This window comes from Jongsikchunia kroppenstedtii DSM 45133, assembly GCF_000380485.1.
GTDB lineage: Bacteria > Actinomycetota > Actinomycetes > Mycobacteriales > Mycobacteriaceae > Jongsikchunia > Jongsikchunia kroppenstedtii.
Map to the genome: position 1 here is coordinate 1 of NZ_AQYG01000051.1, position 57,671 is coordinate 57,671.

Annotated in this window: 51 protein-coding genes, 1 tRNA gene and 1 rRNA gene (1 of these 53 running past the window's edge); 10 read left to right on the top strand and 43 right to left on the bottom strand. The window is 67.3% G+C overall.

Annotation, left to right across the window (positions count from 1 at the left end; all coding sequences use genetic code 11):
- The 3 genes from G341_RS0117945 to G341_RS0117955 all read right to left on the bottom strand — a co-directional run.
- A 16S ribosomal RNA gene (locus G341_RS0117945) occupies positions 1–225 on the bottom strand; the annotation flags it as partial.
- An 862-nt stretch (positions 226–1,087) separates the two neighbouring features.
- Positions 1,088–2,341 carry a UDP-N-acetylglucosamine 1-carboxyvinyltransferase gene (gene murA, locus G341_RS0117950; protein ID WP_018180552.1) on the bottom strand — a complete coding sequence of 418 codons (1,254 nt, stop codon included), beginning with the start codon at positions 2,339–2,341 and terminating at the stop codon, positions 1,088–1,090.
- 48 nt (positions 2,342–2,389) lie between these two features.
- Entirely contained in the window at positions 2,390–2,875 is a 486-nt protein-coding gene (locus G341_RS0117955; RefSeq protein WP_018180553.1) for an SRPBCC family protein, read from the bottom strand.
- A gap of 26 nt (positions 2,876–2,901) precedes the next feature.
- Between G341_RS0117955 and G341_RS0117960 the strand changes: the two genes are divergently transcribed.
- Positions 2,902–3,486 carry a cob(I)yrinic acid a,c-diamide adenosyltransferase gene (locus G341_RS0117960; RefSeq protein WP_018180554.1) on the top strand — a complete coding sequence of 195 codons (585 nt, stop codon included), beginning with the start codon at positions 2,902–2,904 and terminating at the stop codon, positions 3,484–3,486.
- Positions 3,487–3,612: 126 nt separating this feature from the next.
- Here the strand turns inward: G341_RS0117960 and G341_RS0117965 are convergent, their stop codons facing one another.
- The 25 genes from G341_RS0117965 to G341_RS0118085 form a co-directional block, all read right to left on the bottom strand.
- On the bottom strand, positions 3,613–4,065 hold the full coding sequence (locus G341_RS0117965; protein WP_018180555.1) for a DUF2550 domain-containing protein: 453 nt from the start codon (positions 4,063–4,065) through the stop codon (positions 3,613–3,615).
- Between the two features lie 173 nt (positions 4,066–4,238).
- On the bottom strand, positions 4,239–4,625 hold the full coding sequence (locus G341_RS0117970; RefSeq protein WP_026303847.1) for a F0F1 ATP synthase subunit epsilon: 387 nt from the start codon (positions 4,623–4,625) through the stop codon (positions 4,239–4,241).
- Positions 4,626–4,645: 20 nt separating this feature from the next.
- Entirely contained in the window at positions 4,646–6,097 is a 1,452-nt protein-coding gene (gene atpD, locus G341_RS0117975) for a F0F1 ATP synthase subunit beta (RefSeq protein WP_018180557.1), read from the bottom strand.
- Positions 6,098–6,124: 27 nt separating this feature from the next.
- Positions 6,125–7,060, bottom strand: coding sequence for a F0F1 ATP synthase subunit gamma (locus tag G341_RS0117980; RefSeq protein ID WP_018180558.1), 936 nt, complete (start codon positions 7,058–7,060; stop codon positions 6,125–6,127).
- 36 nt (positions 7,061–7,096) lie between these two features.
- Complete coding sequence (gene atpA / locus G341_RS0117985) at positions 7,097–8,728, bottom strand: F0F1 ATP synthase subunit alpha (protein WP_018180559.1); 1,632 nt, start codon at positions 8,726–8,728, stop codon at positions 7,097–7,099.
- Between the two features lie 66 nt (positions 8,729–8,794).
- Positions 8,795–10,138 (bottom strand): F0F1 ATP synthase subunit B/delta, encoded by a 1,344-nt coding sequence (locus tag G341_RS0117990; RefSeq protein WP_018180560.1) that lies wholly within the window; start codon positions 10,136–10,138, stop codon positions 8,795–8,797.
- A gap of 3 nt (positions 10,139–10,141) precedes the next feature.
- Entirely contained in the window at positions 10,142–10,693 is a 552-nt protein-coding gene (locus G341_RS0117995) for a F0F1 ATP synthase subunit B (protein ID WP_018180561.1), read from the bottom strand.
- 50 nt (positions 10,694–10,743) lie between these two features.
- Entirely contained in the window at positions 10,744–11,004 is a 261-nt protein-coding gene (locus G341_RS0118000) for a F0F1 ATP synthase subunit C (protein ID WP_018180562.1), read from the bottom strand.
- A 108-nt stretch (positions 11,005–11,112) separates the two neighbouring features.
- Positions 11,113–11,883, bottom strand: a complete 771-nt coding sequence (gene atpB, locus G341_RS0118005; RefSeq protein ID WP_018180563.1) for a F0F1 ATP synthase subunit A — start codon at positions 11,881–11,883, stop codon at positions 11,113–11,115.
- Positions 11,880–12,314 (bottom strand): ATP synthase subunit I, encoded by a 435-nt coding sequence (locus tag G341_RS0118010; protein ID WP_026303849.1) that lies wholly within the window; start codon positions 12,312–12,314, stop codon positions 11,880–11,882. Before G341_RS0118010 ends, atpB begins: the two co-directional genes overlap by 4 nt.
- 214 nt (positions 12,315–12,528) lie before the next feature.
- Entirely contained in the window at positions 12,529–13,746 is a 1,218-nt protein-coding gene (locus G341_RS0118015) for a glycosyltransferase family 4 protein (protein WP_018180565.1), read from the bottom strand.
- 28 nt (positions 13,747–13,774) lie between these two features.
- Positions 13,775–14,428 carry an L-threonylcarbamoyladenylate synthase gene (locus G341_RS0118020; protein WP_018180566.1) on the bottom strand — a complete coding sequence of 218 codons (654 nt, stop codon included), beginning with the start codon at positions 14,426–14,428 and terminating at the stop codon, positions 13,775–13,777.
- A complete protein-coding gene (prmC, locus tag G341_RS0118025) occupies positions 14,425–15,333 on the bottom strand; it encodes a peptide chain release factor N(5)-glutamine methyltransferase (RefSeq protein ID WP_018180567.1) in 909 nt (302 codons plus the stop codon). The genes G341_RS0118020 and prmC overlap by 4 nt, the downstream gene beginning before the upstream one ends.
- On the bottom strand, positions 15,330–16,412 hold the full coding sequence (gene prfA, locus G341_RS0118030; RefSeq protein ID WP_018180568.1) for a peptide chain release factor 1: 1,083 nt from the start codon (positions 16,410–16,412) through the stop codon (positions 15,330–15,332). The genes prmC and prfA overlap by 4 nt, the downstream gene beginning before the upstream one ends.
- Before the next feature lie 90 nt (positions 16,413–16,502).
- Positions 16,503–16,739, bottom strand: coding sequence for a 50S ribosomal protein L31 (gene rpmE / locus G341_RS0118035; RefSeq protein ID WP_018180569.1), 237 nt, complete (start codon positions 16,737–16,739; stop codon positions 16,503–16,505).
- Positions 16,740–16,929: 190 nt separating this feature from the next.
- Entirely contained in the window at positions 16,930–17,328 is a 399-nt protein-coding gene (locus G341_RS22480; protein ID WP_018180570.1) for a DUF3349 domain-containing protein, read from the bottom strand.
- A 30-nt stretch (positions 17,329–17,358) separates the two neighbouring features.
- On the bottom strand, positions 17,359–17,655 hold the full coding sequence (locus tag G341_RS0118045) for a hypothetical protein (RefSeq protein ID WP_018180571.1): 297 nt from the start codon (positions 17,653–17,655) through the stop codon (positions 17,359–17,361).
- A gap of 1 nt (position 17,656) precedes the next feature.
- Complete coding sequence (locus G341_RS0118050; RefSeq protein WP_018180572.1) at positions 17,657–18,931, bottom strand: inorganic phosphate transporter; 1,275 nt, start codon at positions 18,929–18,931, stop codon at positions 17,657–17,659.
- A 219-nt stretch (positions 18,932–19,150) separates the two neighbouring features.
- Positions 19,151–21,133 (bottom strand): transcription termination factor Rho, encoded by a 1,983-nt coding sequence (rho, locus tag G341_RS0118055; protein WP_081622608.1) that lies wholly within the window; start codon positions 21,131–21,133, stop codon positions 19,151–19,153.
- A gap of 271 nt (positions 21,134–21,404) precedes the next feature.
- Positions 21,405–22,355: a homoserine kinase gene (thrB, locus tag G341_RS0118060; RefSeq protein ID WP_026303851.1), complete on the bottom strand. Its 951-nt coding sequence runs from the start codon at positions 22,353–22,355 to the stop codon at positions 21,405–21,407.
- An 8-nt stretch (positions 22,356–22,363) separates the two neighbouring features.
- Positions 22,364–23,428: a threonine synthase gene (thrC, locus tag G341_RS0118065; protein ID WP_018180575.1), complete on the bottom strand. Its 1,065-nt coding sequence runs from the start codon at positions 23,426–23,428 to the stop codon at positions 22,364–22,366.
- Positions 23,421–24,734, bottom strand: coding sequence for a homoserine dehydrogenase (locus G341_RS0118070; RefSeq protein ID WP_043452050.1), 1,314 nt, complete (start codon positions 24,732–24,734; stop codon positions 23,421–23,423). Before G341_RS0118070 ends, thrC begins: the two co-directional genes overlap by 8 nt.
- 11 nt (positions 24,735–24,745) lie before the next feature.
- On the bottom strand, positions 24,746–26,173 hold the full coding sequence (gene lysA / locus G341_RS0118075) for a diaminopimelate decarboxylase (RefSeq protein ID WP_018180577.1): 1,428 nt from the start codon (positions 26,171–26,173) through the stop codon (positions 24,746–24,748).
- The gene (argS, locus tag G341_RS0118080; protein WP_018180578.1) at positions 26,170–27,822 is read right to left on the bottom strand and encodes an arginine--tRNA ligase; all 1,653 of its coding nucleotides are present in this window, start codon (positions 27,820–27,822) and stop codon (positions 26,170–26,172) included. Before argS ends, lysA begins: the two co-directional genes overlap by 4 nt.
- 60 nt (positions 27,823–27,882) lie before the next feature.
- On the bottom strand, positions 27,883–29,394 hold the full coding sequence (locus tag G341_RS0118085) for a class I adenylate-forming enzyme family protein (RefSeq protein WP_026303852.1): 1,512 nt from the start codon (positions 29,392–29,394) through the stop codon (positions 27,883–27,885).
- Positions 29,395–29,506: 112 nt separating this feature from the next.
- Between G341_RS0118085 and G341_RS0118090 the strand changes: the two genes are divergently transcribed.
- A complete protein-coding gene (locus tag G341_RS0118090; RefSeq protein ID WP_018180580.1) occupies positions 29,507–29,932 on the top strand; it encodes a hypothetical protein in 426 nt (141 codons plus the stop codon).
- A 46-nt stretch (positions 29,933–29,978) separates the two neighbouring features.
- Here the strand turns inward: G341_RS0118090 and G341_RS0118095 are convergent.
- From G341_RS0118095 to G341_RS0118125, 7 genes are all read right to left on the bottom strand, one after another.
- Positions 29,979–30,054, bottom strand: a tRNA-Arg gene (locus G341_RS0118095).
- An 87-nt stretch (positions 30,055–30,141) separates the two neighbouring features.
- Entirely contained in the window at positions 30,142–30,606 is a 465-nt protein-coding gene (locus G341_RS23175; RefSeq protein WP_081622609.1) for a VOC family protein, read from the bottom strand.
- Between the two features lie 76 nt (positions 30,607–30,682).
- Positions 30,683–33,277: an AAA family ATPase gene (locus tag G341_RS23180; RefSeq protein ID WP_018180582.1), complete on the bottom strand. Its 2,595-nt coding sequence runs from the start codon at positions 33,275–33,277 to the stop codon at positions 30,683–30,685.
- A complete protein-coding gene (locus G341_RS22495; RefSeq protein ID WP_018180583.1) occupies positions 33,274–34,473 on the bottom strand; it encodes a metallophosphoesterase family protein in 1,200 nt (399 codons plus the stop codon). Before G341_RS22495 ends, G341_RS23180 begins: the two co-directional genes overlap by 4 nt.
- Positions 34,474–34,584: 111 nt before the next feature.
- Positions 34,585–35,214, bottom strand: coding sequence for a TetR/AcrR family transcriptional regulator (locus G341_RS0118115; RefSeq protein WP_043451986.1), 630 nt, complete (start codon positions 35,212–35,214; stop codon positions 34,585–34,587).
- Between the two features lie 115 nt (positions 35,215–35,329).
- On the bottom strand, positions 35,330–36,856 hold the full coding sequence (locus G341_RS0118120) for a DHA2 family efflux MFS transporter permease subunit (RefSeq protein WP_051092875.1): 1,527 nt from the start codon (positions 36,854–36,856) through the stop codon (positions 35,330–35,332).
- A complete protein-coding gene (locus tag G341_RS0118125; RefSeq protein ID WP_018180586.1) occupies positions 36,853–37,491 on the bottom strand; it encodes a PadR family transcriptional regulator in 639 nt (212 codons plus the stop codon). Before G341_RS0118125 ends, G341_RS0118120 begins: the two co-directional genes overlap by 4 nt.
- Positions 37,492–37,566: 75 nt before the next feature.
- Here G341_RS0118125 and G341_RS0118130 point away from each other — a divergent pair, with 75 nt between their 5' ends.
- From G341_RS0118130 to G341_RS0118145, 4 genes are all read left to right on the top strand, one after another.
- Complete coding sequence (locus tag G341_RS0118130; RefSeq protein WP_018180587.1) at positions 37,567–38,595, top strand: glutathione S-transferase family protein; 1,029 nt, start codon at positions 37,567–37,569, stop codon at positions 38,593–38,595.
- Positions 38,595–39,326: a hypothetical protein gene (locus tag G341_RS22500; RefSeq protein WP_018180588.1), complete on the top strand. Its 732-nt coding sequence runs from the start codon at positions 38,595–38,597 to the stop codon at positions 39,324–39,326. Before G341_RS0118130 ends, G341_RS22500 begins: the two co-directional genes overlap by 1 nt.
- Entirely contained in the window at positions 39,319–43,200 is a 3,882-nt protein-coding gene (locus G341_RS22505) for an ABC transporter ATP-binding protein (RefSeq protein WP_018180589.1), read from the top strand. The genes G341_RS22500 and G341_RS22505 overlap by 8 nt, the downstream gene beginning before the upstream one ends.
- Positions 43,201–43,510: 310 nt before the next feature.
- Entirely contained in the window at positions 43,511–47,182 is a 3,672-nt protein-coding gene (locus tag G341_RS0118145) for a multifunctional oxoglutarate decarboxylase/oxoglutarate dehydrogenase thiamine pyrophosphate-binding subunit/dihydrolipoyllysine-residue succinyltransferase subunit (RefSeq protein ID WP_245557069.1), read from the top strand.
- 133 nt (positions 47,183–47,315) lie between these two features.
- Here the strand turns inward: G341_RS0118145 and G341_RS0118150 are convergent, their stop codons facing one another.
- The gene (locus tag G341_RS0118150; RefSeq protein WP_018180591.1) at positions 47,316–47,903 is read right to left on the bottom strand and encodes a TetR/AcrR family transcriptional regulator; all 588 of its coding nucleotides are present in this window, start codon (positions 47,901–47,903) and stop codon (positions 47,316–47,318) included.
- 91 nt (positions 47,904–47,994) lie between these two features.
- Between G341_RS0118150 and G341_RS0118155 the strand changes: the two genes are divergently transcribed.
- The 3 genes from G341_RS0118155 to G341_RS0118165 are packed head-to-tail and all read left to right on the top strand — an operon-like array spanning position 47,995 to position 50,633.
- Positions 47,995–48,849: an SDR family NAD(P)-dependent oxidoreductase gene (locus tag G341_RS0118155; protein ID WP_018180592.1), complete on the top strand. Its 855-nt coding sequence runs from the start codon at positions 47,995–47,997 to the stop codon at positions 48,847–48,849.
- A 9-nt stretch (positions 48,850–48,858) separates the two neighbouring features.
- Complete coding sequence (locus G341_RS0118160; RefSeq protein ID WP_018180593.1) at positions 48,859–49,719, top strand: SDR family NAD(P)-dependent oxidoreductase; 861 nt, start codon at positions 48,859–48,861, stop codon at positions 49,717–49,719.
- A 2-nt stretch (positions 49,720–49,721) separates the two neighbouring features.
- Complete coding sequence (locus G341_RS0118165) at positions 49,722–50,633, top strand: alpha/beta hydrolase (protein WP_018180594.1); 912 nt, start codon at positions 49,722–49,724, stop codon at positions 50,631–50,633.
- A 10-nt stretch (positions 50,634–50,643) separates the two neighbouring features.
- Here G341_RS0118165 and G341_RS23185 read toward each other — a convergent pair whose 3' ends face one another.
- A complete protein-coding gene (locus tag G341_RS23185; RefSeq protein WP_018180595.1) occupies positions 50,644–51,255 on the bottom strand; it encodes a glycine betaine ABC transporter substrate-binding protein in 612 nt (203 codons plus the stop codon).
- Positions 51,256–51,262: 7 nt separating this feature from the next.
- Entirely contained in the window at positions 51,263–52,399 is a 1,137-nt protein-coding gene (locus G341_RS0118175) for an NAD(P)-dependent malic enzyme (protein WP_026303855.1), read from the bottom strand.
- A 171-nt stretch (positions 52,400–52,570) separates the two neighbouring features.
- On the opposite strand from G341_RS0118175, the gene G341_RS0118180 reads away from it, so the two are divergent.
- Positions 52,571–53,650: a magnesium and cobalt transport protein CorA gene (locus G341_RS0118180; RefSeq protein WP_018180597.1), complete on the top strand. Its 1,080-nt coding sequence runs from the start codon at positions 52,571–52,573 to the stop codon at positions 53,648–53,650.
- Between the two features lie 11 nt (positions 53,651–53,661).
- Here G341_RS0118180 and G341_RS0118185 read toward each other — a convergent pair whose 3' ends face one another.
- The 5 genes in view from G341_RS0118185 to G341_RS0118205 are tightly spaced (at most 43 nt apart) and all read right to left on the bottom strand, a layout consistent with a single transcriptional unit that may run on beyond the window.
- The gene (locus G341_RS0118185; protein ID WP_018180598.1) at positions 53,662–54,234 is read right to left on the bottom strand and encodes a suppressor of fused domain protein; all 573 of its coding nucleotides are present in this window, start codon (positions 54,232–54,234) and stop codon (positions 53,662–53,664) included.
- A gap of 43 nt (positions 54,235–54,277) precedes the next feature.
- A complete protein-coding gene (locus tag G341_RS0118190) occupies positions 54,278–55,450 on the bottom strand; it encodes an ABC transporter ATP-binding protein (RefSeq protein WP_018180599.1) in 1,173 nt (390 codons plus the stop codon).
- Between the two features lie 3 nt (positions 55,451–55,453).
- Positions 55,454–56,278, bottom strand: coding sequence for a carbohydrate ABC transporter permease (locus G341_RS0118195; protein WP_018180600.1), 825 nt, complete (start codon positions 56,276–56,278; stop codon positions 55,454–55,456).
- 3 nt (positions 56,279–56,281) lie between these two features.
- The gene (locus tag G341_RS0118200; protein WP_018180601.1) at positions 56,282–57,208 is read right to left on the bottom strand and encodes a carbohydrate ABC transporter permease; all 927 of its coding nucleotides are present in this window, start codon (positions 57,206–57,208) and stop codon (positions 56,282–56,284) included.
- Positions 57,205–57,671, bottom strand: partial view of an extracellular solute-binding protein gene (locus G341_RS0118205; protein ID WP_187329191.1) — the final stretch only. 979 nt of this gene lie beyond the right edge of the window; 467 of the gene's 1,446 nt are visible here — the last part of the coding sequence; its start codon lies off the right edge, out of view — the gene reads right to left on this strand; the stop codon is at positions 57,205–57,207. Before G341_RS0118205 ends, G341_RS0118200 begins: the two co-directional genes overlap by 4 nt.

Consider the following 57,671-nt stretch of genomic DNA (forward strand, 5'->3'; position numbering starts at 1 on the left):
TCCCCAACCGCACAAGGCTTTCCACCACCAGACATGCATCCAATGGTCCTATCCGGTATTAGACCCAGTTTCCCAGGCTTATCCCGAAGTTGAGGGCAGATCACCCACGTGTTACTCACCCGTTCGCCACTCGAGTACCTAGCAAGCTAGGCCTTTCCGTTCGACTTGCATGTGTTAAGCACGCCGCCAGCGTTCGTCCTGAGCCAGGATCAAACTCTCCAACAAAACCCAATCAAAACAACCAGGCCTCAAAAGACGCTCAATCCAGACACCAACAAACATGGCATCCAAAAAAACAAAAAACAAAACAAAAACAACCACCCACCCCACAAACCCCCCACCCCCAACAAAAGGGAACAGAAAGCTCATACAGTGGGCCAGCCATTCAAAAAATGGCACTAAACAATCCACCAACACACTATCAAGTTCTCAAAGAACACACATCCACGGATCTACCAGCTCAGCGAGCCGGCGGTTGTCCGCAAACTTGTTCGTTAGGATTCGTTGCCCTGTTCTGAGGCAACTTTTCCAGCCTAGCAGAGTCATTCGACGCTCGCAAACCCGAAGGCTTGCTACGTTTCGCGACTAGCGCTAGATCCCTCGTTCGTCTTACCCAGGCAGCAAGCTGCCCGGAAATTCGAGCTTGGGGGCGGTCTGCGCAAACCCGGTTTCCCTTCCGCCGGTCGTTGGTCCCTGTGGGACTCGCTCCGGGGCGGCGCCGTGGCGCGCTGACTTAGAATAAGTTACGCACCGCCCGACGATTGTGCAAATCGTCGTTTCGACACCCGTGATCGGCCCGTATGCGATTGCCGCGCAACAACTTTCAGCGTGGGCGCCATCGCAGATCCGTCGATCGACGGTAAATTACATCGATGTGATCTAGGGCACTTGGGCTGGTCTTCTTCACAACACTGCAGGTCACGGCCTGTTTTGCGCGTCGAACCGATATTTGGATTCTTTTGCGGAGACGCGCACCACCTCGACACGACCGGCCGTACGGACCCGAAAACGACCGATGACCCGCCCCAGTACAGCTGGGCGGGTCATCGTTGATCGGTTGTGGACCAAGCCTATTCGGCGGCTCGGATCAGACGACCCGCTCGATCTTGCCGCCGAGCGCACGCAGACTCTCGACGAAATCGGGGTACCCCCGATCGATGTGGAACACGTCATGCACCTCGGTCACGCCGTCGGCGACCAGGCCGGCAAGCACCAGCCCGGCGCCGGCGCGGATGTCCGACGACCACACCGGCGCGCTCGACAGCTGGTCGATTCCCCTGATCACCGCGTGATGACCGTCGGTGCGGGCATCGGCGCCCATCCGCACCATCTCTTCGACGAACCGGAACCGCGCCTCGAACACGTTCTCGGTGATCACCGACATCCCCTCGGATACCGAGGCCAGGCCGATGGCCATCGGCTGCAGGTCCGTGGGGAATCCCGGGAACGGCAGCGTCGACACGTTCACCGCGGTGGGCCGTTCCCGCTGCAGAACGCGGAATCCGTCGGGATAGGTGTCCACCTGCGCCCCGGCCTCCCGCAGCTTGTTCAGCACCAGCTGCAGGTGCGCCGGGTCGACTCCGCGCACCGTGACGTCGCCCTGTGTCATCGCCGCCGCTATCCCCCATGTCGCACCGACAATGCGATCACCGATCACCCGGTGCGTCGTCGGATGCAGCTGCGGAACCCCGGTCACCGTGAGTGTCGAGGTGCCGGCGCCGTCGATCCGGGCCCCCATCTGCTGCAACATCACGCACAGGTCCACGATCTCGGGCTCCCGGGCGGCGTTGTCGATCGTCGTCACCCCCTCCGCCAGCACCGCGGCGGTCAGGATGTTCTCCGTGGCACCCACCGACGGGAACTCGAGCGATATCGGTGCCCCGATCAGCGAATCCGCCTCGGCCACAACGCATCCGTGCTCGATGACGCTCCGCGCTCCGAGCTCGCGCAGACCGGCCTGATGCATGTCCAGCGGCCGCGAGCCGATCGCGTCACCGCCCGGCAGCGCCACCACCGCCCGATGCGCCCGCGCCACCAGCGGTCCGAGCACGCAGACCGACGCGCGGAATTGCTTGACCGCGTCGAAATCCGCGTGATGCTTCGGCACCGCCGGCGTATCGATCCGCACCACGTCGCCGTCGAGCTCGACCTCCGCACCGAGTCCGCGCAGCACGTCGGCCATCAACGGCACATCCGCGATCTGCGGGCAGTTGGTGATGGTCGTGACGCCCTCGGCCAGCAGCGCGGCGGCCATCAGCTTCAGCACACTGTTCTTGGCCCCGCCGACCGACACCTCGCCGGTCAGCCGGGCGCCGCCGGTCACCAGGAATCGATCACCCACGGCTCGTCCCCCTATCGCCCGCGTCGGTACGCGGATCGCGTGCGCTGCTCAGGGCTCGACCTCGCCGGACTCGGCCAGCGTCTTCAGCTGGCGCAACCCCTTCTCGAAGTCCTTGCCGACCAGCTTGTCCAGGTTGAACAGCTTGGAGAAGATCTTGTTGATTCCCGAGTTGGTTCCCGACATCCGCCAATCGACCACGGTCGAGCTGGCGTCCGGCGACTCGGTCAGCACGAAGATCACCGTGTTCTGCGCCTTCCACGGCCGCGCGAAGTTCAGGTCCAGCGCCAGACGATCGGGGCGGTCGGCGGAGGTGATCGTCATCGTCCCCTCGCCGGCCTTGCGGTTGCCCGACCAGTGATAACCCGATCCGACCCCCGCCTCGGGGCCCGAATAGCTGCGCTCCATCTTCGGATCCAGCCCCTCCCAGGGCGACCAGTCCTGCCACCTGCGAAAGTCGTTGAGATACGGAAAGATTCGCGCAGCAGGCTGGCTGATGGCAATCGATCGTTCGATCGTGAAGGGCGTCGCCGACATACCCGGGATCCTATTAGATTGGCAGGGTGAACGTTCACCTCACACGGATCTACACCCGCACCGGCGACGACGGCTCCACCGGACTGTCCGACTTCAGCCGCGTACCCAAGACCGACCTGCGGGTCGCCGCCTACGCCGACTGTGACGAGGCCAACGCCGCGCTCGGCGTTGCCGCGTCCCACGTCGGCGATGGATGCGACGACATCGCCGCGATCCTGACCCGGGTACAGAACGACCTGTTCGACGCCGGCGCCGACCTGTCGACCCCGGTCGTCGACGATCCCAAGTACCCCCCGCTGCGGATCGAACCCGCCTATATCGAGCAACTCGAGGCCTGGTGCGACGAATACACGGCGCAGCTGCAGCCGCTCACGTCATTCATCCTGCCCGGCGGCTGCGCGCTCTCAGTGCACCTGCACGTGGCTCGAACCGTCGTCCGTCGGGCCGAGCGGTCCGCCTGGGCGGCGATCGAGGCACATCCCGACGACACGTCGGTGCTGCCCGCCAAGTACCTCAACCGACTGTCCGATCTACTGTTCATCCTCAGTCGAATCGCCAACCGGCGCAACAAGATCGACGACGTACTCTGGAAACCCGGCGGCGAACGCTAGCCAGTCGAGCCCACCCCTGTCGCTAGTCGAGATCCGATCGCCGGTCTGCCAAGGCGGAGGAGGCCCGCAATAGTGCGGTCCTATGCGGGCCGAACGACAACGCAGGCAGGCGGCGATCGGGCTCGACTAGCGGGTGCGGCGCTGGCGGCGTCCGGAGGGCCTTGATTCGAGCCAGGACTGCATCGCGGTGGCCGCGCCGGACTCCAGCGCCACCTCGAACGTCTGCGGGCCCGAGGTCAGTTCCAGGATCACCAGATCGGCCCCGTCGTGGCCCAACAGCGGCCGTTCGGCGATACTCGGCATCCGCCGACCGTGCGGTTCCAGTGTCTGCCGGCCGTAGATCTGCGACGGGCCCGGCCGGATATCCCGTAGTCGGTAGTACTCGATGGATTCGTCGCCATAGCAGATGACGCCGTGCCGCCAGCCGTGATCGCCGCGCGCCGGCAGATCCCGCAGCGCCACCGCGGTACCCACGCCGCGCATCCGGCTCAACCGCCGGACGCCGATCGCCAGCACCACCCCGGCGATCACCACGCATGTCAGCAGAATGATCACCGCGATGATCATCAAGACATGCATCACGCCGACCTACCTCCCGGATATTCACGACTGGCCCGGATCTTCAACAGGTCCGGATCTTCACAACTGGCCCCCGCCCACCAACCAGATTGCCATAGGAAAGAAAACGGGCCCCGTCCGGATCTGATCCGAACGGGGCCCGTCACTTGCTTCACATCAAGGTGCAGCAGCGACTACTTGGTCGCGCTCAGCTGCTCCACTGCCTTCAGCCGGGATTCGGCGCGCAGGTAATCCTCGGAGCCCTCCTCGGCCGACTCCAGAACGGCCTTCTCGGCGTCGACATCGACGTCTCGAGCCCATTCGGCCGACTCGGCCAGCACAGTCACCGACTCGCCGGTCACCGAGAGGAAGCCGCCCTGGACCGCAGCGACCCTTCGGACGCCGTCCACCTGTTCGATGACGACGAACCCGTTCTCGACCAGCTGACCGAGCAGCGGCTCGTGGTTGTGCAGCACGCCCAACTCGCCCTCGGTGGTCTGTGCGATCACGAAGGTCGCCTCGCCGGAGTAGATGCGCTCCTCGACCGCGACGACCTCCACCTGGAAGCTTGCGTCAGCCATTTCCTAGTATCCTTCGCGCTTTACTTGCCGGCGAGCTTCTTGGCGGCCGCCTCGACGTCGTCCAGGCCACCGAGCGAGTTGAACGCCTGCTCCGGGTAGTGGTCGAACTCGCCCTTGCACACGCGGTCGAACGCCTCGATGGTGTCTGCGAGCGACACGACCGAGCCGGGCTGACCGGTGAACTTCTCGGCGACGATGAAGTTCTGGCCGAGGAACCGCTGCAGGCGACGGGCGCGCTGAACGGTGACCTTGTCCTCTTCCGAGAGTTCGTCCATACCGAGGATGGCGATGATGTCCTGCAGCTCCTTGTACTTCTGCAGGATGCGCTTGACCTCGTTGGCGACGCGGAAGTGCTCGTCGCCGACGATCGAGGCCTCCAGGATGCGCGAGGTCGAGGTCAGCGGGTCGACGGCCGGGTAGATACCCAGCTGCGAGATCGGCCGCGAGAGCTCGGTGGTCGCATCGAGGTGGGCGAAGGTGGTCGCCGGCGCCGGGTCGGTGTAGTCGTCGGCGGGGACGTAGATCGCCTGCAGCGAGGTGATCGAGCGACCCTTGGTCGAGGTGATCCGCTCCTGCAGCTCGCCCATCTCGTCAGCCAGGGTCGGCTGGTAACCGACGGCCGACGGCATGCGGCCGAGCAGCGTCGAGACCTCCGAGCCGGCCTGGGTGAACCGGAAGATGTTGTCGATGAACAGCAGCACGTCCTGGCCCTGAACATCGCGGAAGTACTCCGCCATGGTCAGCGCAGACAGGGCCACGCGCATACGCGTCCCCGGCGGCTCATCCATCTGGCCGAACACCAACGCGGTGTCCTGGAGAACGCCCATCTCCTCCATCTCGAGATGGAGGTCGGTGCCCTCACGGGTGCGCTCACCGACGCCGGCGAACACCGACGTGCCGGAGAACTCACGCGCGATACGGGTGATCATCTCCTGGATCAGAACGGTCTTGCCGACACCGGCGCCACCGAACAGACCGATCTTGCCGCCCTTCACGTACGGGGTCAGCAGGTCGATGACCTTGATACCGGTCTCGAGGATCTCGGTCTTGCCCTCGAGCTGGTCGAATGACGGAGGCTTGCGGTGGATGCCCCACTGCTCGCCGTCCCGGCCGGTGCCCGGCGCGTCCAGGCAGTCGCCCAGCGCGTTGAACACGTGCCCCTTGACGACATCGCCGACCGGCACCGAGATCGGCTTGCCGGTGTCGCGAACCTCAGCGCCGCGGACGAGGCCGTCGGTGGGCTGCATCGAGATGGTGCGCACCAGGTTGTCGCCGAGGTGCTGCGCGACCTCGAGGGTCAGCGTCTTGGCCACCGACGGCAGCGTGATGTCCGCGTGCAGCGCGTTGAACAGCTCGGGAATGGCGCCCCGCGGGAACTCCACGTCGACGACCGGGCCGATGACGCGCACGACGCGCCCGGCGAGGCCGGAGGCCGTGCCGCCGGCCGGGGTTTCGGTTACTGCTGTGGTCATGTCGTCACTTCCTGTGTGTATGAGTCTTTAGTTCGCGAGAGCGCTTGCGCCGCCGACGATCTCGCTGATTTCCTGAGTGATCTGCGCCTGCCGCAGCTGGTTCGCCTCGCGCGAGAGGGTCACCACCAGCTCCTCGGCGTTATCGGTCGCCGCCTTCATGGCCGTCCGCCGCGCCGCGCTCTCGGACGCCGCCGAATCCAGCAGCGCCGCGTAGATGCGGGTCGTCAGATACTTCGGCAGCAGCGCGGTCAACAGGCTGTCCGCGCCCGGCTCGTAGCTGTAGTTGCGACCGAAGCCCTGGCCATCGGCCGTGTCAGGGGAATCGTCCTCGGTCACGACCAGCGGCGCCACCCGGTGCACCTCGGGCTGCTGGGTCAGCATCGACACGAAGCTCGTGTAGACGATGTGCAGCTCGTCGACGCCCTCGATGGCCTTCGCGCCCTCGACGATCGACGGAACCTCGTTGCCCGATCCCGCGCGGAAGAGCTCCACCAGGTGCTTCGTCGCCTCGGCTGCGTCGCTGTAATGCGGCTGCTGCGAGAAGCCCGTCCACGACCCGGCGATCTCCTGGTTGCGGAAGTTGAAGTACGAGACGCCCTTGGAGCCCATCACGTACAGCACCGGCGTCTTGCCCTCGTCTGCAAGGAGATTGAGCAGTTCGCGGGTCTCGCGCAGCACGTTCGAGTTGTAGCCACCACACATGCCGCGGTCGCTGGTGACCACCAGCACGGCCGCACGCTTGGGGTTCTCGCGCTCGGTCAGCAGCGGGTGATCCAGCGATCCCGAGTTGCTGGCCAGCTCCGAGAGGACCTTGGTCATCTCTTCGCTGTACGGCTTGGAAGCCGCGACCCGCAACTGCGCCTTGCTGATTCGCGAGGTCGCGATCAGCTCCTGCGCCTTGGTGATCTTCTTGGTCGACTGAACCGACTTGATCCGCGACCGCAGCTCTCGGATGCTAGCCATCGCTCACCTTCTGTCTCGTAGAGATCGTCGGGGTCATCACTTGCGGTTGACCTTGATCTCTTCCTTGTTGACCGCCTCGGCTTCCAGCGTGTGTGCCTTGGCCTCGTTGACCACCCGGGAGCCGTCGCTGGCCAGGAAGCTCTGCTTGAACTTGTCGGTCTCGGCGACGAGGGCCTCGGCCTGATCGTCGGACAGCTTGGCGCCGCCGGCGATCGAGTCGTAGACGCCCTTGGCGCTGTGGTGCAGGTGGGTCAGCAGCTCGGCCTCGAAGCGGCGGATGTCGCCGACCGGCACCGAGTCGTAGTGGCCCTCACCGCAGAGGTAGATCGAGACGATCTGGTCCTCGACGGGCACCGGCGAGTTCTGGTCCTGCTTGAGCAGCTCGACCCAGCGGGCGCCGCGGTCCAGCTGTGCCTTCGACGCGTCGTCCAGGTCGGACGCGAACGCGGCGAACGCCTCGAGCTCACGGAACTGGGCCAGCTCCAGACGCAGCGAACCGGAGACCGCCTTCAGACCCTTGGTCTGGGCGGCGCCACCGACACGCGACACCGACGTACCCACGTTGATCGCCGGACGGACACCCTTGTTGAAGAGGTCCGACTCCAGGAACACCTGGCCGTCGGTGATCGAGATGACGTTGGTCGGGATGAACGCCGAGACGTCGTTGGCCTTGGTCTCGATGATCGGCAGACCGGTCATCGAACCGCCGCCGAGCTCGTCGGACAGCTTGGCGCACCGCTCCAGCAGACGCGAGTGCAAGTAGAAGACGTCACCCGGGTACGCCTCGCGGCCCGGCGGGCGACGCAGCAGCAGCGAGATGGCGCGGTAGGCCTCGGCCTGCTTGGTCAGGTCGTCGAACACGATCAGGACGTGCTTGCCCTGGTACATCCAGTGCTGGCCGATGGCCGAGCCGGTGTACGGCGCCAGCCACTTGAAGCCGGCCGAGTCGGAGGCCGGAGCCGCAACGATGGTGGTGTACTCCATCGCGCCGTTCTCTTCCAGCGACTGCTTGACGCCGGCGATGGTCGAGCCCTTCTGGCCGATCGCGACGTAGATGCAACGGACCTGCTTGGTCGGGTCGCCGGTCTCCCAGTTCGCCTTCTGGTTCAGGATGGCGTCGATGCAGACCGCGGTCTTGCCGGTCTTGCGGTCGCCGATGACCAGCTGACGCTGACCGCGGCCGATGGCGGTCATGGCGTCGATGGCCTTGATGCCGGTGGCCAGCGACTCCTCGACGGGCTGGCGCTCGAGCACGGTGGCGGCCTGCAGCTCCAGGACGCGCTGCTCGTCGGCCGCGATGTCGCCCTTGCCGTCGATCGGCGCGCCCAGCGGGTCGACCACCCGGCCCAGGAACCCGTCGCCGACCGGCACCGACAGCACGTCGCCGGTACGGCTGACCTGCTGGCCCTCTTCGAGGTGGGCGAAGTCGCCCAGGATGACCGCACCGACCTCGTCCTCGTCGAGGTTCAGGGCCACGCCCAGGGTTCCGCCGGAGAACTCGAGCAGCTCGTTCGCCATGGCGCCCGGCAGTCCGCTCACGTGTGCAATGCCGTCGGAGGTGTCGGCGACAACGCCGATCTCCTCACGGGAGGCCTGCGCCTCAAACGACGAGACGTACTGCTCGATCGCTCCCTTGATCTCGTCCGATGAGATCGTCAACTCCGCCATGAGTTACTCGTTCCTCTAGTTCTTCCAGTTGGTCTGGTGATGGATGGTGGTCTGATGCGCCGGCGGTTACCGGGGCAGGCTTTCGGCAGCCTTGGCCAGCCGGGTGGCGATGTCGCCCTCGATGACCTCGTCGCCGACGGTGATCTTGAGTCCGCCCAGCAGCGCGGCGTCGGTCTCGGTCTGCACCGAGATCTCCCGCCGGTAGACGCGGCCCAGGACGGTCGCCAGGCGCGTGTTCTGCGCGTCGCTCAGTGGAGCGGCCGCGATGACATGCGCGACCGACTCGCCGCGGCGCGCGGCGGCCAGCTCGGCGATGTCGGCGACGGTGCCGTCGATGCGGTGGATACGCGCCAGCCGCACGGTCTGCGTGAGCAGGGCGTTGGTGTGCGCGTTGACCTTGCTGCCCAGCACGCTGTTCAGCAGCTGCAGCCGACCGTCGAGCGGGGTGGTCGAGTCCGACAGCAGCCCGGTCAGCTGCGGCTCGGCGACCAGCAGGCGGCCGGCCCGGAAGAGCTCGTCCTCGGTGTCCTCCAGCTTGCCGTCGCGCTCCGCGGCGACCAGCAGACCGGCGCGCGCGATGCGCTCGAGGCCCTTGGTGAGGTCCGACGCCTGCGACCACTTGGCGGCGGCCGCGCTGCGGACCACGTCCAGGGCGATCGGCGAGATCTTGCCGCCGAACAGCTGGTCGACCATGGCGTGCTTGGCGGCGGTGTCGTCCGACGGTTCGGCGAGGTGCTTGCGCAGCACCGGCTTGTCCTTGAGTACCTCGGTCACCGCCGCGAGATCGTTTGCGGCCGTGGTGACTTCGTCGATCGACTTGCCGGCGATGGCGGTGTCGAACTGCTGCTGGACACTGCCCAGCGCGTCGCGGCTGGCGGCACGCAGCGAGCGGTTGCCGAACTGCTCGGCAATAGCCGCCGAGTCGGCGCCGTCCTGCGCCATGCGCTCGAGTTCACCGATGAAGCGGTCGACCGAATCGGCCTGTGCGGCGGGATCTTTCAGATGTTCGCGAACCAGCGAGCCGGCGACGTCCACCGACGCCAGACCGAGGTCGGTACGCAGGTTGCGGACGAGGTTCGCCCGGGTGAGGTCGGCCTGCGCCGTACCCTGTGCGCCGACTCGCGCGACTTCCTTGTCGGCCTGCGTCTTCATCTCTTCGGCGATGGCCTGCGCGTCGCCGCGGGCTTCCTCACGGATGGCACTCGCCTCGGCGCGGGCTTCCTCCAGCGCCTTGGCATGGGCTTCCTTGGCCTGCGCGAGCTGGGCCTTGGCCTCGTCGTGCTCGCTGATGTGCGCAGCAATGGTCTCCTGCTGGGCAGCCATGGCCTTCTTCACCGGCGGCCGCACATAACGCCACAGGATGAAGACGACTACCAGGAAGCCGACCAGCTGACCGATAAAGATCCCCATGAATTAGTTCACCGATCCGCTTGGTTGTGCCTGCTTGGAGGCGATGTTCTGCAGAGATGCCGACAGCTTCGGGTCCGTCGTGACGTCGAAGCCGAGGACCCGGCTGGCCAGGGTCGCCGACAGGTTCGCGACGTCCTTGTGGGCCTCGGCCGCGGCGCGCTCGCCTTCGGCTTGCAGGCGCGCCGAGGTCTCCGCGTTGACCGCGTCGGCCTCGGCGGTCGCCCGCTGCCGCATCTCGTCGAGATTCTCCCGCCCCTTGGCCCGGGCCGCGTCGCGAATCCCGGTGGCCTCGGTGCGGGCGTCCTTCAGGGAGTCGACGTACTGCTGCTGAGCAGCCTCGAAGCCGGCTGCCGCCGCCTTCTGATCGGCCGCCGTCTCGGCGACCATCTCCGCGCGTTCCTTCAGGACCTTGCTGATGGGCGGCACGACGAAGAACCAGATCACTCCGAGCACGATCAAAAAGATGATCACCTCGGCGAAGAAGGTCCCGTTCGGGATCAAGAAGTTGTTGGTCTTCTCGCCCTCTTCGGCCGCCGCCAGGACAAGGCTGCTCATGGCTCTATCGACTCCTCAGATGTACGTAAACGACTGACGCTGAAGGGTTATTAACCCGTCTTGCCCTTGATCGGGGTGGCGAAGACGAACAGCGCCATGAACGCCAGGTTGATGAAGTACGCCGCCTCGACCAGACCGACGGTGATGAAGAACGGGGTGAAGAGGCGGCTCTGAGCCTCCGGCTGACGAGCGATGCCAGCGATCAGCTGAGCACCGGCCAGACCGTCACCGATACCGGCACCGATGGCGCCACCGGCCATGATCAGACCGCCGCCGATGAGGGCTCCTGCGCCAACGAGATTCGGATCCATTGCTTTTCCTTTCAACGTCCGGTAGCTGACCTACCGGATTTGCTTACGGACCGACAGGGTGTCTGCCGGATTGTGCGGAGCCGACGACGGGTGCCGCCGGCGGGGGTTCTAGTGCTCGTCCTCCAGCTCCATCGACTGGCCGAAGTACAAGATCGTCAACAGCGCGAAGATGAACGCCTGGATCAGGCCGACGAACAGGTCGAAGGTCTTCCAGATGGCGTTCGGCGCCCACAGGATGTACGGCGGGAACAGCGTGATCAAGGCGACCATCACGCCACCGGCGAACATGTTGCCGAAAAGACGGAGAGAGAGCGAGACCGGCTTGGCGATCTCCTCGATGATGTTGATCGGCATCAGGCCGGCCGCGTGACCCTTGGCCAGGCGGACCGGGTGGCCGATGAGCCCGCGGCGACGGAAGCCGGCCGCGTGGTACCAGACGAACACGACCAGAACCAGCGCGTAGACGAAGTTGACGTCAGACGCCGGCGGCCCGAAGAGCTCGGTGGCCTTGCCGTCCTTGCCCCACTGCACCGGTAGCACCGAGAGCCAGTTGGAGATCAGGATGAAGGTGAACAGCGTGACCGACAGCGGCAGCACGAACGGGGCGATCTTCATGCCCACGGCCGACTCGATCTGGCCGCGCATCTGGGTGGTCAGCGTCTCGAAGAACAGCTGCACGCCGCTGGGCATACCCTTGGTGCTGATGCGCGAGCGCACGTAGAACGCCATCGCGATGATGATCAAGGCCGCGATCCCGGTGGCCAGGATGGTGTCCCAGTTGAAGGTCATTCCGATGAATTCGACCGTCTTGTGGTGACCGACCTCGATCTTGCTGCCTTCGTCGGCAAGCACTTCGGTGTTCGCGGCGAGAGTGATCATGAGCTCTGACGTAGTCCTTTCATCACGGGAATCACCGTGTGCAGCACAAGCACGACCTGCGTCAGGGCGAGTCCGAAGACCACCCCCAGGCCTGCGGGACGGAACAAGAATGCGATCACCAGCGCGATGACCGTGAAAATGGCCAACCGCACCGCGGTGTTGAGAACAAGCGGACGCTTACGCGGGTTCTCCTCTGCGGTCAGCGCGGTGACGGTGGAGAGCACCATCGCGGCGTTGCCGAGGCTGAGAACGGTGCCGAGCAGCATCCAGAGGCCGAAGGCGAGCCAATGACCACCGACCGCGAATCCCGCGCCGATCACGACGGCCACGACGGCGCCGGAAACGATGGCAGGACGCACCAATCCCGGACGAGCCAGCGGGGCCGGCGCCGAGTCGGGTGCAGACGATGCATCCCAGGAATCGAGGGTCAAGCTGCCTCTCCTAGTTGGGCGGAAGATCGCATGCAGGCATGACGGGCTTCCGCTCGATGTGTTGTGACCATATCAACACGGGCCAGCGGGAACATCACCGGGTGCTGATTCGTTTGCCCGATTCCGCCCGCGACCCTGTCTCCTGGTCTACTACGCCCCATAGTAATGCATTGTCCGATTCTCGCAGAATCGGGCCAACCCGGCATTCGCGGTGTCAGTGGGCTCCGGCCATCCGGCGCCGCAGCCGCGGGACGATCGTGGCGAACAGCGCGACGATCAGCCCCCCGGCGAGCAACGGCGTCACCACCGACCACGGCGCCATCGAACTCGCCGCGGCGCTGAACGCCAGCACGGCGACCCAGAGGTAGATCAGCAGGACCACGCGGCGATGCGTGTGCCCGATCTCCAGCAGCCGGTGATGCAGGTGCATCTTGTCCGGGGTGTAGAAGCCCACGCCCGACCGGGTCCGGCGGACGATCGCCATCAGCATGTCCAGCATCGGGATGAACATCACCGCGAGGACCAGCACCAACGGCGACAGCAAGGTGAACATGTCGGCCGGACCGTAGGCGTTGATCGCGATCTTGCCGGACGCGCTGGTGGACGCGGCGGCGAGCATCAAGCCGATCAGCATCGACCCGGAATCGCCCATGAATATTCGGGCGGGCTGGAAATTATGCGGCAGAAAGCCGAGACAGGCGCCGGCGAGCGCGGCCGTGATCAGCGCCGGCGGGTAGTAGCTGACGTCGCCGCCCTGGTCGTGCAGCAGGCCGAGCGAGAACAGGCAGATCGCCAGGGCCGCGATCAGCCCGAGCCCGGCGGCGAGGCCGTCGAGGCCGTCGACGAAGTTGATCGCGTTGATCGTGGCCACCGTGATGGCGATGGTGAGCAGGCCCGATTGCACCGAATCGAGGACGACCGTGCCGACATTGCCGAACGGCACGGCCAGCAGGTACCAGCTGACCCCCATCACCACCAGTACGCCGGCAGCGGTCAGCTGCCCGACGAACTTGGTGAGTGCATCGATCCCCCATCGGTCGTCGATGATGCCGACCACCACGATCACCGCGCCGGCGACCATCGTCGCAGTCATGTCGTTGGTGAAGCCGTTGGCATAGTCGAACCCGCGGGTGAGTGCCGGGAGCTCCTGCGCCAGAAAGAATGCCGCGAGCACGCCGATATACATGCCGACGCCGCCGAGCCGGGGGGTCGGCACCGCGTGCACGTCGCGCTGACGGGGCACGGCCACGGCGCCGACGTGGGTGGCGACGGGGCGGACCAGAGCGGTCGCCAGATAGGTGATGACCGCAGCGGTGAGGCCGACCAGCGCGAGCTCGCGCAGCGGCACGCCCGCTCCCGCCGGATTCGCCGTCGACATCCCATTCGCAACCGTGGACACGGATGCGTAGGCGTGGGTCATCGCGGCATGCATCGCAATCACGGTACCTTTTGCGACGCCCTCAGGCGCGCAGGCTCTCAGCGGTCACGCCGGCGACCTCGGCGATGTCCTCGACGCTCACCGCGCCCTCGCGCAGCACTCGCGGCTGCGCTCCGCTGAGATCGACGATCGTCGACGCCACGCCGTGGGTCGCGGGCCCGCCGTCCAGATACAACCCGACCTTGTCGCCCAGCTGCGCCTGCGCCTGCGCGACAGTCGACGCCGGGGGCTGCCCGGACACGTTCGCGCTCGACACCGCCATCGGCCCGACCTCGCGCAGCACCTCGATCGCCACCGGATGCAGCGGCATCCGCAGCATCACCGTGCCGGCCGTATTGCCCAGGTCCCAGGCCAGCGACGGCGCCTGCTGCACCACCAGGCTCAGTCCGCCGGGCCAGAACGCGCGGGTCAGCTCCCGGGCGGTCGGCGAGACCGACAGCACCAGGCCGTCGATCGTGTTCCAGGAGCCGACGAGCACCGGCACCGGCATGTCACGGCCGCGGTTCTTCGCCGCCAGCAGCGCCGCCACCGCGTCCGAATCGAATGCGTCGCAGCCCAATCCGTACAACGTGTCGGTGGGCATGACGATGAGTCGGCCCGACTTGGCGGCGCCTACGGCCGCGCGGATGCCGGCATCCCGGGTCGACGGGTCGGTGCAGTCGAATAGCGTGCTCACGACCCCGATCCTTCCACGTCCACCGATACGGGCGCCCGGCCGGTGACGAAGCGCGGCCGACCGGCCAGGTCGGTCCGGCCCGCGACGTCGTCGAACCCGGTCGTGCGCAGGACCGCGGCGACGCGGTCGCCGGTGGTGTCGTCATGCTCGATCGCCACCGGGGCACCCGGCCGCGCGATGGCCGCGATGGCGGCCGCCATCGGCCCGATCACGGACATCCCGTCGGTCCCGCCGAAGAGCGCGGCATGCGGATCGTGCTCGCGGACTTCGGGATCCAGCCCGTCGGCGGCTCCCGTCGGGATATATGGCGGATTGCTGACGATCAGCCCGGCCGTCGATGCGCCCACGGCCGCGACCACCGCGTCCCGATCGGTGACGTCGACCTGCTGCATGATGATGCGATCGGCGATGTCGGCGGGCTGCGCGGATACGTTGCGACGCAACCAGACCAGGGCCTCGTCAGACAGTTCCAGGGCGTGCACGCGCACGTTCGGCAGTTCGTGCGCCAACGCGATCGCCAACGCGCCGCTGCCGCTGCACAGATCGACCGCGATCGCGGGCGAGGTGTGTCGCGCCTGCACCAGCGCCCACTCCAGCAGCGCCTCGGTCTCCGGCCGCGGCACGAACACCCCCGGCCCGACCGCCAGTTCCAGCGGGCCGAACCAGGCGTGGCCGATGATGTGCTGCAGGGGTTCTCGTGTGCAGCGCCGCGCGAGCGCCGCAGCGAAAGCCTCCTGCGCGCCGGGATCGACCGGTCCGGTCGTGATCAGCCGCCCCCGGTCGATGCCCAGAACGTCGGCCAGCAGCAGCTCGGCATCCACCGCCGGCGATGGCACGCCTGCCGCGCTCAGCCGCCCCGCGGCATCACGCAGCAGATCCCTTACCGCGACACCGGATTCGGTCACTCGGCCTGCAGCCTGGCTTGGCGATCGGCGGCGACCAGCGCGTCGAGCAGCGCGTCCATGTCGCCGGCGAGCACCGCATCCAGGTTGTGCGCCTTGTAGCCGATGCGATGGTCGGTGATCCGGTTCTCCGGGAAGTTGTAGGTGCGGATCCGCTCCGAGCGGTCGACCGTACGCACCTGTGCCGCACGGCCTTCTGCGGCCTCGGCGTCGGCCGCCTCTTCGCGCGCGGCCTGCAGCCGTGCCGCGAGCACCTGCATGGCGCGCGCCTTGTTCTGCAGCTGCGACCGCTCGTTCTGACAGGTGACGACGATGCCGGTGGGCAGGTGGGTGATTCGCACCGCGGAGTCGGTCGTATTGACGCCCTGACCACCCTTGCCGGAGCTGCGGTACACGTCGATGCGCAGCTCGGACTCGTCGATCTGCACCTCCTCGACCTCGTCCGGCTCGGGATAGATGAGCACGCCGGCCGCCGACGTGTGAATCCGCCCTTGGGATTCGGTGACCGGCACCCGCTGCACGCGGTGCACACCGCCCTCGAACTTGAGCCGGGCCCAGACGCCGTCCGGGCTCTCGTCGCCCGGCTTGGACTTGATCGAGATCGACGCTTCCTTGTAGCCGCCAAGATCAGACTCGGTGACGCCGAGGATGGTCGCCTTCCAGCCATGCCGCTCGCAGTACTTCAGGTACATCCGGGCCAGGTCGGAGGCGAACAGGGCCGACTCCTCCCCTCCCTCACCGGATTTCACCTCGAGGACGACATCGTCGCCGTCGTGCGGATCGCGGGGCGCCAGCTGGTCGGTCAGCGTCGCCTCCAGCTCGTCGACCAACTGCTCCAGCTCCGGCACCTCGGCGGCGAAGGCCGGATCGTCGGCCGCGAGCTCGCGGGCCGCCTCCAGGTCATCCTGTGCCGCTTTGAGTTTGGTGTAGGTCGCCATGATCGGCGACAGCTGGGCGAACCGCTTGCCGACCCGGCGCGCGGCGGCGGGATCGTTGTGCAGCGTCGGATCGGACATCTGGGCCTGCAGGCCCTCGTGCTCGGCGAGGATGTCATCGATGGCGGACGGCTGGGTGGTGCTCACGGAACTCCCTGACAGCGAGGTGGACGGACTGATGGCTGAAAGCACCAACGCCCGACCTGCGCGCGGGCAGATCGGGCGTTGGCGAGACAGCTACTTGCTGGCGTCTTCCTTCTTGGCAGCGTTGCGCTTGCCGTAGCGCTGCTCGAACTTGGCGACGCGGCCGCCGGTGTCGAGGATCTTCTGCTTGCCCGTGTAGAACGGGTGGCACTGGCTGCAGACCTCGACGTTGATGCGCCCGCTGGTGGCGGTGCTGCGGGTGACGAAAGTGTTGCCGCAGCCGCAGACCACCGTGGTCTCGACGTAGTCGGGATGGATTCCCTGCTTCATGGTGTCCCTTTCGTGGTCGCCGGGTCACCAGCGCAGCTGGTGTGAACCGGAACCGGACGGTTGTGGCGGCTTCGACGGAAGCCACCGCTGGTTGACCGGGCAATTATGCCAGAAGCCACGGCGAGAAGACCAATCGTCGTCGCCGAGCATCTGGCCCCGGACTCCCAGGTGAACGCACAGGTGACGGCGGCTATTCCGCCGGGTCGTCGGCGCTGGTCCCGGACTTGTCGGTATCGGCGCCGGACTCATCGGCGGCGGTATCGGACTCGTCGGCGACGGCATCCGACTCGTGCTCTCCGATTCCGGACAGGGGCCAGCCTCCGGCGGCAAGCTTGGCCGCCACCTGCCGCAGTTCCTCTTCGGCCGGGGCGGCGTTGGTCACCTTGACGATGGCGGCCTCGATCTGCTCGCGGTCGAGCGAGCCCTCGGGGCGGTCGGCGAGCAGATGACCGAGCACCTGCGCCAGCTCCGCCTCCGACAACGAGTTCTTGAGCAGGGCGAGCAACGGGAAGTAGTCCTTCGGCGGAACGCCCTTGGGGTATCCCGACCGCATCCAGCCCAGGATGTCGAGGACGGATCGTTTCTCCATGGTGTTCACTTACGCATTCTCAATCGATGGTCACTTGTGCCGGAACGGCGGGAAGTGATGGAAGTCAATGATCATGCCATGGCCTTGGGCGATGATCGTCGCGATGCCGAACACGACCGCCAGGATCACCACCGTAAACGCGACGAACGCGAGCACCGCGCCCGCCGGGTTGCCCTTGCGGACGCTGTCGTCCGCGTTCTGATTTCCCGCCGCGAGCGCCACACCGCGCACCCCCAGGGCGAACAGCGCCGGCAGTCCCGCGCCCAGGATCAGTCCGATCGCCAGCACCTTCCATGCCGCATCCCAGAGCTCGGCGAACGTCGTCATGTCACACCGCCTCTTTCTCGTCCAGCGCGCGGGAGTCGGCCGGCGGCGCCGGCGCGGACTTGTCGTCCCAGTCGTCGTTGACGTTGGTGGCATCGACCGGCTGCTGCTGGGCGCGCCAGTACATATAGCCGGCCAGCGCCAGCAGGATCGCGAACATCACGTAGGGCCCGGCGTCCGGTATCCGATCGCCGATCTCCCACATGATCGCGCCCACCACGGCCGCGGCGGGCAGCGTGACCACCCAGGCGGCGACCAGCCGGGCCGCGACGCGCCAGCGCACGCTGGCGCCCGGTTTGCCGACACCCGAGCCGAGGATCGAACCCGTGGCCACGTGGGTCGTCGACAGGGCGAATCCCATTCCGGTGGAGGCGAGTACCACCGTTGCGGACGCGGCTTCAGCCGACATCCCCTGCGGCGGACTGATTTCCACCAGTCCCTTGCCGAGCGTACGGATCACCCGCCAGCCACCGACGTAAGTGCCGAGCGCGATCGCACACGCACAAGCAACCTTGACCCACAGCGGAATCCCGTGCAGATCGTGCCAGGCGAAGGGGCCGCTGGCCGACTTGTCGTCCCAGCTGTAGGCGATCACGGCGAGCGTGATCACGCCCATCGTCTTCTGCGCGTCGTTGGTGCCGTGCGCCAGCGACAGCAGCGACGACGTGCCGATCTGACCCCAGCGGAAACCCTGCTCGGTGAACTTGGTCGCGACTCCGGCCACCAGCTTGTACACCAGCCAGGTGCCGATGCCGGCCACGATTCCCGCGATGAACGGGGAAATCAGCGCCGGCAGAATCACTTTGCCGACCACGCCGTCGAGCTTGCCGTCGCCGTTCCAGACGACACCGCTCATGCCGAGTGCCGCAATGGCCGAGCCGATCAACCCGCCGAACAACGCATGGCTGCTCGAACTCGGCAGGCCGAGCAGCCAGGTGAGCAGGTTCCAGACGATGCCGCCGATGAGGCCCGCGAACACGATGATCAGCAGCGCGTGGCCGTGGTCGGCGACCATCGAATCGACCGGTGCCCCTTGGGAACTGCCGGAACTCTGCTGAATCTTGATGACCGAGTTGGTCACGGTCAGGGCGACCGACACGGACAGGAAGGCCCCGACGAGATTGAGGATCGCCGACAGCGCGACCGCGGTCTTGGGCTTCAATGCGCCGGTGGCGATCGACGTGGCCATCGCGTTGCCGGTGTCGTGGAAACCATTGGTGAAGTCGAAAGCCAGAGCGGTCACGATCACTAACAACAGAATGACCAGTTCGTTGCTCATAGCATTGATTGTGCTTGACGAGGGCGGCGCCGACCAAACGAATCGCCATATCGAGAAAACGATGTGACCTGCGCAAACGACTGCGATTCGACATGGTTCGCCGACGATTCACGCCATCTCGGCGCACGTCCGGATATCGCGTTGCGCGGCATTCCGGGCATACCGGGAAACGACAACGGCCGCCCCGGAAACCCCGTGGCGGCCGCTGTCGTCAGATCGTCAGTCCTCCGCGGCGGTGCCGGGAGTGTTCTTCTGCACCTGCATCAGGAATTCGATGTTGTTGCGCGTCTTCTTCAACTGGCTGATCAGCAGATCGATCGCCTGCTGCGAATCGAGTCCGGTGAGCACCCGGCGCAGCTTGTGAACGATCGCGAACTCCTCCGGCGACATCAGGAGCTCGTCCTTACGGGTGCCGGACGGCGTGACGTCGACGGCCGGGAACACCCGACGTTCAGCGATCTTGCGGTCCAGCTTGAGCTCGGCGTTGCCGGTGCCCTTGAACTCCTCGAAGATCACGGTGTCGCCCTGCGATCCGGTCTCGACCATCGCCGTGGCGATGATCGTCAGCGAGCCGCCGTTCTCGATGTTGCGCGCCGCGCCGAGGAATCGCTTCGGCGGGTACAGCGCGGTCGAGTCGACACCACCGGAGAGGATGCGGCCCGACGCGGGCGACGCGTTGTTGTACGCGCGACCCAGACGGGTGATCGAATCCAGCAGCACCACAACGTCTTTGCCCTGCTCGACCAGGCGCTTGGCACGCTCGATGGCGAGCTCGGCGACCGAGGTGTGGTCTGACGGCGGGCGGTCGAAGGTCGAGGCGATGACCTCGCCCTTCACCGAACGCTGCATGTCGGTGACCTCTTCGGGACGCTCGTCGACCAGGACGACCATCAGGTAGCACTCAGGATTGTTGACCGAGATCGCATTCGCGATGTCCTGCATGATCGTGGTCTTGCCGGCCTTCGGCGGCGACTGGATCAACGCACGCTGACCCTTGCCGATCGGCATGATCAGGTCGATGACGCGGGTCGTCAGCCGCTCGGGCGTGGTCTCCAGGCGCAGGCGCTGATTCGGATACAGCGGGGTCAGCTTGGAGAATTCCGGCCGCTTCTTCGCGGACTCGACATCCGATCCGTTGACGGTGTCCAGCCGCACCAGCGGGTTGAACTTCTGCCGCTGATTGCTCTGCGACTCACCGTCTTTGGGCACCCGGACGGCGCCGGTGACGGCGTCGCCGCGGCGCAGGCCGTTCTTGCGGATGAGATTCATCGACACGTAGACATCGTTCGGGCCGGCCAGATAGCCGGAGGTCCGGACGAACGCGTAGTTGTCGAGCACGTCGAGGATGCCCGCAACCGGTTGCAGCACATCGTCTTCGGAGATCTGCGGCTCGCCACCGTCACGATCGCGTCCGCGACGACGCTCCCGGAACCGACGACCGCGACGACCGCGACCCTCGCCGTCCCCGTCATCGGGGCCCTGGTTGCGGTTGCCGCCGCCCTGCTGGTTGCCGCCCTGCTGGTTGCCCTTGTTCGAGCCCCCCGAATTCGACCCGCCGTCACCGGACTTGCGGTCATTCTGGTTCTGGCGATCGTTCTGATTCTGGCGGTCGCTGTTCTGGCGGACGCTGTTCTGGCGATCGCCCCCCTGGCGGTCATTGCTCTGCCGGTCATTGTTCTGGCCGCCCTCGCCGCCGTTGCCACGACGACGCTGCCGCTGGCGGTCGCCGCCCTGGTTCGCCTCGGCGCCGTTGTCGTCACCGGCAGCATCTGCGGCACTGGTGGCCTCGGCGGGCTTGGTATCAGCGGGCTGGGCGTCGGCGGGCTTGGTGTCCTCGGTCGGCGCAGCGGCGGCCGGCGCGGCATCGGCGGCGGGCTTACGCTCCTCGGCCACCGGCTTCTCCGTCGCACGGTCGGCGGCAGGTGCCGGCGCGGCGGCGGCGCCACGGTTGCCCGATCCGGCGCGGTTGTCGACCGCGGCGCGGTCGGTGATGGCGGCGATCAGATCGCCCTTGCGCATCCCGGAGATTCCCTTGATCCCGAGATCGCTTGCCACTGCACGCAGTTCGGGCAGCACCATCGACGACAGACCGCTCGTTGGATGCCCCGACCGGTCAGTCTTCACAGTCGGGCTGATGTCCGTTTCCGTCACGGATGTCCTTTCGTTCCCCCGGCATGAAGGCGGAGGCTTGGTCTCGTTCATGGACGAACGAGGCAGGTATCTGGTCTGACGGACCCCCGGCGCATCGCACGATCCGTCGCCGCAGGTCAAGCGCGGCGCGAAGCGGGTGATCGGTGGAAGTCCAAACCTGGACCCGGACGCTTCCGGCAACGGCTGTCAGACGTCGCCAGTACATCGTTTGGGGGTCCGCATGGTGTCACACGGTCAGACCTGACCATGGTAACTACCACGTCAGCAGTGGGCAACACCGCCACACCCAGGAGTTATTCCCCGTAGGCCGACCGGAGGTCGGTCAGGAGACCTCGACGGGACCGGCGACGTCCAGCGCCAACACCGAAAAGCCCAGCTCACCGGCCGTCCCGACGGCCCAGTCCGGGAGCTCCCGGTCGGTGATCGCGAGAACCGTGGGTCCGGCCCCGGAGATCATCGCCGGCACGTCATCGGCCCGCAGCCGCGCCACCAGCTCCGCCGACGGCATCATCGCGGGCGCCCGATACGGCTGGTGCAGCCGATCGTCGGTGGCCATCATCAGCAGCGAGGGGTCGGACTGCAGCGCGACCACCGCCAACGATGCGCGGCTGACATTGAAGACCGCGTCGGCCCGAGGCACGGTGTCGGGCAGCAGTCCGCGGGTCTCGTTGGTCGACGATTCGACCGCGGACACGAACGCGTATGCGCCGATCGTCGGATGCACCTCGACTCGGCGGGCACCGTAGATGTCCCCTTCGTGGCTGGTGTCCGTCCACGACACCACCGCCCCGCCGAGCGCGCTCGCGGCCGCGTTGTCCGGGTGTCCCTCGAACTCGCCGGCCAACTGCACCAGCTGGGCATCCGAAAGCGCCGGGGCCACACCCGATTTCGCCAGTAGTCCGGCGGCGGCGGCCAGGCCGGCCACCGCGGCCGACGCCGACGATCCCAGACCGCGCGAATGCGGAATCACGTTGCGGCACTCGACCTTCAGACCCGGCACCGAGGCGCCGACGGCAGCCAGGCCCCGATTGATCGCCCGGACCACCAGATGTCGTTCATCCAGCGGCACCTGTCCGGCTCCCTCGCCGGTCACCGAGACCTCGACGCCGGAATCGACCACCGTCACGTCGACCTCGTCGAACAGCCCCAGGGCGATTCCCAGACAGTCGAACCCGGCGCCCAGGTTCGCGGACGAGGCCGGAACCCGCACTGATACCGACACACCCGCCGGCACCGGGACCACCCCGTCGGTCTGCACCGCTGCTGCTGTCATCGGTTCGATCAGCCCACTTCGAGAGCGGCGGCCACGGCCACCGGGTCGACCGGAATTGCCTGCACCTCAGGCATATCGGCGAGCGCGGTATCCGGATCCTTGAGGCCGTTGCCGGTCACGGTGCAGACCACCAGCTCCCCCGGCTGCACCCAGTCGTCGGCACGCGCGGCCAGCAGACCCGCCACGCTGGCGGCCGACGCAGGCTCGACGAAGACGCCTTCCTTGCCGGCCAGCAGCCGATACGCCTCGAGCAGCTTCTCGTCGGTGGCGGCGCGGAACTGCCCGCCGGACTCGTCCTTGGCCGCCATCGCCTGATTCCAGCTGGCCGGCGAGCCGATACGGATCGCGGTCGCGATCGTCTCCGGGTTCGGCACCGGTGCGCCGTGTACCAACGGAGCCGCGCCCGCGGCCTGCGTCCCCAGCATGCGCGGCCGCGATCCGGCAACACCGTCGGAGTGGTACTCGCAGTAGCCCTTCCAGTACGCGGTGATGTTGCCTGCGTTGCCGACCGGCAGCGAGTGCACGTCCGGCGCGCGGCCCAGGACGTCGACAATCTCGAACGCGGCCGTCTTCTGTCCCTCGATGCGCGCCGGGTTGACCGAATTCACCAGCTCGATCTCGGTGAACTCCGAGGTCGCCTTGCGGGCGAGCTCGAGACAGTCGTCGAAGTTGCCCTGCACCTGAATCACCTTGGCGCCGTGCATGACCGCCTGGGCCAGCTTGCCCATCGCGATCTTGCCCTCGGGAATCAGCACCGCGCAGGTCAGACCCGCGCGGGTGGCGTAGGCGGCCGCGGACGCCGACGTGTTGCCTGTCGAGGCGCACAGCACGGCCTTCTTACCGGCAGCGACTGCGGTCGTGACCGCCATCGTCATGCCGCGGTCCTTGAACGAACCGGTCGGGTTGAGACCCTCGACCTTGAGATACACCTCGCAGCCGGTCATCTCGCTGATCACCGGAGCGGGCACGAGCGGCGTGCCGCCCTCCTGCAAAGTGATGATCCGCCAGTCGTCACCGACCGGCATCCGCGAACGGTATGCCTCGATCAGGCCCGGCCAACCCGGCTTACTCATTGGTTCCCTCCAGTCGCAGCACACTCGCCACGTTCAGTACGACGTCCAATTCCTTCAGGGCCGCAACGGTCTCCGACAACGCGGCATCGGGTGCGCGGTGCGTCACCACGACCAGCCGGGCGCCGTCGGGCCCATCGGTGAGTCCCCCGCCGCCCTCCTGGCGCACCGTCGAGATGCTGACGTCGCGGCGTGAGAACTCGTTGGCGACGGCCGACAGCACGCCGGGGCGGTCAGCGACCTGCATCGACACGTAGTACCGCGTTGGCACCTTGCCGATCGGCGCGGCCGGCAACGACGCATAAGTCGACTCCAGCGGGCCACGACCGCCGTACACGCGGTTGCGCGCGGCCATCACCAGATCGCCGAGGACGGCCGACGCCGTCGGCGCCCCGCCTGCGCCCTGGCCGTAGAACATCAGGCGACCTGCGTTCTCCGCCTCGACGACAACGGCGTTGAAGGCGCCGTTCACGGTGGCCAGCGGATGCTCGAGCGGCACCAGCGCCGGGTACACGCGGGCCGAAACCTGCTGTGCACCCTCGGCATCCACGATCCGTTCGCAGATCGAGAGCAACTTGATGGTGCAGCCCAGCTGCTTGGCCGACTGCAGATCCTGCGCGGTGATCGCGGTGATGCCCTCGCGATACACATCGGACGCCGTCACCCGGCTATGGAAGGCGATCGACGCCAGGATCGCCGCCTTGGCCGCCGCGTCGTAGCCCTCGACATCGGCGGTCGGATCGGCCTCGGCGTAGCCCAGACGGCCGGCCTCCGTCAGCACGTCCATGTAGTTGGCGCCGGTCTCGTCCATCGCCGAGAGAATGAAATTCGTTGTGCCGTTCACGATTCCGGCAACCCGATTCACCACGTCGCCGGCCAACGACTGCATCAGCGGGCGGATGACCGGAATGGCGCCGGCGACCGACGCCTCGAAGTACAGATCGACCCCCGCGTCCGCGGCAGCGGCGGCGAGCTCGCCGGTGTAGTCGGCCAGCAGCGCCTTGTTGGCGGAGACCACCGACTTGCCGGCGTCAAGCGCGGTGCGGATCAGCTTGCGCGGCAGTTCGATTCCGCCGATCAGTTCGACCACGAGATCGACGTCATCACGCTGCACCAGCTCCAGCGGATCATCGGTCAGCAGCGCGGGATCGACGCCGCGGCTGCGGCTGACATCGCGCACCGCGACGCCGCGCAGCTCCAGCGGCGCCCCGACGCGCGCCTCCAGATCGGTCGCATTCTCCTGCAGAATCCGGACGACCTCGGCCCCGACGTTGCCCATGCCGAGCACGGCAACGCCGATCGGGTTCATACCGGTCGCGTTCACAACTGCACCTCCAGGCTGAGCAGATCCTCGATGGTCTCGCGGCGCAGCATCAGCCGAGCGCCGCCGCCCGCGACCGCGATAACCGCGGGACGAGTCGCCAGATTGTATCGGCTGGACATCGAGTAGCAGTACGCCCCGGTGGCGCCGACCGCGAGCAGATCACCAGGCGCCACATCGGCCGGCAGCCAGCAGTCACGGACGACAATATCGCCGCTCTCGCAATGCTTTCCGACGACACGGCTGACCGCCGCGGGCGCATCCGAGACGCGCGACACCAGTCGCACATCGTATTCGGCCTGGTAGAGCGCGGTGCGAATGTTGTCGCTCATTCCGCCGTCCACCGACACGTACCGCCGGGTGGCATTGCCGTCCAACGCGACATCCTTGACGGTGCCGACGCGGTACAGCGTGATCCCGGCGGGGCCGGCGATCGCCCGGCCCGGCTCGACGGCCAGCGTCGGGACCGGCAGTCCCAGCAGCCCCGCCTCGGCGGCGACGATGTCGGTCAGTTTGGCCGCCAACTCCGACATCGGCGGCGGATCGTCCGACGGAAGGTACGAGATGCCCAGGCCGCCGCCCAGATCCAGGATCGACAGCTGCGCCGTCTTCTCGACGCCGAACTCGGCGACGATATCCCGCAGCAGACTGAGCACGCGGCGCGCGGCGATCTCGAACCCGTCGACTTCGAAGATCTGCGAGCCGATGTGGCTGTGCAGACCGACCAGCCGCAGGTTGTCGGCGGCGAACACCTGCCGGACCGCATCAAGGGCAGTGTCGCCGGCGAGGGCGAAGCCGAACTTCTGATCCTCGTGCGCCGTCGAGATGAACTCGTGGGTATGGGCCTCGACACCGGGCGTCACCCGGATCAGGACATCGGCAACAACGCCATGCCGGTCGGCGATGTCGTCGAGCCGCTCGATCTCGACCGCCGAGTCGAGCACGACGTGCCCGACGCCGGAGGTAACCGCCAGGTCCAGCTCATCGACCGACTTGTTGTTGCCGTGCAACGCGATTCGGTCGGCCGGGAAGCCCGCGCGCAGCGCCAGCTGCAGCTCGCCCGACGAACACACGTCGAGCGACAGACCCTCCTGCTCGACCCACTGCGCGACCTGCAGCGACAGGAAGGCCTTCGACGCGTAGTGCACCTTGGCCTGCGGCCCGAAGGCCTGCTTGATGTCGCGGCAGTTGGCGCGGAAGTCATCCTCGTCCATGACAAACAGCGGGGTGCCGTAGGTCTGCGCGAGATCGGTCAGCGGCTGCCCGTTGACCCGGACGACGCCGTCATCGCCGCGCACGGCACCGCGCGGCCACACGTTGTCCGGGATCGTCATCATGTCGTCAGAACCGTTCGGCGCCGCCGCCAGGCCCGGCGCGTGCGAGAGCGTTTGTTCGGCATGCCGGGGCCCGGCCGGATGCGCGTTCACATGCGCTCCGGTGCGCTCACGCCGACCAGCTCCAGGCCGTTGGCCAGCACCTGTGCGGTCGCCCCGCACAGCGCCAGCCGCGCGGCATGCAGATCGGTCGGGTCCTCGTCGCCCTGCGGCAGCACCCGGCAGCGGTCGTAGAACCGGTGGTACGAGCCGGCCAGGGCCTCCAGGTACCGGCACACGCGATGCGGCTCGCGCAGCTCGGCCGCGGTCCGCACGACCTCCGGGAAGTCGGCGAGGCTGCGGATCAGCTCCCCCTCGGCCGGCTCCGTCAGCAGATCGAGATGCTCGTCGCTCGCGGCGATGCCGAGATCGGCGGCGTTGCGAGCGATCGCGCACAGCCGGGCATGCGCGTATTGCACGTAGTAGACCGGGTTCTCGTTGGTCTGGCTGGCCAGCAGGTTCAGGTCGATATCGATGTTGACGTCCACCGACGAACGGATCAGCGAGTAGCGAGCGGCGTCGACGCCGACCGCGTCGACCAGGTCGTCGAGGGTGATGACCGTTCCGGCGCGCTTGCTCATCCGGACCGGCTGGCCGTCGCGCACCAGGTTGACCATCTGCCCGATCAGCACCTCGACGGTGTCCGGGTCGTCTCCCAGCGCCGCGGCGGCGGCCTTCAGGCGCACCACGTAGCCGTGATGGTCGGCGCCGAGCATGTAGATGAGGTGGTCGAAGCCGCGTTCCCGCTTGTCGCGGACATACGCGATGTCGCCGGCGATATAGGCATGCTTGCCGTCGCTCTTGATGACGACGCGATCCTTGTCGTCGCCGTAGTTGGTGGACCGCAGCCACCAGGCGCCGTCCTTCTCGTACAGGTTGTCGGACGCCTTGAGCTGCTCGATCGCCCGGTCGACACCGCCGGTGTCGAACATCGAGTTCTCGTGCGTGTAGACGTCGAAGTCGGTGCCGAAGTCATGCAGACTCTTCTTGATGGCACCGAACATCAGGTTCACGCCGGTCTCCCGGAACGACTCCAGCTGCTCGTCCTCCGGCTGTTCCAGGATGCCGGGCATCGCCGAAACCACCTGGGCGGCAATGTCGTTGATGTACTCGCCGGCGTAACCGTCCTCGGGCGTCGGCTGGCCCAGCGCCGCGGCCCGCAGCGACTTGGCGAAGCGATCGATCTGCTCGCCGTGATCGTTGAAGTAGTACTCACGTACCACTCGGGCGCCTTCGGCCGACAGCACGCGGCCGAGGGCATCGCCCACCGCCGCCCACCGGGTGCCGCCGAGATGGATCGGACCGGTCGGGTTGGCCGAGACGAATTCGAGGTTGATCGACTGCCCCGCCAGCGAGTCGCCCGTGCCGAAGTCGGCTCCGGCGGTGCGCACGGTCGCAACGACCTGATTCTGGGTGGCAGCAGCCAACCGGATATTGACGAAGCCGGGGCCCGCGATCTCGGCGGTGCTGATCGCCGGATCGGCGGCCAGTGCCTCGGCCAGCCAGCCGGCCAGCTCGCGCGGGTTGGCGCCGACCTTCTTGCCCAGCTGCAGGGCGATATTCGTGGCGTAGTCGCCGTGGTCGGGGTTGCGGGGCCGCTCGACCGTCACCTGCTCGGGAACCGCGGACTGGTCGAGTCCGTGATCGGCGAGCACGGCCAGGGTGGTGGCGCGCAGCAACGTCGCGAGTTCGGTGGGATTCACAGCGTCAATAGTATGGGCCGACCAAACCGGCGGCTCGCCCGGTGCTCACGGCCGCTCCCGCTAGTCGACCAGGTTTTTGCGGAGCTCGCGCTTGAGGATCTTGCCGGACGGATTGCGCGGGATCTCCTCGACGATCATCAGGTCGTGCGGCAGCTTGTAGGTGGCGATCCGACTGCCGAGGAAATCGCGTAGTTCGCCCAGCTCAAGTCCGGTATCCGGGGCCAGCGTCACCACCGCCACGATGCTCTCGCCGTAGTCGGGATGCGGCCGGCCGAGCACCGCGACATCGCGGATCGCCGGATGCCCGGCCGCGGCCTGCTCCACCTCGATCGAATACACGTTGCGACCGCCGGTGATGATCATGTCCTTGAGCCGGTCGACCAGCGTGATGTAGCCGTCCTCATCGACGACGCAGACGTCGCCGGTGTGCAGCCAGCCGTCGATGATGGTGCTGGCGGTGGCCTCGGGCTTGTTCCAGTACTCCTTCATCACCATCTCGCTGCGCAGCACCATCTCGCCGGCGTCGCCGGGCGCGGTGTCGTTGCCGTCGGGGTCCACGATCCGGCATTCGGTGTACAGCCCGCCCTGGCGACCGTTGGCGTCGGGCCGGGCCCGCACCTGCTCGTGACTGGAGAAGATGCCGCCCGGACCGGCCTCGGTCTGGCCGCACAGCTGAATGAACCGGACACTCGGCAGCGTCTCGATCAGCTGCTCGATGGCGGTCGGCGGCATCGGCGCCGCACCGAACGTCGCCACCCGCCACGACGACAGGTCGCGCTCCCCGATGCCCGGCTGGCGCAACAGAAACTGGTACATGGTCGGGACGCCGAAGAAGGCCGTGATCCGCTCCCGCTCCAGCGTCTCGAGCACGGCGGCCGGATCGAATCCGGGATGCACCACGTGCGTCGCGCCGAGCAGCGTGCCGGCGACGATGAACAGGTTGAGCTCGGCGGAGTGGTACAGCGGCGCCACATGCAGGATCCGCTCCCCCTCGATGAAGCCGCAGTTGCCGATCGTCGACATCGCGATCCAGATGACGCGATGGTGATCGAACAAGGCGCCCTTGGGATTTCCGGTCGTACCGGACGTGTACAGGATCTCGCAGTCGTCGAACTCGTCGACCACGGTGTCGACCGGGTCGCCCCGCCAGTCGACCGCGAGGGCCAGCAGATCCTCGAGCCCCTCGGCCGGGCCGAGCGTCAGCTGCGACACCGATTCCGGCAGCACGCCCGCCACGAGGGTCTCGAAATTCGGATCCATCACCAGCATCGACGCGCCGCTGTCGCGCACGATGTAATCGACCTCCGGGGCCGCCGATGCCGGGTTCACCGGCACGAAGATCGCCCCGAGCCGCTGGGCCGCGTAGAAGGTGATCACGAACCGATCGGAATTCTTCGCCAGCAAGGCCAGCCGGTCCCCCTTGCGCACACCCCGATCGCGCAGCACCCCGGCCACTCGATCGACCTGAGCATCGAGTTCGCGGTAGCTGTACGTCCGGTCGGCGAAGACGAGTGCCCTGCGTTCGGGAACCCGTGCGGCACTGGAACGCAACGATGAATCGATAGTTGGCATGCCTACATAGCTACCGTCCTATGCGAACACATGTGCCGCTTTCGGCAGACTCGCGAAATCCATTGCCTCAACGCGAGAAAGTTCGATCTCGGCTGCGGCGTACATTCAATCCATGGATGGCACAACAGCGGCAATAGTCGCGATCACGTTCCTGTGGCTCGGGATGGTCCTGGCGATCTCGTTCCTGGAAGCGCCACTCAAGTTCCAGACCCCGGGCCTCGACCTCGCGACCGGTCTCAGCATCGGGCGGATCGTGTTCCGGGCGTTGAACACCGTCGAGACATTCCTCGCGATCGCCATCATCATCCTGGTATCGGTCGGACATCCCGGAACGGCCGCCCGCTGGCTCCTGGTCGCCGCGGTGGCAGTTCTGGCGATCCAGCTGGTGGCGGTGCGTCCGGCACTGTCCCGGCGATCCGATGCCGTGCTGGCCGGCGAGGGCGGCGACAAGCGGTCGCACGCGCACCTGGTCTACGTCGCATTCGAACTGATGAAGGTTGGTCTGCTGCTGGCCGGCGGAATCGCGCTGCTGGCCTGAAAACGACTCCGCGCCCCCGAGTGGGAGGCGCGGTGACGAAGAACTCTGGTGCCCCCGGCAGGATTCGAACCTGCGGCCTTTCGCTCCGGAGGCGAACGCTCTATCCCCTGAGCTACGGGGGCTCGGGCCGGATCAGCCTAACGTATGGCCGCCGCGAAACTCAAAGCGGCATCACGCTCCCGCGCGCCGCGATCGCCCACCCGTGATGCTCAGTCCGTGGCGGCCATGAGTTCGACTCGGGTGCCGTCCGGGTCGGCGAGGAACACCAGGTCCACACCGGGGCTCTGCCGCGTCTGTGGCAGCAGCGTCCCACCGAACTGCTGGAGCCGTTCCACCATGGAATCGATGTCGGACACCCAGAACGAGAGGTGCGTCAGGCCCAGCTGGTTCCGCTGACTCGACGGTGTCCCCACGGCGCCGGGGCGACGCCACTCGATCAGTTCGATGCGCAGCGCATCGTGGGTGATCATCTGCGACACGATCGCCGCGGAGTCCCCGACCTCGAGTGCCAGCCCCAGACCTGGGAGTTGCTCTGTGTTCAGCTCATAGCGTTCGGCGGGCACGGCGCCCAGCCCGTCGCAGTAGAACTGCATGGAGCGGGCCAGGTCAACGACACAGAGACCGACGTGAGACCAGCGAGTGTTCGCCTGTGCGGGTGCAGAATTCGGGTTCATGACGGCAGTCTGACACCAGAGAACAGCAGGAGGACACCCCGATCCCAGGCAGTGGACACCCCACTAGCCCGCCGATCTAGAGCGACACCAGGTGCGCGCCGCCGACCGCGCGGTACCGGTCGGGAGTGCATGTCAGAACGATGATCTGGCAGTCGCGACCGGCGTGCCGCAGCACGGCACCGACGGTCTCGAGCCGATCCGGATCGGTGTAGCCGAGCGCGTCGTCGATGATCACCGGCACGCCGTCGGCCGGGTCGACCACCATGGCGCAGGCCAGCCGCACGATGATGCCCAACTGCTCCTTGGCGCCGCCCGACAGCGAGTCCAGCGGGACCGTGATGCCGTCGAGCGTGCGGGACACCACCTGCAGCTCCTGATCGATCTCGACGGCGAAGCTCGACCCGAACACCACGCGACCCAATCGCTCGACGGCGTCGGTGAACGGGCGCACATACCGATTGCGCGCGTCGTCGCGGTGCCTGGTGAGCGCGCCGAGCAGCACGCGGGCCGCCTCTGCACGCCCCTGCACGCGCCGCAGATGATCCTCCGCCGCCGCCAATTCCGCTTCGGCAGTGGATAGTTGGTCGAACCGCCCCTCCGCCGCCCGTACCTCCACCCGGGTCGACAACTCGGTGACGCGGGCGGCGAGGGCGGCCAGCCGCTCGGTACCGTCGGCGACCACATCAGCCACGTTGTCGCGATGCAGAGCCGCGCTGTCGACATCGAGGGCGGCCAACTCGCTCTCGATCTCCGCCAGACGTTGCCGTTCGGCCGCCAGATCGACGGGTTCATCCGCGGATTCGGCCTCGGCCGTGGACAATTCCTCCTGCGCCGCACCAAGCGCGGCATGCTGGTTGTCGCGCTGCTGCTCCAGCATCTCGACCTGCCCGGACAGCGCCGCCTGCTGCACCGACAGCTGCTCACGGCGGCCCTGCAACGCGTCGAGCTGATCGCGCGCCGCGGCACATCGTTCCTGCGCGGCCACGGGATCGAGGTCCGCCTCCGCCGGCTCCGCGACACCAGTCACCTCGGCCCGGATCGTGGCGTCGGCGAGATCGGCACGGATGTCGGACAATTCACGCCCGTCGAGCACGGCGTCGATCTCGATCCGGAGATCATCGACGGCGCGCTGGACGCGGGACCGTTCCAGCGCCGACGCCTGCGCAGCCGACAGGTCCGCCACATCGAACTCGGCCAACGCCGCGGCGAGCGCCTCGGCCGCCCGGGCGTGCTCTCGGTCGCGTTCCTGGACATCAGGACCCGGGGTCACCTGCACGCTGATGACGCCGTCGACGGTGATCTCCGTAGCCGCGCTGACGGCCAGTTCGGCTGTCCCGCAGAGTGATTCGCCGTTGACCAGTACGTCCTCGGCGCCCAGCTGTTCGACCCGCAACCCCGGTGCGGCGGCATCCTTTGCCGCCCGCGCGATCGCCTCGGCCGTGGCCAGCTCGGTCAGACGGGACAGCACCGATTCGTCGATCGGCAGCCGCGACAGCCGCTCGCGTGACGCATCTCGCTCGGCCACCAGCGCATCGGCCCGATCGATCAGCGTCGACAGCCGCTGCACCTGATCGGCCGCGGCGCGCCGACGCTCGGCGTCCCGCGCGGCCAGCACCGCCGCCTCGGCATCCGCGAGTTCGGCGCGGGTGCCGTTCAGGTCGGCCACCAGCGCCTCGGCTTCGGCGGCGCACTCGGCCACCGCGCCGGTCAGCTCTGACAGCCGAATCTCGCTGCGCTGCAATTGTTCTGCGAGATCGTCGTGATGCTGCTGCAGACGCCGACGATGGGTGTCGGACCGGGCGGCGGCATCGGCCCGGGCCTGGCCGACGGCCAGGTCGGCGCGCGCCGTATCGCGGCGGCGGACGACCTCGGCCGCGGCCGCCAGCCGCTGATCCAGTTGCACCAACTCCACGCGCGCCAGCTCATGCGTCCGGGCGAGCTCGCTCTGCCGCGCGACCGCGTCATCAAGCGCCACCATGTCGTCGCAGGCCTCGTCGAAGGCTCGCCGACGCTGTTCCATCAGCTCCCGCGCCGACTCCACGGCCGCCAGCGCATCGGCCAGCTCCCGGGCGGGCTTGCCCAATCCCGGTGTGTAGTAACGCTCATGTTCGGCGATCGCTGCGCCGAGTAGACCGCTCCCCGCCCCGGCGTCGTCCGAGATCACGGCAGGGCCGCCCCCGAGCTCGGGTGCCGCCGCCGCATCGAGCGCCCGCGACAGGGCGCTGCTGCCGGCCAACGACGTCGGCTCGGCGGCGACGCCCTGTACCAGCCGGAGTGCCGCATACAACGACATATCGACCTCGTCGGCGAGCACCCGCTGCACCCACTGATCGGCCTCTCGACCCGAAAGCTGTTGTGTACGTGGTGACAGCACCGACAACTCGGTGCGATGCGCGCGGTTGAACTGCTTGCGATACACGAATGTGTAATCACCGCAGGATATCTCCGCCTCGACGACCGAGCCGACATCGCGGCCCGCGGGCGCAATCGACCGCACGGCTGCGCTACGGCTGTCGGACCGACGCTCCAGCAGCAGGTCGAGCGCCTCGATCATCGACGACTTGCCGACCTCGTTGGCGCCCTCGACCACGGTCACCCCGTGGTCCGCGAAGACCACTTCGCGCTCCTCGATGCCGCGAAAATCACTCAGCCGCAGTCGATGCAGCCTCATGAGTCGCACTCCGACGCCAACCGATAGAGCAGCGCGAGCGCGTCCCGCGCGGACGCGTCGGCCGCCGACGCGGCGGCCAGCTCATCCGCGGTCGCGGACGCGTAGCCGGTCAGGCCGAGGCGGGCCAGGTCGTCCGGCGTCGGTTCCAGCAGCAGCCGCCGATCGGGATCCGTCCAACGCTGCACGGCCGCGAACCGGTCCGCCGCCGTCTCGAGCAGTTCTTCCAACACGGTGTTGGTCTCCAGCGAGACCACGCCCGACAACCGCAGCCGAAGCACCGACCTGGACTTCGCCGGAATCGATTCGAGCTGCGCGGCCAGCGATTCCACGTCGGCGGCCGTGTTGATCTCCGTCTCGATCGACCGGAACGTCCACTGTCCCACCGAATGCCGTTGCACCTGCACCGCCGAACGACTCGCGGTGACCACCAGCGCGTGCCCGGGATCGGCCTCGCGGCTGTCGAAGTCGGTGACCTCGTGCGCACCCGAATACCAGATGCGACCGCTGTCGCCGATGTCGGTCACCGAATGCCGATCACCCAGTGCCACATAGTCGATCAGGCCGTCTGCCAGCGCCTCCTGCAACCCCGACACTCCGATGGCGGCGGGGTTGGCGGCCGTCGGATCCAGCGCATCGACGATGCCGTGGCCGGCCACGATGCGCACGGCATCATGGTGGGGCAACCGGGTCACCTGATCGGCCAGCAGATCGGTCAGCGGCCGCTTCGACGTCCACGGCGCGGCAACGAGTTCCACGCCGTCCCGGATGCGGGTGACGCCCGCATCCAGGACGTGCACATTGGCCGGCCGATGCCGCTCGAACGTCGACGCGCGGTAGATGCTCGCCCGGTCGAGCGGATCGTGATTGCCGGGCAACAGATACACCGGCAGGCCGATGTCGCCCATCTCATCGAGGGCCCGCCGAACCACCTGTGGCGAGACCTGATGATCCTCGAAAACATCGCCGCAGACGAGTACGAACTCGGCATGATGCGCCCGGGCCAGGCCACCGATCCGGCCGATCCCGTCGATTCGGCTCGCGGTGAATCGCGCCTGCGCATCGGCGTCCAGGAACCGCCTGGTCATGCCGAGCTGCCAATCTGCAGTATGCACGAATGTCACCGTGACATTCGGCCCGCTCACTGCGCTCCCGGCGCCGGCAACCTCCGGTAGCGGAAGCACGTGTGCTGCCGTCATCACGCACCTCCTCGCCGCATCGACCTGGTGAAATACCTACTCCGGCGATCCTACGAGCGAGATCCGACAAGCCCCGGCTCCGACACGGGCTCGAGCGGCGGGCAAAAGACGTCAGGCCGAAGCCGGCTGCGCCGTGCCCGCGATCCACTCCCCAAGGTAGGCAAGGGACTTCAGCGCGGCCTCGTCGTCCCGGTCGATCAGCCACCATTGGAAAGTGCCGAAGATCGTCTGCAGCGCCACCCGGGCGATCTTCTTCTCGTCGCCATTCCACGACGTCTGGGTGCGCTGCCCCATCTCCACCAGGTAGGCGTAACCAAACTTCTCGGCGAATCCCTGCTGCTGACGAGCCTGATCGGCGGACGCCGACTCGTCCGGCTGCCGCAGCGAGAACAGCATCGACTCCTGCACCAGCAGCCAGCGATTGGGGATCTGCGCGACGGTGTGGAACAGCGACGACAGCGTCGAGTCCAGCGTGGCCGACAGGGCGTCCAGGCCGGTGCCCTGCTGGGTGGTGTCGATCGAACCGAGCAGCACGTCGAGCGCCTCGGCGATGATCCGCTCGATCATCGCTGCGACGAGCTCTTCTTTGTCCTCGAAGCAGTAGTGCACGACGCCGAGCGACACGCCGGCCTCCTCGGCCACGGCGCGGACGGTGACGGCGGCCAGGCCCCTGCGCTCGGCCAGCGCGAGCGCGCTCTCGGCGAGCTGCGCGCGACGATCCGGCAACGAAAGCCTGCTCATGGTGGTCACCTTTCGGTCTGCGTCCCGCCGGGCGGCAGCGGTCTACTGGTTATAGCCGTCTTGATGCGAAACACAAAGACCGGCCCCGCGAACGGGACCGGTCCTCGTGATCCGATCAGTCGACCTGGGCCGGGACACCGGCACTCTCGGCCGGCGGAATGGCCACCGGCACGGCCATCGGCTTGGGCCGCACGAAGAACCACGACACCGAGGCCGCCAGCAGCAGCATGGCCGCCGGGAGGTACAGCGTCTCGCCGATCGCGTCGGAGAACCCGCTCTTGATGTGATCGAGGACCGGCCCCGGAAGGTGCGACATATCCCCGCGGCTGCCTTCACCGAGCTTCATCCCGGGCAGGTAGTCCGTCATCCGCATCTGCAGCAGCCCGAAGATCGCGGCGCTGCCGATCACCGAACCGACCTGACGCACCGTGTTGTACACACCCGCGGCGGCTCCGGCCTGGGTGAGCGGCAGGTTGCGGTTGGCGGTGGCCGCCAGCGGCGCCCAGATGCCCGCACTGCCGATACCGAGAACGGCCATCGGGATGAGCAGCACCCACACCGGAGTGTCCGGGCGGGACACCACCGCGAACATCCAGATTGCCGCGGAGGCGAGCAGGAACGACGGAACGATGACCATGCGCGGGTGCAACTTGTCGGCCGCACGCCCGATGATCGGCGCCAGGATGCCGGTCATCACGGCCATCGGCACGGTCACCAGCGCGGCCCGCGTCGGACTCATCCCGCCGACCAGCTGCAGGAAGTAGTTGAGCGGGAACAACATTCCGGTGACGGTGAAACCCATCGCGGCGATGCCGATGCTCGACAGCGTGAAGTTGCGATCGCGGAACAGCGACAGCGGCACCAGCGGCTCGGACTTGGTCGTGGCCTGCCACCAGACGAAGACGACCATGACGAGCACGCCCGCGACGATGAGTCCCCAGATCCATCCGGCCCAGTCGTATCGCTGTCCGTCCTGGACCGCGAACACGATCGCGGTCAGGCCGATCGCCGACAGGACCAGACCGATGATGTCGAACTTGTGCTCATTGGTGGGCAGATGCGGCACGAGGGCCCAGGCCAGCACGACGCCGAGAATGCCGAACGGGACGTTGATGTAGAAGATCCACTCCCAACCCAGGTTGTCCACCAGAACGCCGCCGACCAGCGGGCCGACCAGGGTCGCCACGCCTGCGACCGTGCCCCACAGGCCCATCGCCGCGCCGCGCTTGTCCGCGGGGAAGACGCGGGTGATGACGGCCATCGTCTGCGGCGTGATGAGCGCCGCGCCGATGCCCTGCAGGCCGCGAGCGATGATCAGCTCGGTGATCGATCCCGAGAGCCCGCACCAGACGCTGGCGATGGTGAAGATGATCAGACCGAGCTGGTAGAGGTTCTTCGGGCCGACCCGGTCGCCGAGGCGGCCGGTGATGAGCAGCGGGACTGCGTAGGTGAGCAGGTAGGCGCTGGTGACCCAGGCGACGCCGTTCATGTCGGTGTGCAGCTTGGACTGAATGGTCGGCTGCGCCACCGAGACGATAGTCATGTCGACCAGGATCATGAAGAAGCCGACGCACATCGCGCCGAGGGTGGCCCAGGGGCTCACCGGCCGCCCGCGAAACACGAGCGTCGTTGGTGCGGTCATGATTTGCCTTTCAAGTTATTGGAAGTGATGTGGGCCGGCAGCGTCGGCGGATGATCGTCCAGCCAAGGCAGCGATTTGTCGGCCAAGCGATCGATCAGATCGTCGAGCCAGTCGGCCTGCGCGACCAGGGTTGCCCGTCGGCATCCCACGTCGAGCATGAAGATTTCGTGCGACCCCTGATCGATAGCACAGGCCACCGACACATCGAGTTCGTCGATGTCTGCTCGCAGCGACCGCACGCGGCGCTCCAGCATCTCGATGACCTGCGTCCGGGGAAGCCCGTGGGCCTCGGCGAGGCCCAGATAGAGCTCCGGGAACTCCTGTCGGGACCCGGCGAGCATGTCGGCGATCGCCGACGCGAACGCGGTCCGGCCCGCGTCGGTCGCCTCATAGACCGTGCGCTCGGGCCGATTTCCCTCGCGCACCGTCCCGTGGACCGCTACCAGTTCGTCGCGTTCCAGCCGATCGACCGTGTGATACAACGAGCCCGGCCGGACCTTCGCCAGCCGATCCTCCTTGCGCGCCAGGAGAACCTGCACCATCTCGTAGGGATGCATCGGCCGCTCCAGCAGCAAGCCCAGCACCATGACCGCCAACGGCGTCAGCGTGCCGGCTTCGCAGCGCTCCCCACGCATCGAATCTCCTCCATTCCGTTTATTCCAAGTGGAATATACGGAGCGGAAGTCCGTGTCGGCAAGACCCGATAACCTGTGATCGTGACCACCGATAAGCCGCAGGTCGGGAGCGAGACGGGCCCGGACGAGGAGTTCGTCCGGGATGCCCGATATATCGCCACCCGGATCACTCGCACGAGCCCGGACTACCCGGTCGAGGCGGGCCGCTACCGCCTGGTCGTGGCGCGCGCATGCCCTTGGGCCAACCGCGCGATCATCGTGCGCCGGCTGCTCGGACTCGAGAACGCCATCTCGATGGGCATGTGCGGGCCCACCCACGATGCGGACAGCTGGACCTTCGATCTCGACCCCGGCGGCGTCGACCCGGTCCTCGGCATCCCGCGCATCAAAGACGCCTATCTCAAGCGCGATCCCGACTACCCGCGCGGCATCACCGTTCCGGCGATCGTCGATATCCCGAGCGGCGCCGTCGTCACCAACGACTACCCGCAGATCACCATCGACTTCTCGCTCGAGTGGACCGAACACCATCGGCCCGGTGCGCCCCAGCTGTACCCCGAGCCGCAGCGCGCCGAGATCGACGAGGTCAGCGACGTCGTGTTCCGGGACGTCAACAACGGCGTGTACCGCTGCGGATTCGCCGGCGGCCAGTCGGCATACGACCGCGCCTACACCCAGCTGTTCGATCGGTTGGACTGGCTCTCGGAACGGCTTGCGACACAGCGCTATCTGGTCGGCGACACCATCACCGAGGCCGACGTCCGGCTGTTCACCACGCTGGCCCGGTTCGACGCGGTCTATCACGGCCATTTCAAATGCAACCGCTCCACGCTCTCGGCGATGCCCGTGCTCTGGGCGTACGCGCGCGATCTGTTCCAGACACCCGGATTCGGCGATACCGTCGATTTCACCCAGATCAAGCAGCACTATTACCTCGTCCACCGGGACATCAATCCCACCGGGATAGTCCCCGACGGCCCCGACCTGTCCGGCTGGCGCACCGCGCATCATCGCGAGCAGCTCGGCGGTCGGCCGTTCGGCGACGGCACCCCGCCGCCGCCACCTCTCCCCGCTGAGACCGTTCCCGAAGGGCAGGGCGCCTGATGCTCTCCAAGAAGTCACTCGCCGGCACGTCATTGGTCGACCGCATCGGCCAGGTGCAGGCACCGACCGTGTCGAGGTATGTCCGCGGCGTACGGCTGGCGCATCCGGATGAGTCGCCGGCGCAGATCATCGAACGCCTGGAACGCCGATTCATGCTGACGGTCACCGGATCCGGCAGCGCGGTCGGCGCGGCGGCGGCGTTCCCGGGGGTCGGCACCGTCACCTCGCTGGTGGCGATCGGCGGCGAAGCGGCGTTCTTCCTCGAAGCGTCGACCCTGCTCACGCTCGCGATCGCGGAGATCCACGGGATTCACACCGACGACTCCGAACGCCGCGCTGCACTCGTCATGGCCGTTGCGCTCGGCGACGAGGGCGCCCTGGCGCTCGCCAAAGCTCTTGGCAGCAAACGCGGTTCGATGAATGCCATCGCGAACGGCGCCCTCCCTACGCCGGTGCTGCGGACCCTGAACAAGCAGCTGACCCAACGCCTGATGAAGCGCTACGCGAAGGCCGCGCCGATGACCGTGGGCAAATTGCTGCCGGCCGGCATCGGGGCCGCGATCGGCGGCGTCGGCAACCGTGCCCTCGGCAAGAAGATCATCAGCAACTCCCGCGAAGCATTCGGCGCGCCCCCGCAGCAGTGGCCGAACGCCCCGCGGACCCTGCCGAACATCGCGCGAACGCTGCCCGGATCGTCACGCAAGCTGGGCCGCGCAACTGTCGATGACTGATCCATCCCCGCGTGCGCGGGGATGGATCCGCCGGCTGACCCGGGAATGCCTGCGATATCGCCTCGTCGTGACGGTGACGCTGGTGGCGACGCTCGCCGGCGTCGCAGTGGATCTGTCGATCCCGCTGCTGACCAAGACGGCGATCGACTCCGCCACCGGAGCCGGTGCCCGGGTATCGCTCACCGCGATCGCGCTGGTGCTGGTGGGGCTCGGCTGCACCCGGTTCGCATGCCAATACGCCCGCCGCTACAGCGCCGGCCTGTTGTCGCTGCGCACGCAGAACCGGCTGCGGCTGGATCTGATGGGGACGCTGCTGCGCTTGTCCGGGCGGGATCAGGACCGCCTCAGCGTCGGGCAGCTCGTCTCCCGGTCGATCACCGATCTCCAGCTGATCCAGGGGCTGCTGGCGATGGTGCCGCTCGCCCTGGGCGCGGCCGTCCAGGTGGTGCTGTCACTGGTCGTGATGCTGTACCTGTCGCCGACACTCACCTGCGTTGCGCTGCTGGTGATTCCGGCGATCGGGCTGGTCGTGCTGCGCGGCCGCCGCGCGCTCTTCGCGGCGACGTGGTCGGCCCAGCAATCGGCGGCCGACCTCGCCCAGCATGTCGAGGAGACGGTGACCGGGGTCCGAGTCGTCAAGGGGTTCGGCCAGGAGGACCGGGCCGTCGACGACCTGATCGGACACGGCCGGCGGCTGTTCGCGATGAGACTGCGTGCCGCGCGGCTCAATTCCTGGTTCACCCCGACGGTGTCGGCCATCCCGCAACTGGGAATGGTCGCGGTCATCGCCCTCGGCGGTTACCTCACGATGCACGGATCCATCACCGTCGGAACGTTCTTGGCATTCGCCAGCTATGTGACCACGATGACCGGGCTGGCGCGGCTGGTCACCAACGTGGTCGTCGCGGGCCAGCTCGCCCGCGCCGCGGTCGACCGGGTGTACGAGGTGATCGACCAGCCCACCGATCCGCTGCTGGAGCAGACCAGCGTCGCACCGGACGGACCGGTCGGTCTCCGATTCGATTCCGTCGGTTTCACATTCGGCTCGCCCGACGGCACGCGCGACGGCGCCCCGGTTCTGCGCGACGTCTCCCTGACCGTGGCGGCCGGCGAATGCGTCGCGGTGATCGGCGGTCCAGGCTCCGGCAAGTCGACTCTCGCCCTGCTCGCCGATCGCGTGTACTCCCCGAACACCGGCCGCATCTCGCTCGTCGGCGCCGACAAGGACGTCGACATCGCAACGCTGTCGGCCGAGCAACTGCACGGCACGGTGGCCATCGCGTTCGACGAACCGTTCCTCTACTCCGACTCCGTCGGCGCCAACATCGCCCTCGGACAACCTGATTCGGCCGGACCGAGTATCGAGGACGCCGCCCACCGCGCGGCCGCCGACGAGTTCATCGACCGGCTCCCAAGCGGCTACGACTCGGTTGTGGGCGAACGGGGACTCACCCTGTCCGGCGGCCAGCGCCAGCGGATCGCGTTGGCGCGCACACTCTTCGCCGATCCCCGCGTGCTGATCCTGGACGACGCCACCTCTGCCGTCGACGCGACCACCGAGACCGCGATCTTCGCCGAGCTGCGCCGCGACCGCACCCGCAATACCGGCCGCACCATGCTGGTGCTCGCCCATCGCCGATCCACACTGGCGCTGGCCGACCGGGTCGCCGTGATGGACGGCGGCCGCATCGTCGACATCGGCACCGAGGCCGAATTGGAATCGCGCAGCCCGCTGTTCCGGTCGCTGATGAGTTCGGCTCCCGACGCGGTCGACACCGCCGATGCCGCGGCGATCGACGTGGTCGACATGGAGGCGCTGTGGCCCGATGTCGATGAGCCGGACGTAGACGGGCCCGGCGGCGGCCGAAGGTCGGCGCGCGTCGACCTCGCCGCCGATGCGGCACCCGGTGGCCGCGGTGGCGGCGGCGGAATGGGCGGCGGCCGAGGCGGTTTCGGCAGCGGCGGCCCGATGACCGGCGCGCTCGGCGCGATGCAGGCGAGCCCGGAATTGCTCGATGCGGTCGCCAAGCTCGCACCCGCGACCGAAGACCCGCAGGTCGACGACGACGACGCGCGCGCCGACCGGCCCGAGTTCAATCTCCGCCAACTGCTGACCCCGGTGCGCTGGCTGCTGCTCGTCGCCGTGTTGTGCATGGCGGTCGACACCGGCATCTCGCTGGCGTTCCCCACCATCGGCCGCATCGGCATCAACAGCGCCGTGTCGCAGCACGCGGGGGCCCTCTGGGCCGCGACGGCATTCGGCGTCGTGCTGGTCGGCGTCGACTGGATCATCACCGCGGTCATGACGCTCACGACCGCCCGCAGCGGCGAACGGGTGCTGTATGCGCTGCGGGTGCGCAGCTACGCGCATCTGCAGCGACTGGGCCTGGACTACTACGAGCGCGAGCTGTCCGGACGCATCATGACCCGGATGACGACCGACGTCGATGCGCTGTCGACATTCCTGCAGACCGGGCTGACGTCGGCCGTGGTGAGCACATTGACAGTGATCGGCGTGGCCGTCGCGCTCGTCGTCACCGACCCGTCGCTCGGCTCGCTGGTACTGATCCTGCTGATCCCGATCGCAATCGCGACACTGGTCTTCCGGCGGGTGTCCTCCCGGGCGTACACCCGGTCGCGCGAGCTGATCAGTGTGGTCAACGCCGACTTCCAGGAGAACGTCACCGGCCTGCGCACCACCCAGGCGTATCGCCATACCGACGCCGCGGCGACCCGGTTCGCGACGCTCGCCGATCGCTATGTCCGCGCGAGAATGGTGTCGCAGCAGGCGATCTCGATCTTCTTCCCGTTCATCACGCTGATGTCGGACACGGCCACGGCGGTCGTCATCGGCATCGGCGGACATCAGGTGGCCCGCGGCGAGACATCGGCCGGCACTCTCGTCGCCTTCGTCCTCTACCTGGGCATGATGTTCAGCCCGGTGCAGCAGTTGTCCCAGGTGTTCGACGGATATCAGCAGGCACTCGTCGGCCTGCGGCGGATCGGCGAGCTGCTCGCCACCCCGACCAGCGTGCTGGCCGCCCCGGCGGGCGGCGGACCCGCCACGAACGGCACCGGGCCGGGCGTGCCGACACCCGCCTCGTTCACCGGTCACGCCGAACTCGACGGCGTCAGTTTCCGCTACTCGGGCGCCGAGTCGAATGCGCTCACCGACGTCACGCTCGACCTGCCGCCGGGCCGCAGCCTCGCCCTGGTCGGCCAGACCGGCGCGGGCAAGTCGACGATCGTCAAGCTGCTGGCCCGTTACTACGACCCGACCGCGGGCAGCGTCCGGATGGACGGCACCGATATCCGGCGGTTCCCGCTCGCCGGCTACCGCTCCCGGCTCGGCGTCGTCCCGCAGGAGGCACACCTGTTCTCGGGCACCGTCGCCACCAATATCGCCTACGGCCGCCCCGACGCCACCCGTGAACAGATCGCGGACGCGGCGCGCGGGGTCGGGGCGCTGTCGATGATCGCCGGGCTGCCCGGCGGCATGACGCACCCCATCGGCGAACGGGGTCAGGGATTGTCCGCGGGCCAGCGTCAGCTGATCGCCCTGGCCCGCGCCGAGCTGGTCGACCCGGACCTACTGCTCCTCGACGAGGCGACCGCCACCCTCGATCAGGCGACCGAACGCCGCGTCCTCGCCGCCAGCGACGCGCTGACCAGGCGCCGCACCGCGGTGATCGTGGCGCACCGGCTGGCGACCGCCGCCCGGGCGGACTCGATCGCGGTCGTCGCGGACGGCCGGGTCGTCGAACGGGGCACCCATCGCGAGCTGCTGGACGCCGACGGCGCCTACGCCCGACTATGGGCCGCGGGGCGCGATCCACACCTCGCTTTCGACGCCGCGATGGAGCCCGATCACTGACCGCGATGTCCGACCGTTCCCGCCCAGCGGGAGCGGTTTGGTGTCAGCGAACCGGCTCCAGCGATCATTCGTGTGAATCATCACAACCCGTCGTAACATCGGCAGACGGACGAGGGCTAGCCTGGTGAATGGACCGTGTCGGCCCCAGTGGAGTGGCTGAAATCAATATCAAGCGGATCGACGCATCCGGCGTCGCTCCGGCATATATGAATCGAGGCGAGGGACTGCCGTGAGCAGCTCAGTATCGGAATATGGCGCATCGGGTTCGGACTCCACTGACTGGGGGCAGAACGAGTGGCTCGTCGAGCAGATGTACGAGAAGTTCCAGGCCGACCCGAACTCTGTTGACCCGGAGTGGCGCGACATCCTCGTCAAGTACGCCGCCGCTCAGGGCAATGGCAGCGCCCCCGCAGCCGACGGCAACGGCTCGGCCCCCGCCGCGGCCGCGCCGCCGTCCCAACCGACCCAGCCCGCACAGCCCGCGGCACCTGCACCCGCCCCCAAGCCGGCAGCAGCCCAGCCGGCCGCGGCCAAGCCCGCCGCAGCCCAGCCCGCCGCAGCCCAGCCCCCAGCTCCCAAGCCGGCGCCGGCCAAGCCCGCCGCAGCCGCCGCGCCCCCCACTGAAGAAGAGACCCGCGTCCTGCGCGGCCCGGCCGGCGCTGTCGTCAAGAACATGACGTCCTCGCTTGCGATCCCGACCGCGACCAGCGTCCGCGCCGTTCCGGCGAAGCTGATGGTCGACAACCGTGTCGTCATCAACAATCACCTGGCGCGCACCCGTGGCGGCAAGATCTCGTTCACCCACATCCTCGGGTACGCCATCGTTCAGGCCATCAAGGCCTTCCCCAACATGAACCGGCACTTCGCCGAGATCGACGGCAAGCCGAACTTGGTCACGCCGCCGCATACCAACCTCGGCCTGGCCATCGACCTGCCCGGCAAGGACGGCAACCGCACGCTGGTCGTCGCCGCCATCAAGAACGCCGAGCAGATGAACTTCGGCGAGTTCCACGCCGCGTACGAGGACATCGTCCGCCGTGCCCGCGACGGCAAGCTGACGATGGACGACTTCGCCGGCGTCACCATCTCGCTGACCAACCCCGGCACCATCGGCACCGTGCACTCGGTGCCGCGACTGATGTCCGGCCAGGGCGCGATCATCGGCGCGGGCGCCATGGAGTACCCCGCCGAGTTCCAGGGCGCCAGCGACGAGCGCATCGCCGAACTCGGTGTCGGCAAGCTGATGACGCTGACCTCGACCTACGACCACCGCATCATCCAGGGCGCCGAGTCGGGCGACTTCCTGCGCACCGTGCACCAGCTGCTGCTGGACGACAAGTTCTACGACGAGATCTTCACGGCGTTCCACATCCCCTACGAGCCGATCCGCTGGCGCCGCGACATCCCCGAGGGCCTCGTCGACAAGAACGCCCGGGTGCTGGAACTCATTGCGGCATACCGCAATCGGGGCCATCTGCTGGCCGACATCGACCCACTGATGATCGACACGGACGCCCGCAAGCAGCACCCCGATCTGGACGTCCTCACCTACGGCCTGACCCTGTGGGATCTCGACCGCACCTTCAAGGTCGGCGGCTTCCACGGCCAGGACACGATGAAGCTGCGCGACGTGCTGTCGGTGCTGCGCGATGCCTACTGCCGCCACGTCGCGATCGAGTACACCCACATCCTCGATCCCGCGCAGCAGCAGTGGCTGGAAGAGCGCGTCGAGATCAAGCACGTCAAGCCGCCGGTGGCCGAGCAGAAGTACATTCTGTCCAAGCTCAACGCCGCCGAGGCCTTCGAGACCTTCCTGCAGACCAAATACGTTGGCCAGAAGCGCTTTTCGCTGGAGGGTGCCGAGTCGGTCATCCCGATGATGGACGCGGTGATCGACCAGAGCGCCGAGCATGAGCTCGACGAGGTCGTCATCGGCATGCCGCACCGCGGTCGCCTGAACGTGCTGGCGAATATCGTCGGCAAGCCGTACTCGAAGATCTTCAACGAGTTCGAGGGCAACCTGAATCCCGCCGAGGCGCACGGCAGTGGCGACGTCAAGTACCACCTCGGCGCCGAGGGCAAGTACTACCAGATGTTCGGCGAGAACGAGATCAAGGTCTCGCTGACCGCCAACCCGTCGCATCTGGAGGCGGTCGATCCGGTGCTCGAGGGCATCGTGCGGGCCAAGCAGGACCTGCTCGACAAGGGCGACGAGGCGTTCACGGTCGTGCCGCTGATGCTGCACGGCGACGCCGCCTTCGCCGGCCAGGGCGTGGTCCCCGAGACCCTGAACATGAGCCGCCTCAAGGGCTACCAGGTCGGCGGCACGGTCCACATCGTCGTCAACAACCAGGTCGGATTCACCACTGCCCCAACGGCTTCCCGTTCGTCGCAGTACTGCACGGACGTCGCCAAGATGATCGGCGCGCCGATCCTGCACGTCAACGGGGACGACCCCGAGGCCTGCGTGTGGGCGGCCAAGCTGGCCGTCGACTACCGGCAGCAGTTCCAGGGCGACGTCGTCATCGACCTCGTCTGCTACCGCCGCCGCGGCCACAACGAGGCCGACGATCCGTCGATGACGCAGCCGAGCATGTACGACGTCATCGACACGATGCGCGGCGTCCGCAAGAACTACACCGAAGCGCTGATCGGCCGTGGCGATATCTCGACGAAGGAAGCCGAAGACGCGCTGCGCGACTACCAGGGTCAGTTGGAGCGGGTCTTCAACGAGGTGCGTGAACTCGACAAGTTCCGCGTGCAGCCCAGCCCGTCGGTCGAGTCCGAGCAGCAGATTCCGCAGAAGCTGGTCACCGCCGTGCCCGCCGAACTCATCGCCCGCATCGGCGACGCGTTCGCCGATGTGCCGGAAGGCTTTACGGTGCACTCGCGCGTGAAGCCGGTCCTCGAGGGACGTCGCAAGATGTCCCGCGACGGCAACATCGACTGGGCCTTCGCCGAGCTGCTCGCCTTCGGCACGCTGGTCGCGGAGGGGCGCACCGTGCGCCTGTCCGGTCAGGACAGCCGCCGCGGCACCTTCACCCAGCGACATTCGGTGATCATCGACCGGGCCACCCAGGCCGAGTATTCGCCGCTGGCGACGTTGCAGGACGACAGCGGCGGCAAGTTCTCGGCGTACGACTCCCCGCTGTCGGAGTTCGGGGTCCTCGGCTTCGAGTACGGCTACTCCGTCGCCAATCCGGACGCACTCGTGTTGTGGGAGGCGCAGTTCGGCGACTTCGTCAACGGTGCGCAGTCGATCATCGACGAGTTCATCAGCTCCGGCGAGGCCAAGTGGGGCCAGCGCGCCGACGTTGTGATGCTGCTGCCGCACGGCCACGAGGGCATGGGCCCCGATCACACGTCCGGTCGCATCGAGCGATTCCTGCAGCTGTGCGCCGAGGGCTCGATGACGGTGGCGCTGCCGTCCACCCCCGCCAGCTACTTCCATCTGCTGCGCCGCCATGTGCTCGACGGCATCAGCCGACCGCTGGTGGTCTTCACGCCGAAGTCGATGCTGCGCAACAAGGCCGCGGTCTCGTCGGTCAGCGATCTGACCGAGGGCAAGTTCCTGTCGGTCATCGATGACCCCACGTTCGTCGCGGGCGGCGACCGGTCGAAGGTGACCAAGGTGCTGATGGTCAGCGGAAAGCTGTACTACGAGCTGGCCGCGCGCCGCGACAAGGACAACCGCTCCGACATCGCGATCATCCGGATCGAGCAGCTGTATCCGTTGCCGCACCGCCGCCTGCGAGCCGCGCTCGAGCAGTACACGAACCTCGAGGACGTGGTGTGGGTGCAGGAGGAGCCGGCCAACCAGGGGCCGTGGCCGATGTTCGGTCTGGCGCTGCCCGACCTGTTGCCCGAGTACTTCAGCAACCTGCGCCGGGTATCGCGCCGGGCCATGTCGGCGCCGTCGTCCGGTTCGAGCAAGGTGCACGCCGTCGAGCAGCAGGAGATCATCGACAGCGCGTTCGCCTGACGTTGGCCGAGCCCAATCGCCGCCTGCCTGCGTTGGCGGCCCTCTCGCATACAACCCCGGTATAGCGAGACGGCCGCCGCTTTGGCAGATCGACGATTGGATCTCGACCAACCACGGTGACAGACCGAAAGGTTCAGTGCTCCAACGACTGGGCCACGGTCACCGCCGCGATCGCCGGGAGCGCGTTGGTGACGGTGTCCAGCAGCTGCTCGCGGGTGATGTCCGCACCCGTCAGCCACCCGATGGTGACCTCCTCGACAAACGAGACCCAGCCGCGCACCGACAGCTCGACCAGCGGTGTCCGCGGGATCGACAGCCGGCTGGCCTGGCCGAGAACGCGCTCGACCATCACCGCCTGGGTCGCCGCCACCACGTCGCGGGCGGCCGCATCTGCCCCCGCGCCGCTGCCGCGCAGCAGCCCCACATACGACTCGCGATATTCGTCGACGTAGTCGATATAGGCCGACAGCGATTGCCGCAGAATCGCGATCGGGTCATCCCCCGCCAGATCCGGCGCGGTGCGCTCGAGCATCCGCTTGCTCTGCTCGCGCAGCACGGCGACGTAGAAATCCTGCTTGGATTCGAAATAGTGGAAGACGAGCGCCCGCGATACCCCGGCCGCCTCGGCCACATCATCGAGCGATACGTCCGCCGCATGCTTGCCCGCCAACTGCGTCACGCCGAGCTCGATCAGCTGGGCACGCCGCTGCTCGGGGCTCATCCTGGTGCGTTTCGCCTGGGTCACGACTTCGACTCTACCCAATGCGGCGACCTTATTGACAAGAAGTCAATAAGTTTCTAGCCTCAATTTCATGACTGAAACCGGTTCCAAGCCCGACCCCGCATTCGCCGGAAAGGTTGCCGTGGTGACCGGCGCCGCCTCCGGAATGGGCCGCGACATGGCGATCCAGCTCGGGCGCGCGGGCGCCAAACTCGCCATCTCCGATATGAATCCCGACGGACTCGAGGAGACCCGCGCACTCGTGGCCGCGACCGGCGCCGAGGTCCATGCGCAGTTGCTCAACGTCGCCGAGCGCGAGGCGATGATCGACTACGCCGACACCGTCGCCAAGCACTACGGCAAGGTCAACATGATCTTCAACAACGCCGGCATCGCCCACACCGGCAATGTCGAGCACATGGAGTTCAAAGAGATCGACCGCGTGATGGACGTCGATTTCTGGGGCGTGGTCAACGGCACCAAGGCCTTCCTCCCTTACCTCATCGAATCCGGCGACGGCCACGTGGTGAACACCTCGTCGCTGTTCGGCATCCTGTCCCAGCCCGGCCAGAGCGCCTACAACGCAGCCAAATTCGCGGTCCGCGGCTTCACCGAGGCGCTGCGCCAGGAGATGCTGATCGCCAAGCACCCGGTCAAGGTCACCTGCGTGCACCCCGGCGGCATCAAGACGGCGATCGCCCGCAACAGCACCGCGTCCGACGGCTACAACGCCAAGGAGAACGCCGCCTTCTTCGACAAGTACCTGGCGACCACCACCTCGGAGAAGGCCGCGACCATCATCCTGAACGCCGTCCGCCGCGGCCACGCCCGCGTGCTGGTCGGCGCCGACGCGAAGATCCTCGATTTCCTCGTCCGCCTCGGCGGCTCGTTCTATCAGCGGGCATCGGTCATCCTCACCGGACGTTTCGTTCCCCAGGCCAAGTAGGAGCACACCATGTCCAACTCCAGTTCGCGCGCAAGCAATTTCGACGGATACTTCCGCGGCAAGGTCGCCGTGGTCACCGGCGCCGGCTCCGGCATGGGCCGGGAGCTGGCGATTCAACTCGCCAAGGGCGGCGCCAAGGTCGCCATCTCCGATGTGGTCCCGGCCGCGCTCGACGAGACCCGTGCACTGGTGGAAGCCTCTGGCGCACAGGTGCATTCACAGCTGCTCAACGTCGCCGAGCGCGAGGCCGTGCTCGACTATGCGAAGACCGTCGCCGAGCATTTCGGCGTCATCAACCTGATCTTCAACAACGCCGGCATCAACCACCACGGCCCGGTCACCGACACGACGTTCAAGGACTACGACCGGGTCATGGACATCGACTTCTGGGGCGTGGTCAACGGCACCAAGGCGTTCCTGCCGTACCTCATCGAATCCGGCGACGGCCACGTAGTGAACACCTCGTCGCTGTTCGGCATCATGGCGCAACCGGACCAGAGTGCTTACAACGCAGCCAAGTTCGCGGTCCGCGGCTTCACCGAGGCGCTGCGTCAGGAGATGCTGATCGCCAAGCATCCGGTCAAGGTCACCTGCGTGCACCCCGGCGGCGTCAAGACGAACATCGTCAACTGGGGCACCGTATCCGAGGGCTCGGACGGTGACAAACTCAAGGACCTGTTCAACAAGCAGCTCGCCCGGATGTCGGCGGAGGATGCCGCGACGGTGATCCTCAACGGCACGCGGCGACACAAGGCGCGCGTGCTCGTGGGCGCGGACGCGAAGGCGATCGACCTGTTGGTCCGGGCGACCGGATCCGGCTATCAGCGCGTGGTCACACTGGCCAGCAGCCGATTGATGGGCGGCAAGTAACCGTGCCGTACGTGCCGCTGCCGGTCGCGAAGGCGATACTGCGACCCACGTTCGGGTACATCCTGAACCCGCGCCGCTCGCCGCGACAGCAACGACAGCTGCTCGACTCGCTGTCACGCACCCAACTGCTGCCGAAAGGCACGACGCACCAGGCGATCACGCTCGGTGGCCGGCCGACTGAACTGGTACAGGTACGCGGCACCGGCTCGATGAAGACCGACCGGGGCACCGCCATCCTGTATTTGCACGGCGGCGGCTACGTCAATGGCTCGCCCCTGACGCACCGCACGCTGGCCGCATCCCTGGCCGCCGAATCCGGTGCGGCGCTGTACGTGCTGGACTATCGGCTGGCACCGGAGCATCCGTGCCCCGCGGCCGTCGATGATGCCGTGGCCGCCTACCTCGAACTCGTCGAGAAGCACGGCCTGCGTCCCGAATCCATTGCGATCGCGGGCGACTCGGCCGGCGGCGGACTCTCGGTGGCGGCGGCACGGCGGCTGATCGACAAGCACGGAATCCGGCCCGCCGCACTGGGTCTGATCGCCCCGTGGGTCGACCCGGCCGACACGTCGGGCAACCCGCAGGCCGACGACATCGTCGTCTCCCTCGACTGGGGCCACCAGTGCGCGGAGTTCTATCGCGGCAATCTTTCGGCCACCGATCCCGAGTATGCGCCGATGCATGCCGACCTGACGGGCCTGCCGCCCACCGTCATTCACGTCGGCGTGCAGGAGGAGCTGTATCCGCAGGTGTCGCGATTCGCAAGCAAGCTGCGCGCCGCCGACGTGGAGACCGAGGTCGTGACGCTCCCCCGGCTTTGGCATGTCGCGCACGCCCAGGCGACGATGGTCGCCGAGGCCGCGGACGCCACCCGGCGGCTCGCGCAGTCCTTGGCCGCACAGCTTTCGGGCTAGCTCTCACGGGCTATAGCCCGTGCTGCACCAACCAGGTGTTGGCGGCATCCGACGCGGTCTCGCGACCGGCCTGCACGTCGGCGACCATTCCGGCAAGATCAGCCGAATTGAGTTCGCCGGCAACATTGTTCATCCCCACGATGGACTTCTTCGGCAGTACCGCTCCCCGATAGAGCGGCAGCAGCACCCGGGCGAGCTCGGAGGGATCGGCCGGGCGGCCGGCCAGCTGGTCGCGGGTGACGGTCGTCGGGTCGCCGGCGTAAACCCCCTGTGGCAGCGCCCGGCTGAGCTCCTTGTACACATCACCGTCGCTCACCGCCGTCGACTGCGGCGCCAGAAGATGCAGCAGATCGCCGGAGAAGCCGGTCATCAGATCGATGTTGCCGTTGGCCAACCGCCCCAGCAGTTGTTGGTCGGTGCCGAGCGACGGCGCGGCGGCGATCTTGATTCCGGTGTGCGACAACGCGCCCCGATAGATGGCGGCCACGACCTCCCCGAAGGGTGATGGGGTGGCACCGACCACCACGGTCGGCGTCGGTGCCGCCAGCGGCGAGCTGCATCCGGTCAACGCGACGAGGCCGGCGCACAGCGCCACCAGCGTCAGACCGATCGTCCGCCGCACGGCCGACCTAGTTGTGCGCGACCCGCGCAACGGCCGCGGCGACCGCCGGGGCCACCCGCGGATCCAGCGGGCTCGGCACGATCTTGTCGACCGCCAGCTCGTCACCGAGAACGTCGACGATCGCGTCGGCGGCGGCGATCTTCATCTCCTCGGTGATCTTGGTGGCACCGGCATCCAGCGCGCCCCGGAAGACGCCCGGGAAGGCGAGCACGTTGTTGATCTGGTTCGGATAATCGCTGCGCCCGGTGGCGACGACCGCCGCGTGCTTGGCGGCGATCTCGGGGTGCACCTCGGGGTCCGGGTTCGACAGCGCGAACACGACGGCGTTCTCGTTCATGCTGGCCAGCGCCTCTTCGGGCACGGTGCCGGCACTGACGCCGAGGAACACATCGGCGCCCGCGAGCGCGTCCGACAGCGAGCCGCTGCGCCTATCGGGGTTGGTCTGCGCCGCCAGCTCCGTCTTGACCGGGGTCAGGTCGGTGCGATCGGCGTTCACGATGCCCTTGGAATCGACCATCGTGATGTGCGAGATGCCGTCGGCCAGCAGGATCTTCGCGCAGGCGACGCCGGCCGCGCCGGCGCCGGAGATCACCACGCGCAGATCGCTGCGACCCCGGCCGAGCACCTTGGTGGCAGCCTTGAGCGCGGCGAGCACCACGATCGCGGTGCCGTGCTGGTCGTCATGCATGACCGGGCAATCGAGCGCATCGATCACCTTGCGTTCGATCTCGAAACAGCGCGGCGCCGAGATGTCCTCGAGGTTGACCGCACCGAACGAGTGCCGCAGCCGCACCAGCGTCTCGACGATCTCGTCGGGGTCGGAGGTGCTCAGCACCAGCGGGATCGAGTCGAGCCCGGCGAACTTCTTGAACAGGGCCGACTTGCCCTCCATCACCGGCAGCGAGGCGGCCGGGCCGATGTCGCCGAGGCCCAGCACCGCGCTGCCGTCGCTGACGACGACCACGAGCCGGTTGGTCCAGGTGTACTTCGCGGCCAGCGCCGGGTCCTTGGCGATCGCCCGCGACACCTGCGCCACGCCAGGCGTGTAGGCGATCGACAGGTCACGCTTCGTATCCAGCGGCGCGGTCAGCTCTACCGACAACTTGCCACCCTCATGACCAGCGAAGATTTCCTCGTCGGTGATATCGATGGCGTTGGCCCCGGCGGCATCCGCACCGGGCTGAGAAGTCTGAGTCACCGCAATACCCTAGCCCACTCGACCGCCCCGCCGGACACCCCGCCAATGCCCAGCTCACCGCGTACGATTGCGACGCCGGGTCACCGGCGCAATCGCCGCCAGGACAGGAGGCCGTCGATGCCCTCGATCCCCTCGATTCCGTCATTGCGATCGGGTGGCGGCGCACCCAAACCTCTGCCGCGGATTCCGGTGCCGGCCTCCCGCGCGGTCGTCGATTGCGCGATCTACGTCGACGGGCGACGTCAGCCGGGGCGGATCAGCTACCCGGAGGCGCTCGCGAAGGTCCGGGAGACCGGGCAGGGCTTCGTCTGGGTCGGTTTGCACGCCCCCGACAACGACCAGATGACCGGCGTCTCGGAGACCTTCGGCCTGCATGAGCTGATCTGCGAGGACGCCGTCCACGCCCACCAGCGGCCCAAGCTCGAGCGCTACGACGACACCATGTTCCTGGTCCTCAAGACTGTCAAGTACGTCGAGCACGAGCGTCTCGCGGATGCCAAGGAGGTCGTCGAGACCGGCGAGATCATGATGATGGTCGGGCCCGATTTCGTGATCACCGTGCGCCATGGCGAACACTCCGAACTGGCGAGCGTGCGCAAGCAGCTCGAGGCCCGCCCGGAGCTGCTCGCGCTCGGGCCGACCTCCGTCATGCATGCGATCACCGATCACCTCGTCGACATCTACCTCGAGGTGACCGAGGCGATGGAACGGGACATCGACGCGGCCGAGGAATCGATTTTCAGCCCGCGCAAGGCCGTCGTCATCGAACCCATCTATCTGCTCAAGCGCGAAGTCATGGAACTGCGCCGGGCGATCGCGCCGCTGGGCCCGGCCCTGGCCCGCCTCACCGCCGAGGACAATCCGCTGATCAGCAAGGAGATCCGACGCTACTTCCGGGACGTCCAGGACCACCACACCACTGTCGACGAACAAGTCAGCGGCTACGACGAGGTGCTGTCGTCGTTGATCGGCGCGGCCGTGGCGAAATCCGGTGTCGAGCAGAACACCGATATGCGGAAGATCTCGGCGTGGGTCGCGATCGCATCCGTGCCGACGATGATCGCTGGCATCTACGGCATGAATTTCGACAACATGCCCGAACTCCACTGGAAGTACAGCTATTTCGTGGTGCTCGCCGTGCTCGCGACCGTCGTGGTGGTGCTCTGGCGAACGTTCCGCCGGAACCACTGGCTGTAGCCGCTGCGCGATTACTGCAGCGGCGCCGCCCCGCGATGCGGATCAGTCACGTCGATCGCCGATTCGGCCCAGAGTTCCCGCAGCGCCGCAGCGCCTTTCAACCGTACCCAGGCCGCCTCGTTCGCCGTGATCGGCACCGCGCGCAGGAACCGCACGGGTTCGGCCGGCACCGGCAGCACGCAGTCGTCGATCGCGTCAGGCTCGAGAAGGATTGCAGTGCAGGATGATCCGGTCCAGAGCGGTTCGGACAGGTCGATGAGCGCGTCGGGAACCAGGATGAGCCCCTCGACGGCCGGCGCGGCGGCCACCATGGCCAGGGCGCGATGCAGCCCGGTCAGCGGATCGCTGGCGCGCATCCGGGCGACCACCTCGGCCCGCGGCCCCGCCTCGGTATCGGCGACCATCGCGGTCGGGTCGGTCATGGGATGACGACTGCAGCCCACGCTCGCGAACACCACATCCTCGCCGTCGACGAAACGCAGGATGTCGACCGGCTCCAGGCCGAGGAAGGTCACCGACGCCTTCGCCGGCGTCGAGCCGACGGCATCGACCAGATGACCGGTCACGATCTCGCCCGCATTCACGGGACCCACCCTAGCCGGGATCGACAGCGGACCCGGCCGGGCGCTACAGGCTCAGGTTGGCGCCGCTGGCCTGGTCGAAGATCGCCACCTTGCTCGTATCGACGAACAGCTGGGCGGGCCCGCGGCCGATCCGCGATTCGGCCGACAGCCGCGCGACCAGGCGATCGATTCCGACGTCCACCCCGGCCGCGTCGGCCAGCTGCGAAAGCGCCTGGCTGGCACCGGGATCGCTGGCGCCGAGACTGAAATAGGCGTAGTTGTCCGACCCCATCGACTCGAGAAGATCGACCTGCGCGGTGAGCACGACGCCGTCATGCCGCGCGACGGGATCGACCAGCGCCGGATCCTCGAAATGTTCCGGCCTGATGCCGACCAGCACCTGGCCGTTGCTGCGCAGCTGGGTCGCGTTCTGCGCCACCCGGCCGTAGTCGCGGAACCGGATCTCCCCGATCGGGGTCGCGATCCCGTACTGGCCGAGTTGTCCGGACAGGAAATTCATCGCCGGAGAACCGATGAACCCGGCCACGAACAGGTTGTTCGGCCGGTTGTACAGCTCCTGCGGCGTGCCGACCTGCTGCACCCGGCCGCCCTGCAGCACGACCACCCGGTCGCCGAGGGTCATCGCCTCGGTCTGGTCGTGCGTGACGTAGACGGTGGTGGTGCGCAGCCGCTGCTGCAGCCGGGCGATCTCCGTGCGCATCTGCACGCGCAGCTTCGCGTCCAGGTTCGAGAGCGGCTCGTCCATGAGAAAAGCCTTGGGCGAGCGCACGATCGCGCGGCCCATCGCGACCCGCTGCCGCTGGCCGCCGGACAGATGGGCCGGCTTGCGGTCCAGATACGACGTCAGATCGAGAATCCGCGCGGCCTCCTCGACCTTGCGGTTGACCTCGTCCTTCGGCAGCTTCTGCAGCGTCAGCGGGAAGGCGATGTTCTGCCGCACCGTCATGTGCGGGTACAGCGCATAAGACTGGAAGACCATCGCGATGTCGCGGTCCTTCGGGGCCTTCTCGTTGACGCGCTCGCCGGCGATCCGCAGCTCGCCGTCGGAAATGTCCTCCAGCCCGGCGATCATGTTGAGTGTCGTCGTCTTGCCGCAGCCGGACGGCCCGACCAGAATCACGAACTCACCGTCGGCGATGCTGATGTTGACATCCGAAACGGCAAGCGAGCCATCGGGATAGCGCTTGCTGACGTGGTCAAGAACGATCTCGGCCATGGGTTATCCCTTCACCGCACCGGACGTGAGTCCGGCAACGATTCGACGTTGGAAGAAGAGCACGAAGATGATGATCGGAATCGTGATGATGACCGCAGCGGCCGCGATGGACCCGGTCGGCTCCTCGAATTGGCTACTGCCGGTGAAGTTGGCGATCGCCACCGGGGCGGTGATCGACCGCTTGGTCGACGTCAATGACAACGCCAGCAGCAGGTCGTTCCACGCCATGATGAACACCAGGATCGCCGCGGTGACCACGCCCGGGGCCGCCAGCGGCGCAATGACTTTCCGGAACGCCTGCATCGGCGTCGCGCCGTCCATCTTCGCCGCCTTCTCCAACTCCCACGGGATCTCCCGGAAGAATGCCGACAGCGTGTAGATCGCCATCGGCAGCGCGAAGGTGACATACGGCAGCACCAGGCCCGCCCAGGTGTCGAAGAGGCCGATGGACCGCTCGATGTTGAACATCGGTGTCACCAGCGAGATCTGCGGGAACATCGCGACCAGCAGGGACGCGCCGACCATCACCTTCTTGCCCGGAAAGTCCAGTCGCGCAATCGCATAGGCCGCGACCGTGCCCACACCCACCGCGATCACGGTGGTGATCAACCCGATGCCGATCGAGTTGATCAGCGCACTGGTGAACGTGTCGGTCTTGAAGATGCCCTTGTAGTTGTCCAGCGTCCAGTGCTGCGGAACGAAGTTGCCGTCGCCGATGCTCGTCGTGGGCTTGAAGGACAGGCTCGCGATCCACAGCACCGGGATCAGCACATACAGCACGACGATCAGGTTCGCGACCGACCAACCGATTCGACGTCCGAGAAGCATGACCTACCGCCCCTCGCTGTCGGATCCCGGTGCGGCAGCACCGAATATCTTGACGAATACGAACGCGATGATCGCGACGCAGAGGAATATCAGCACGCTGATCGCCGATCCGACGCCGAGGTTGAACGCCTTGAAGAGGTTGTCGTAGCCCAGCATCGACACCGATCCGGTGTTGTTACTGCCCTTGGTGAGCACGTAGATGTTGTCGAACACCCGGAAGGCGTCGAGGGTGCGGAACAGCAGCGCCACCAGGATCGCCGGCTTCATCAGCGGCAGGATGATCCGGAACAGCCGGGTCCACGCGCCGGCGCCGTCCATCTGCGCGGCCTTCAACAGGTCTTCGGGCACCAGCGCCAGGCCGGCCATCAGCAGCAGCGCCATGAACGGCGTCGTCTTCCACACCTCGGCGCCGATGATGATGAACAGCGACGGCCACTGCTCGGTGAGCGGTGCGCTCCCGCTCGGCAGCAGGTTCGCCAGGTATCCGGTGCCCGGCGTCCAGGCGTAGTACCAGGAGAAGGCCGCCGCGACCGTGACGATGCCGTACGGAATCAACACCAGGGTGCGAATGGTGCCGCGGCCGAAGATGGTGCGGTGCATGACCATTGCGATCGCGAGGCCCAGGACGAATTCGATGGCCACCGACAGCACGGTGATGAACGCGGTGACGCCGAACGCGGTCCACCAGTAGCCGTCCGACAGCGCGGTGCCGTAGTTGCGGAACCACACGAACTCGTTCTCGCCGGGTGCAGCCAGGCTCGCCTTGAACAGGCTCAGGTAGATCGCGTAGACGATCGGATAGCCGGTGACGACCAGCATCAGGATCGCCGCGGGCGCGATCAGCAGCAGCCCGAGACGACGCTCGGAGCGCTTTCCCTCGCTGAGAACCCGCTTGCCCTCGGTGACACCCTTTGGGACGACGGCGGTCATGGGATCAGCCCCTTACCGGAGATGGCCTTGTTCACCTGATCGGCGAGGGTGCCGACCAGCTTCTGCGGATCGAAACTGCCCACCGGACTGAGCTTTTGCACGATCAAGGTGGACATCGCCTGATACACCGGCGTCTTCGGACGCACGGGCGCGACCCCGTCGACCGACTGCAGCTGATCGAGGATCGTCTGGTACAGCGGATACGCCAGCTGGAAGCTCTTGTCCCGGTACAGGTCTGCCCGCACCGGCGGGGTGCCGCCGTCCACGCCGTAGATCCGCTGGCTCGCCTGATTCGTCAGGCAGGCCGCGGCCTTGAACGCCAGATCCTTCTGCTTCGACGTGCTCGCGACGGCGATGTTGTTGCCGCCGATCGTGCTCAGCGATGTCACAGGTCCGCCGGAGAGGGCGAAGCCGGGATACCGCGCCCAGGTGAAATACGGCTTCATCGCGGTGTTCGCCTTCA

Excerpts from the sequence above, each read along its gene's own strand:
- G341_RS0117955 (WP_018180553.1), bottom strand. The coding sequence starts at position 2,875 with ATGTCGGCGACGCCCTTCACGATCGAACGATCGATTGCCATCAGCCAG.
- G341_RS0117965 (WP_018180555.1), bottom strand. The coding sequence starts at position 4,065 with ATGCATGTCTTGATGATCATCGCGGTGATCATTCTGCTGACATGCGTG.
- G341_RS0117970 (WP_026303847.1), bottom strand. The coding sequence starts at position 4,625 with ATGGCTGACGCAAGCTTCCAGGTGGAGGTCGTCGCGGTCGAGGAGCGC.
- atpD (WP_018180557.1), bottom strand. The coding sequence starts at position 6,097 with ATGACCACAGCAGTAACCGAAACCCCGGCCGGCGGCACGGCCTCCGGC.
- G341_RS0117980 (WP_018180558.1), bottom strand. The coding sequence starts at position 7,060 with ATGGCTAGCATCCGAGAGCTGCGGTCGCGGATCAAGTCGGTTCAGTCG.
- atpA (WP_018180559.1), bottom strand. The coding sequence starts at position 8,728 with ATGGCGGAGTTGACGATCTCATCGGACGAGATCAAGGGAGCGATCGAG.
- G341_RS0117990 (WP_018180560.1), bottom strand. The coding sequence starts at position 10,138 with ATGGGGATCTTTATCGGTCAGCTGGTCGGCTTCCTGGTAGTCGTCTTC.
- G341_RS0117995 (WP_018180561.1), bottom strand. The coding sequence starts at position 10,693 with ATGAGCAGCCTTGTCCTGGCGGCGGCCGAAGAGGGCGAGAAGACCAAC.
- G341_RS0118000 (WP_018180562.1), bottom strand. The coding sequence starts at position 11,004 with ATGGATCCGAATCTCGTTGGCGCAGGAGCCCTCATCGGCGGCGGTCTG.
- atpB (WP_018180563.1), bottom strand. The coding sequence starts at position 11,883 with ATGATCACTCTCGCCGCGAACACCGAAGTGCTTGCCGACGAAGGCAGC.
- G341_RS0118015 (WP_018180565.1), bottom strand. The coding sequence starts at position 13,746 with ATGCATGCCGCGATGACCCACGCCTACGCATCCGTGTCCACGGTTGCG.
- rpmE (WP_018180569.1), bottom strand. The coding sequence starts at position 16,739 with ATGAAGCAGGGAATCCATCCCGACTACGTCGAGACCACGGTGGTCTGC.
- G341_RS22480 (WP_018180570.1), bottom strand. The coding sequence starts at position 17,328 with ATGGAGAAACGATCCGTCCTCGACATCCTGGGCTGGATGCGGTCGGGA.
- G341_RS0118045 (WP_018180571.1), bottom strand. The coding sequence starts at position 17,655 with ATGACGACGTTCGCCGAGCTCTGGGATGCGGCATGGAAGGTGCTGGCG.
- G341_RS0118050 (WP_018180572.1), bottom strand. The coding sequence starts at position 18,931 with ATGAGCAACGAACTGGTCATTCTGTTGTTAGTGATCGTGACCGCTCTG.
- rho (WP_081622608.1), bottom strand. The coding sequence starts at position 21,133 with ATGAACGAGACCAAGCCTCCGCCTTCATGCCGGGGGAACGAAAGGACA.
- thrB (WP_026303851.1), bottom strand. The coding sequence starts at position 22,355 with ATGACAGCAGCAGCGGTGCAGACCGACGGGGTGGTCCCGGTGCCGGCG.
- thrC (WP_018180575.1), bottom strand. The coding sequence starts at position 23,428 with ATGAGTAAGCCGGGTTGGCCGGGCCTGATCGAGGCATACCGTTCGCGG.
- G341_RS0118070 (WP_043452050.1), bottom strand. The coding sequence starts at position 24,734 with ATGAACCCGATCGGCGTTGCCGTGCTCGGCATGGGCAACGTCGGGGCC.
- G341_RS0118085 (WP_026303852.1), bottom strand. The coding sequence starts at position 29,394 with ATGCCAACTATCGATTCATCGTTGCGTTCCAGTGCCGCACGGGTTCCC.
- G341_RS0118090 (WP_018180580.1), top strand. The coding sequence starts at position 29,507 with ATGGATGGCACAACAGCGGCAATAGTCGCGATCACGTTCCTGTGGCTC.
- G341_RS23175 (WP_081622609.1), bottom strand. The coding sequence starts at position 30,606 with ATGAACCCGAATTCTGCACCCGCACAGGCGAACACTCGCTGGTCTCAC.
- G341_RS23180 (WP_018180582.1), bottom strand. The coding sequence starts at position 33,277 with ATGAGGCTGCATCGACTGCGGCTGAGTGATTTTCGCGGCATCGAGGAG.
- G341_RS22495 (WP_018180583.1), bottom strand. The coding sequence starts at position 34,473 with ATGACGGCAGCACACGTGCTTCCGCTACCGGAGGTTGCCGGCGCCGGG.
- G341_RS0118115 (WP_043451986.1), bottom strand. The coding sequence starts at position 35,214 with ATGAGCAGGCTTTCGTTGCCGGATCGTCGCGCGCAGCTCGCCGAGAGC.
- G341_RS0118120 (WP_051092875.1), bottom strand. The coding sequence starts at position 36,856 with ATGACCGCACCAACGACGCTCGTGTTTCGCGGGCGGCCGGTGAGCCCC.
- G341_RS0118125 (WP_018180586.1), bottom strand. The coding sequence starts at position 37,491 with ATGCGTGGGGAGCGCTGCGAAGCCGGCACGCTGACGCCGTTGGCGGTC.
- G341_RS22500 (WP_018180588.1), top strand. The coding sequence starts at position 38,595 with ATGCTCTCCAAGAAGTCACTCGCCGGCACGTCATTGGTCGACCGCATC.
- G341_RS22505 (WP_018180589.1), top strand. The coding sequence starts at position 39,319 with ATGACTGATCCATCCCCGCGTGCGCGGGGATGGATCCGCCGGCTGACC.
- G341_RS0118145 (WP_245557069.1), top strand. The coding sequence starts at position 43,511 with ATGTACGAGAAGTTCCAGGCCGACCCGAACTCTGTTGACCCGGAGTGG.
- G341_RS0118150 (WP_018180591.1), bottom strand. The coding sequence starts at position 47,903 with ATGAGCCCCGAGCAGCGGCGTGCCCAGCTGATCGAGCTCGGCGTGACG.
- G341_RS0118155 (WP_018180592.1), top strand. The coding sequence starts at position 47,995 with ATGACTGAAACCGGTTCCAAGCCCGACCCCGCATTCGCCGGAAAGGTT.
- G341_RS0118160 (WP_018180593.1), top strand. The coding sequence starts at position 48,859 with ATGTCCAACTCCAGTTCGCGCGCAAGCAATTTCGACGGATACTTCCGC.
- G341_RS0118180 (WP_018180597.1), top strand. The coding sequence starts at position 52,571 with ATGCCCTCGATCCCCTCGATTCCGTCATTGCGATCGGGTGGCGGCGCA.
- G341_RS0118190 (WP_018180599.1), bottom strand. The coding sequence starts at position 55,450 with ATGGCCGAGATCGTTCTTGACCACGTCAGCAAGCGCTATCCCGATGGC.
- G341_RS0118195 (WP_018180600.1), bottom strand. The coding sequence starts at position 56,278 with ATGCTTCTCGGACGTCGAATCGGTTGGTCGGTCGCGAACCTGATCGTC.
- G341_RS0118200 (WP_018180601.1), bottom strand. The coding sequence starts at position 57,208 with ATGACCGCCGTCGTCCCAAAGGGTGTCACCGAGGGCAAGCGGGTTCTC.